At 65.1% G+C, this 57,671-nt stretch carries 41 protein-coding genes (1 of these 41 cut by a window edge); 26 read left to right on the top strand and 15 right to left on the bottom strand.

The window, feature by feature from the left end; all coding sequences use genetic code 11:
• Positions 1-16 precede the first annotated feature (16 nt).
• On the top strand, positions 17-1,804 hold the full coding sequence (locus L2Y96_RS13580) for a sensor domain-containing diguanylate cyclase (protein WP_247326899.1): 1,788 nt from the start codon (positions 17-19) through the stop codon (positions 1,802-1,804).
• Positions 1,805-1,908: 104 nt separating this feature from the next.
• On the opposite strand, the gene ykgO is transcribed toward L2Y96_RS13580, so the two are convergent.
• The 4 genes from ykgO to L2Y96_RS13560 form a co-directional block, all read right to left on the bottom strand.
• Positions 1,909-2,034 (bottom strand): type B 50S ribosomal protein L36, encoded by a 126-nt coding sequence (ykgO, locus tag L2Y96_RS13575; RefSeq protein ID WP_029213509.1) that lies wholly within the window; start codon positions 2,032-2,034, stop codon positions 1,909-1,911.
• A gap of 89 nt (positions 2,035-2,123) precedes the next feature.
• On the bottom strand, positions 2,124-3,038 hold the full coding sequence (locus tag L2Y96_RS13570) for a LysR family transcriptional regulator (RefSeq protein ID WP_247326889.1): 915 nt from the start codon (positions 3,036-3,038) through the stop codon (positions 2,124-2,126).
• A gap of 399 nt (positions 3,039-3,437) precedes the next feature.
• A complete protein-coding gene (locus tag L2Y96_RS13565; RefSeq protein WP_247326887.1) occupies positions 3,438-4,073 on the bottom strand; it encodes a 3-oxoacid CoA-transferase subunit B in 636 nt (211 codons plus the stop codon).
• Between the two features lie 10 nt (positions 4,074-4,083).
• Positions 4,084-4,803, bottom strand: a complete 720-nt coding sequence (locus L2Y96_RS13560; protein WP_247326885.1) for a CoA transferase subunit A — start codon at positions 4,801-4,803, stop codon at positions 4,084-4,086.
• Between the two features lie 206 nt (positions 4,804-5,009).
• On the opposite strand from L2Y96_RS13560, the gene gndA reads away from it, so the two are divergent.
• On the top strand, positions 5,010-6,425 hold the full coding sequence (gndA, locus tag L2Y96_RS13555; RefSeq protein ID WP_247326874.1) for an NADP-dependent phosphogluconate dehydrogenase: 1,416 nt from the start codon (positions 5,010-5,012) through the stop codon (positions 6,423-6,425).
• Between the two features lie 186 nt (positions 6,426-6,611).
• Positions 6,612-8,957, top strand: a complete 2,346-nt coding sequence (gene gspD / locus L2Y96_RS13550) for a type II secretion system secretin GspD (protein WP_247326872.1) — start codon at positions 6,612-6,614, stop codon at positions 8,955-8,957.
• 192 nt (positions 8,958-9,149) lie between these two features.
• Here the strand turns inward: gspD and L2Y96_RS13545 are convergent, their stop codons facing one another.
• Entirely contained in the window at positions 9,150-9,455 is a 306-nt protein-coding gene (locus tag L2Y96_RS13545) for a hypothetical protein (protein ID WP_247326870.1), read from the bottom strand.
• 226 nt (positions 9,456-9,681) lie between these two features.
• Between L2Y96_RS13545 and L2Y96_RS13540 the strand changes: the two genes are divergently transcribed.
• The 13 genes from L2Y96_RS13540 to L2Y96_RS13480 all read left to right on the top strand — a co-directional run bounded on the left by L2Y96_RS13540 (position 9,682) and on the right by L2Y96_RS13480 (position 35,617).
• The gene (locus L2Y96_RS13540) at positions 9,682-10,353 is read left to right on the top strand and encodes an STN domain-containing protein (RefSeq protein WP_247326868.1); all 672 of its coding nucleotides are present in this window, start codon (positions 9,682-9,684) and stop codon (positions 10,351-10,353) included.
• Positions 10,350-10,892 (top strand): RNA polymerase sigma factor, encoded by a 543-nt coding sequence (locus L2Y96_RS13535; protein ID WP_247326866.1) that lies wholly within the window; start codon positions 10,350-10,352, stop codon positions 10,890-10,892. The genes L2Y96_RS13540 and L2Y96_RS13535 overlap by 4 nt, the downstream gene beginning before the upstream one ends.
• Before the next feature lie 4 nt (positions 10,893-10,896).
• Positions 10,897-11,865, top strand: coding sequence for a FecR family protein (locus L2Y96_RS13530; RefSeq protein WP_247326864.1), 969 nt, complete (start codon positions 10,897-10,899; stop codon positions 11,863-11,865).
• A gap of 135 nt (positions 11,866-12,000) precedes the next feature.
• Complete coding sequence (locus L2Y96_RS13525; RefSeq protein ID WP_247326861.1) at positions 12,001-13,608, top strand: ShlB/FhaC/HecB family hemolysin secretion/activation protein; 1,608 nt, start codon at positions 12,001-12,003, stop codon at positions 13,606-13,608.
• Between the two features lie 34 nt (positions 13,609-13,642).
• Complete coding sequence (locus L2Y96_RS13520) at positions 13,643-15,427, top strand: DUF2341 domain-containing protein (protein WP_247326858.1); 1,785 nt, start codon at positions 13,643-13,645, stop codon at positions 15,425-15,427.
• A 12-nt stretch (positions 15,428-15,439) separates the two neighbouring features.
• On the top strand, positions 15,440-15,847 hold the full coding sequence (locus L2Y96_RS13515; protein ID WP_247326856.1) for an ExbD/TolR family protein: 408 nt from the start codon (positions 15,440-15,442) through the stop codon (positions 15,845-15,847).
• A gap of 3 nt (positions 15,848-15,850) precedes the next feature.
• Complete coding sequence (locus tag L2Y96_RS13510) at positions 15,851-16,534, top strand: TonB C-terminal domain-containing protein (RefSeq protein WP_247326840.1); 684 nt, start codon at positions 15,851-15,853, stop codon at positions 16,532-16,534.
• Positions 16,535-16,578: 44 nt separating this feature from the next.
• A complete protein-coding gene (locus L2Y96_RS13505) occupies positions 16,579-18,285 on the top strand; it encodes a putative porin (RefSeq protein ID WP_247326839.1) in 1,707 nt (568 codons plus the stop codon).
• Positions 18,286-18,295: 10 nt separating this feature from the next.
• Complete coding sequence (locus tag L2Y96_RS13500; RefSeq protein ID WP_247326819.1) at positions 18,296-18,922, top strand: hypothetical protein; 627 nt, start codon at positions 18,296-18,298, stop codon at positions 18,920-18,922.
• 86 nt (positions 18,923-19,008) lie between these two features.
• The gene (locus L2Y96_RS13495) at positions 19,009-19,401 is read left to right on the top strand and encodes a hypothetical protein (protein WP_247326816.1); all 393 of its coding nucleotides are present in this window, start codon (positions 19,009-19,011) and stop codon (positions 19,399-19,401) included.
• Positions 19,402-19,441: 40 nt separating this feature from the next.
• On the top strand, positions 19,442-32,149 hold the full coding sequence (locus tag L2Y96_RS13490; protein ID WP_247326807.1) for a filamentous haemagglutinin family protein: 12,708 nt from the start codon (positions 19,442-19,444) through the stop codon (positions 32,147-32,149).
• 320 nt (positions 32,150-32,469) lie between these two features.
• On the top strand, positions 32,470-33,744 hold the full coding sequence (locus L2Y96_RS13485; RefSeq protein WP_247326804.1) for a substrate-binding domain-containing protein: 1,275 nt from the start codon (positions 32,470-32,472) through the stop codon (positions 33,742-33,744).
• A 199-nt stretch (positions 33,745-33,943) separates the two neighbouring features.
• Positions 33,944-35,617 carry a putative bifunctional diguanylate cyclase/phosphodiesterase gene (locus L2Y96_RS13480; RefSeq protein ID WP_247326801.1) on the top strand — a complete coding sequence of 558 codons (1,674 nt, stop codon included), beginning with the start codon at positions 33,944-33,946 and terminating at the stop codon, positions 35,615-35,617.
• On the opposite strand, the gene L2Y96_RS13475 is transcribed toward L2Y96_RS13480, so the two are convergent.
• Positions 35,602-36,237, bottom strand: coding sequence for a hypothetical protein (locus tag L2Y96_RS13475; protein WP_247326787.1), 636 nt, complete (start codon positions 36,235-36,237; stop codon positions 35,602-35,604). The genes L2Y96_RS13480 and L2Y96_RS13475 overlap by 16 nt on opposite strands.
• A 333-nt stretch (positions 36,238-36,570) precedes the next feature.
• Between L2Y96_RS13475 and L2Y96_RS13470 the strand changes: the two genes are divergently transcribed.
• Positions 36,571-38,124, top strand: coding sequence for a protein adenylyltransferase SelO (locus tag L2Y96_RS13470; RefSeq protein ID WP_247326786.1), 1,554 nt, complete (start codon positions 36,571-36,573; stop codon positions 38,122-38,124).
• 114 nt (positions 38,125-38,238) lie between these two features.
• Here L2Y96_RS13470 and L2Y96_RS13465 read toward each other — a convergent pair whose 3' ends face one another.
• Positions 38,239-39,060: an alpha/beta fold hydrolase gene (locus tag L2Y96_RS13465; protein ID WP_247326784.1), complete on the bottom strand. Its 822-nt coding sequence runs from the start codon at positions 39,058-39,060 to the stop codon at positions 38,239-38,241.
• Positions 39,061-39,182: 122 nt separating this feature from the next.
• Between L2Y96_RS13465 and L2Y96_RS13460 the strand changes: the two genes are divergently transcribed.
• The 3 genes from L2Y96_RS13460 (at position 39,183) to sodC (ending at position 41,563) form a co-directional block, all read left to right on the top strand.
• Positions 39,183-40,259: a class I SAM-dependent methyltransferase gene (locus L2Y96_RS13460; RefSeq protein WP_247326782.1), complete on the top strand. Its 1,077-nt coding sequence runs from the start codon at positions 39,183-39,185 to the stop codon at positions 40,257-40,259.
• Positions 40,256-40,960, top strand: a complete 705-nt coding sequence (locus L2Y96_RS13455) for a pseudouridine synthase (RefSeq protein ID WP_247326780.1) — start codon at positions 40,256-40,258, stop codon at positions 40,958-40,960. Before L2Y96_RS13460 ends, L2Y96_RS13455 begins: the two co-directional genes overlap by 4 nt.
• Before the next feature lie 72 nt (positions 40,961-41,032).
• Positions 41,033-41,563: a superoxide dismutase [Cu-Zn] SodC gene (gene sodC, locus L2Y96_RS13450; RefSeq protein ID WP_247326778.1), complete on the top strand. Its 531-nt coding sequence runs from the start codon at positions 41,033-41,035 to the stop codon at positions 41,561-41,563.
• Positions 41,564-41,649: 86 nt separating this feature from the next.
• Here sodC and L2Y96_RS13445 read toward each other — a convergent pair whose 3' ends face one another.
• The 4 genes from L2Y96_RS13445 to L2Y96_RS13430 form a co-directional block, all read right to left on the bottom strand.
• Positions 41,650-42,717, bottom strand: coding sequence for a GGDEF domain-containing protein (locus L2Y96_RS13445; RefSeq protein ID WP_247326776.1), 1,068 nt, complete (start codon positions 42,715-42,717; stop codon positions 41,650-41,652).
• A 308-nt stretch (positions 42,718-43,025) separates the two neighbouring features.
• The gene (locus L2Y96_RS13440) at positions 43,026-43,949 is read right to left on the bottom strand and encodes an oxygenase MpaB family protein (protein WP_247326774.1); all 924 of its coding nucleotides are present in this window, start codon (positions 43,947-43,949) and stop codon (positions 43,026-43,028) included.
• A 3-nt stretch (positions 43,950-43,952) separates the two neighbouring features.
• Positions 43,953-44,915 (bottom strand): CorA family divalent cation transporter, encoded by a 963-nt coding sequence (locus L2Y96_RS13435; RefSeq protein WP_247326754.1) that lies wholly within the window; start codon positions 44,913-44,915, stop codon positions 43,953-43,955.
• Between the two features lie 60 nt (positions 44,916-44,975).
• Positions 44,976-45,401 carry an OsmC family protein gene (locus L2Y96_RS13430; RefSeq protein ID WP_247326752.1) on the bottom strand — a complete coding sequence of 142 codons (426 nt, stop codon included), beginning with the start codon at positions 45,399-45,401 and terminating at the stop codon, positions 44,976-44,978.
• Positions 45,402-45,527: 126 nt separating this feature from the next.
• On the opposite strand from L2Y96_RS13430, the gene L2Y96_RS13425 reads away from it, so the two are divergent.
• The 4 genes from L2Y96_RS13425 (at position 45,528) to L2Y96_RS13405 (ending at position 52,808) form a co-directional block, all read left to right on the top strand.
• Positions 45,528-45,818: a GNAT family N-acetyltransferase gene (locus tag L2Y96_RS13425; protein WP_247326738.1), complete on the top strand. Its 291-nt coding sequence runs from the start codon at positions 45,528-45,530 to the stop codon at positions 45,816-45,818.
• A gap of 56 nt (positions 45,819-45,874) precedes the next feature.
• Complete coding sequence (locus tag L2Y96_RS13420; protein WP_247326736.1) at positions 45,875-47,935, top strand: S9 family peptidase; 2,061 nt, start codon at positions 45,875-45,877, stop codon at positions 47,933-47,935.
• Positions 47,936-48,184: 249 nt separating this feature from the next.
• Entirely contained in the window at positions 48,185-49,729 is a 1,545-nt protein-coding gene (locus tag L2Y96_RS22975) for a putative bifunctional diguanylate cyclase/phosphodiesterase (protein WP_283248841.1), read from the top strand.
• Positions 49,719-52,808: a ligand-binding sensor domain-containing protein gene (locus tag L2Y96_RS13405; protein ID WP_247326733.1), complete on the top strand. Its 3,090-nt coding sequence runs from the start codon at positions 49,719-49,721 to the stop codon at positions 52,806-52,808. Before L2Y96_RS22975 ends, L2Y96_RS13405 begins: the two co-directional genes overlap by 11 nt.
• A gap of 607 nt (positions 52,809-53,415) precedes the next feature.
• Here the strand turns inward: L2Y96_RS13405 and L2Y96_RS13400 are convergent.
• The 4 genes from L2Y96_RS13400 to L2Y96_RS13385 all read right to left on the bottom strand — a co-directional run bounded on the left by L2Y96_RS13400 (position 53,416) and on the right by L2Y96_RS13385 (position 55,663).
• Positions 53,416-53,913 carry a hypothetical protein gene (locus L2Y96_RS13400; RefSeq protein WP_247326730.1) on the bottom strand — a complete coding sequence of 166 codons (498 nt, stop codon included), beginning with the start codon at positions 53,911-53,913 and terminating at the stop codon, positions 53,416-53,418.
• Positions 53,914-53,977: 64 nt separating this feature from the next.
• Entirely contained in the window at positions 53,978-54,214 is a 237-nt protein-coding gene (locus L2Y96_RS13395) for a cold-shock protein (RefSeq protein ID WP_247326727.1), read from the bottom strand.
• A gap of 86 nt (positions 54,215-54,300) precedes the next feature.
• A complete protein-coding gene (locus tag L2Y96_RS13390; protein WP_247326726.1) occupies positions 54,301-54,504 on the bottom strand; it encodes a cold-shock protein in 204 nt (67 codons plus the stop codon).
• 676 nt (positions 54,505-55,180) lie between these two features.
• A complete protein-coding gene (locus tag L2Y96_RS13385) occupies positions 55,181-55,663 on the bottom strand; it encodes a YajQ family cyclic di-GMP-binding protein (RefSeq protein WP_247326724.1) in 483 nt (160 codons plus the stop codon).
• A gap of 83 nt (positions 55,664-55,746) precedes the next feature.
• Here L2Y96_RS13385 and L2Y96_RS13380 point away from each other — a divergent pair, with 83 nt between their 5' ends.
• Positions 55,747-56,922 (top strand): BaiN/RdsA family NAD(P)/FAD-dependent oxidoreductase, encoded by a 1,176-nt coding sequence (locus L2Y96_RS13380; protein ID WP_247326722.1) that lies wholly within the window; start codon positions 55,747-55,749, stop codon positions 56,920-56,922.
• 14 nt (positions 56,923-56,936) lie between these two features.
• Positions 56,937-57,671 carry the 5' portion of an NAD(P)-dependent oxidoreductase gene (locus L2Y96_RS13375; RefSeq protein ID WP_247326720.1) on the top strand. The gene runs 144 nt beyond the window's last position, so 735 of the gene's 879 nt are visible here — the first part of the coding sequence; its start codon is at positions 56,937-56,939; its stop codon lies beyond the right edge, outside the window.

Here is a 57,671-nt window from a genome sequence, read left to right as displayed (position 1 = left end):
AGTGGTCACGACGACCATGCGACGCTTGATCCGCCACGTAACACTCCTGATCGCCATGCCGTGGCTCACGCTCGGCGTGGCGCACGCGTTTGCGGCGCCGCCGCCGGCGGCTGCGGACATCGTCGACGAGGCCGATCGCATCAAGGAGTCGGAGCCGGCTCACTTCGCCCAGTTGCTGCAGGATATCCAGCCGCTGCGCAATGAACTCCGTGATGGCGAGCGTGCCAGGCTCACCTTCCTTGAAGGTTGGCAGGCAGCGAACCGGGGTGAGGGTGCGAAGGCGAAGGCGTTGCTCGACCGCGTCGTGGATGTTTCCAGCGACCGCCTGCTGCGCTTTCGCGCGCTGGCCGCCCTGCTGCCGGTGCTGGACCACGCCCATCATTACGAAGAGGCTTTCCGCCGCCTGAACCAGTGGCAGGAGCTGCTGCCTTCGGTGCAGGACAACGCCGCGCGCCAGGTGGGCCTGATGGCTGCTGCGCGCCTTCTTGATTCGGCCGGGCAGTTCGACCTGGCCGAGGCGTATGCGAAGGATGTGGCCGATCATCCCGTCGCCGGCGCAAGTGGTTGCGCAGGCATGCAGCTTCTGGCTCAGGTCCGCTTGGATGCGGGTCGCCTTGTCGGCACGGATCCGGACTATGCCGCCGCGGTCAGCCGCTGCAACCTTGCCGGCGAGCCGGTGGCTGCGGAATCGATTCGCGCCGACATCGGCGCGTACTACCTGAAGGCGGGTAAGTTCCAGGCTGCCGTGGATACGTTGGCGCCGTACCGGGATGCATTGGCCGCGCTCGGTCAGCCGGTGTTGCTGGCGTCGGTGGATACGACGCTGGCGGGCGCTTACTTTGGGTTGGGCGATCTCGAGCGTGCCCACCACTTTGCGGATATGGCGGCCGCGACGAATGCGAGCGATCCGCTGGCGTTCCCGCGGCACCTGGCGTTCAAGGTGCTCTACGAGGTAGAGCAGCGCGTGGGTGATGCCCGTTCGGCGCTGGGATACCACGAGCAGTACATGGCGGCTGAAAAGGCGGCCCTGGACGATATCAGCGCCCGCAGCGTGGCGTTCCAGGTGGTCGACCAGCAGGCGCTGGCGCACAAGGCCGACGTGGATGCGCTAAACAAGCAGAACGAGATTCTGCGTTTGTCGAACGCGCTGGATCGCAAGGAAGTCGAGAACGGCCGCCTGTATATCTTCGTGCTGGGCCTGGTGCTGGTAGGCATCGTGGCGCTGGTGTTGCGTTTGCGCCGCTCGCAGATGCGCTTCATGCGCATGGCGCGCCGCGATGGTCTTACCGGTATCTGCAATCGCGAGCATTTCGTCGAGCAGTCGGAGCGTGTGCTGGCATACGGCGCGCGCTCGGATCGCGGTGCGTGCCTGATCCTTTTCGACCTGGATCACTTCAAGAACGTGAATGACACGTGGGGGCATTCCGTCGGTGATGAGGTGTTGAAGCGGGCGGTGGATGTGTGCCGGCGCGCGCTGCACGCATGCGACGTGTTTGGCCGCCTGGGTGGTGAGGAGTTTGCGGTGTTGTTGCCGGATTGCAGCCCGGCGCAGGCGCGGGCGCGTGCGGAGCAGTTGCGTCTGTCGATTTCGGCGACGTCGGCGACGCCGTCACGGCCGGAATTGGTGGTGACGGCGAGCTTTGGCGTGGCGTCGACGCTGCAGTGTGGCTTTGAGCTGCACCGCTTGCTGGTGGTGGCCGATGGCGCGCTGTATCGCGCGAAGCGCTCGGGCCGCAATTGCGTGTTCATGGGCGATAGTGGGGATATCCCTGATTCGCCGTACCCGGTGGCTGCCTCGGGCTGACGCTCCCTCGTCGGGGAGTCGTATCCGAATCGAGGCGACGCGTTTCGAACAGACACAAAAAAGGCCGCTTGCGCGGCCTTTTAAGTAGAACCCATCGCGGCTGATTAGCGCTGACGGGCCTTGAAACGCGGGTTCGACTTGCAGATCACGAACACCTTGCCGCGACGGCGAACGACTTTGCAGTCACGGTGACGCGACTTCGCGGACTTCAAAGAAGAAAGCACCTTCACGGCCAGCTCCTGATACAAATGAATTACGGGAAAAACGGGATTGTAACCATCCCGCCAGCATTACGCAAGCGCCGGAATCAACTCGCGTTTCAGCCGAGGCCCAGCTTGGTGCGGGCCTCGCGGACCGTGCGCAGGAAGCTCTCGAGGACCGGAGAGGTGTTGTCCGTGCGACTGGCGACGGCAAGGTACCAGAACGCCTCCGGGTCGTCGATGCGCGCGAATGCGACCTTCTCCATGTGGACCGCCTGCAACGAAGCCGGGACCAGGGCGACGCCCAGGCCCGCAGCGACCAAGGGGAGCAGGGACGGGATCTGCTGTGCTTCCTGGCGGATGTTTGGCCGGAACCTGGCCTTGTTGGCCAACATGGTGAGGCGGTCGATAAGGGTGGCGGCGGCGGTTCGCGGGGGCGCCACGAAGGATTCGCGCGCCAGGTCGCCCATGCTGACCACCTCTTGCTTCGCCAGGCGGTGGCCGGCGGGCAGGGCGAGGATCAGCGGCTCCTCGTCGATCACTTCCATGGTCAGCTGGCGGGCGTTGGCGACGCCTTCGGGCGGGGCACGGAGCAGGCCCACGTCGATCTGGCCGCTGAGCAGGGCGTCGTACTGCGCGCCGGTGGGCATTTCGACGAGGTGCAGGCTGACGCCCGGTGCGGCGTGCGAGAAGCGGAGCAGGGTTTCCGGCAGGGCGCGGTGGAAGGACACGGAGACCGCGTAGGCCAGGCGGAGCTGGCCAGTGAAGCCGGCGGCGGCTTCGGTAACGACCGTGCGCGCGCTTTCGGCGCGGGCGAGGATGGCCTTGGCCTCAACCAGGAAGATCCGGCCTGGCTCGGTCAGGGCGACGCGGCGCCGGTTGCGGTCGAGCAGGCGAACGCCAAGGTCGGCCTCAAGTGCCTGGATTTGCTGGGAAAGTGGCGGCTGGGAGATATGCAGCCGCTGGGCTGCCTGGGTAAAGCTCAGGGTCTCGGCCACTTCCACGAAGTAGCGCAGTTGGCGCAAGTCGAACATAGTGGGTTTTCGTATAAGTGGTCGCTGAAAGATATATTGGCGAACATTTCCTAGGAAATCTATGATTCTCCTCGCCCTACCACCAACCCCTCCCCCTGGGTCGGTAGTGGCCCTCGCTCCGTAACGGTGCTATCAACCGGCGTTTTGGCCTACCTCCCCCCCCGAGGCCCACGCTGAGGCACCCTCTGCGGAGCGACTTTCTTCTGAAGGCCCCGGTCGTGAGACCGGGGCCTTTTTTTCTGCCTGGATAGGGTAACGCGAAAGATGTCGCCCACAGGGTGGGCTCCTACGAGGTAGCACGTAAAGATGTCGTCCACGAGGTAGCACGTAAAGATGTCGCCCACAGGGTGGGCTCCTACGTAGGAGCCCACCCTGTGGGCGACATCTTTCGCGACAGACTTACACTTTCGGAGTGAACTCGCAGCCCGTAGCAGTGCGCAGCGTGTCGACATCCACCTCAGGCGCCAGCTCGATCAACTCGAGCCCGCCCGGCGTGACATCGAACACGCCCAGCTCGGTGATGATGCGATCGACCACGCCCTTGCCGGTGAGGGGCAGGGTGCATTCCTTCAGGATCTTGTGGCCGCCATCCTTCGCGGTGTGCTCCATGACGACGACGACGCGCTTCACGCCCGCCACCAGGTCCATCGCGCCGCCCATGCCCTTCACCATCTTGCCGGGCACCATCCAGTTGGCGATATCGCCCTCACAGGTGACCTGCATGGCGCCCAGGATCGAAATATCGATATGGCCGCCGCGGATCATCGCGAACGAATCCGCGCTGGAGAAAAAGGCGGCGCCCTGGCGCGCGGTCACGGTCTGCTTGCCGGCGTTGATCAGGTCGGCATCCACTTCGTCTTCCGTCGGGAAAGGGCCGATGCCGAGCAGGCCGTTTTCGGACTGCAGCCATACATCGACCCCATCGGGCAGGTGGTTGGCCACCAGCGTCGGCAAGCCGATGCCGAGGTTCACGTAATCGCCGTCGGAGAGTTCCTTGGCGGCGCGCTGCGCCATCTGTTCACGGGTCCAGGCCATGGTGTTCTCCTCAGGCGCGCACGGTGCGCTGTTCGATGCGCTTGCTCGGCGCGGGGTTGTGCACGATGCGGTCGACGTAGATGCCCGGCGTGTGGATCTGGTCCGGATCCAGCTCGCCGACGTCGACCATGATTTCCACTTCGGCGATGCAGACCTTGCCGGCGGTGGCGACCATCGGGTTGAAGTTGCGCGCGGTCTTGCGGAACACGAGGTTGCCGGAAGGGTCGGCCTTCCACGCCTTGACCAGCGCCACGTCGGCGACGATGGAGCGTTCCATCACGTACATCTGCCCGTCGAACTCGCGGGTTTCCTTGCCCTCGGCCACCTGCGTGCCGTAGCCCGTGCGGGTGAAGAAGGCGGGGATGCCCGCGCCGCCGGCGCGCAGCTTTTCGGCCAGGGTGCCTTGCGGGGTGAATTCGACTTCAAGCTCGCCGGCCAGGAACTGGCGCTCGAACTCTTTGTTCTCGCCCACGTACGAGGAAACCATCTTGCGGATCTGGCGGGTCGCCAGCAGCAGGCCGAGGCCGACGCCGTCGATGCCGGCATTGTTGGAAACGGCGGTAAGGCCCTTCACGCCCGAATCGCGCAGCGCCTCGATCAGCAGCTCGGGAATGCCACAGAGGCCGAAGCCGCCGACCGCGACGATCTGGTTATCGGCTACGAGACCGGCCAGCGCCTCACGGGCGGAGGCCACGCGCTTGTCGCGCTTGTGCGACGTCACCTGGTTCATGCGTACGTGTTTCCTTCAGGGCGGACCAGCCGCCGGTTCGCCCGCCATCATAACTGAGCGCCATCACGTTCCGTCGCTGTTTTCCAAGGCATGCTGGGGTGAAGCGATGCTGCGCTGCGGCGAATTCCGTGTGTATTTCGCCAAGCGCGGCATTATCGCTCGACCTATTCTCAAACCCCTTTCCGTTGGCTTGGCTGGAGATGCCCGTGAGCAAGCAGAAGATTGGCGTGATTGGCATGGCCGTGATGGGCCGTAACCTGGCGTGGAATATCGAGAGCCGCGGGCACGCGGTGTCGATCTTCAACCGCACCAAATCCCGCACCGACGAGGTGATGGACGAGAGCAAGGGCAAGAAGCTCATTCCCACCTATTCGCTCCAGGAGTTCGTCGATTCACTGGAAAAGCCCCGGCGCATCCTGCTCATGGTCCAGGCGGGCAAAGGAACCGATGCCGTGATCGAGGAGCTGCGTCCGCTGCTCGATAAGGGCGATATCGTCATCGACGGCGGCAACACCTATTACAAGGACACCGTCCGCCGCGGTGAAGAGCTGGCAAAGGATGGCTTGCATTTCATCGGCACCGGCGTATCAGGTGGCGAAGAAGGCGCGTTGAAAGGCCCGTCGATCATGCCCGGTGGCCCGCGCGATGCCTATGACCTCGTCGCCCCCATTCTCACTGAAATTGCCGCCAAGGCACCGGATGGCGAACCGTGCGTCACCTATATCGGTCCGGATGGCGCGGGCCATTACGTCAAGATGGTGCATAACGGCATCGAATACGGCGATATGCAGCTCATCGCGGAAAGCTACGCCGTGCTGAAGCACGTCGTGGGCTTGTCCAACGACGAGCTGGCCGATGTCTACGATGAATGGAACAAGGGCGAGCTCGATAGCTTCCTGATTGAGATCACGGCGAAGATCTTCCGTCGCAAGGATGAGAAAACCGGAAAGATGCTGGTCGACATGATCCTCGACCGCGCGGCCCAGAAGGGCACTGGCAAGTGGACGAGCCAGAGCGCGCTCGACCTGGGCGTGCCGCTGACGCTGATCACGGAGTCAGTCTTCGCCCGCGTGCTCTCGTCCATGAAGGAGGAGCGCGTCGAGGCAAGCAAACAATTGAAGGGTCCGGGGCAGGCGGCTTTCAGCGGCGACCGCAAGGCGTTTATCGAATCGGTGCGCAAGGCGCTCTACATGAGCAAGCTCATCTCCTATGCCCAGGGCTTTGCCCAGCTGCGGGCGGCTTCGGAGGAGAATCACTGGGATCTCCATTACGGCGAGATTGCGAAGATCTTTCGCGCCGGCTGCATTATCCGGGCGCGCTTCCTGCAGAAGATCACCGATGCCTACAAGCACGATGGCGCATTGAAGAACCTGCTCCTGGACCCGTATTTCCGGGATATCGTCCAGGGCTACCAGGGCGCCCTGCGCGAGGTGGTGGGCGAGGCGGTTCGGGTTGGCGTCCCGGTGCCGGGCTTCTCCGCCGCCATCGCTTATTACGATAGCTACCGCGCTGATGTGCTGCCGGCGAATCTCATTCAGGCTCAGCGCGATTTCTTCGGCGCCCACACCTTTGAGCGCGTGGACGAGAAAGGCAGTTTCCACGCGGAATGGGCCGCGGATTAAGTAGACCGCCCAGGCCCGCTATAGCGCGCCAGGCCGCGGTCTGGCGCGCCGATTATGTACGTGCGTCGCGTTGTTGTTATCGCGTGCTAGCGCTGGAAGGGAACCTCCCTATAGAGTTGGGCCTCTAATCGACTGGCCACCCCAGGGGCAGAGGCCGCCGAGTCCAACGAGGGAGTACGTTGTTCCATGTTCAAAAAGCCCGTGATCAGCGTTACGGCGCTGGTGGTAGCGCTTGCCGGATGCCAGTCGCTGCCACAACCCAAAGACGATGGCGCACTGCAGCGAGAAGCCCTGGCCGGTACTGAAAAGCCGGCGCCGCACCCCATCGTCGCGCCCCCGGTGGGTCCGCAGAGTGCGGTCGTCGCTCCGGCTCAGATCACTACCGGAACTGGTGAATTCGTTAAACCCGTGGGCCTGGCCGAACCGAAGCCGGTGGCCGAGGGGCAGGGCACCGTTACCTTCAATTTCGAAAACCAGCCGGTCGAGTCGGTGGTCAAGGCCATCCTGGGCGACCTGCTGCACGAGAACTATTCGATCGTGCCGGGCGTGCAGGGCAACGTGTCGTTCTCCACTTCGCAGCCGGTGACGGCCGAGCAGGCCCTGCCCATCCTCGAGACCCTGCTCTCTTGGACGGGTAATGCCCTGGTCCGCACCAATGGCCGCTACGTGGTCATGCCGTCGAAGGACGCCGTGCCGGGCAACGTCGTGCCTAGCATCGGGGCCACTGCGCCCCCGGGCGGCCTGCAGGCGCGCCTCTTCCCGCTGCACTTCATCTCGGCCACCGAGATGCAGAAGCTGATCAAGCCGTTCGCACGTGCCGATGCCACGCTGCTGGCCGACCCGACCCGCAATGTCCTCGTCATGGCGGGCACTGCCAGCGAGCTCGACAACTACGCGCGCACCGTCAAGACGTTCGACGTGGACTGGCTGCGTGGCATGTCGGTGGGCGTGTTCAGCCTGCAGCGCGCGGAGGTGAAGGATCTCACCCCGAAGCTCGATTCGATCTTCGGCGACAAGGGCAACACGCCCATGGCGGGCATGCTGCGCTTCATCCCCATCGAGCGTACCAACTCGCTGGTGGTCATCAGCCCGAACGCCACCTATCTGGAAGAAGTGAAGAGCTGGATCGACCGCATCGATCGCGGCGGCGGCAACGAGCCGCAACTCTTTGTGTATGACGTGCGCAATGTCCAGGCCTCCGACCTGGCCGATTACCTCTCCGATATCTACGGCGGCGGCTCGGGCGGCGGTTCGTCGGACCGCGGTGGCAAGGTCGGGCCGGGTCTTTCGTCCGGCACGCTTGGTGGCAGCGATAGCGATCTCGGCAACCGTGGCGGTTCCGGTCTCGGCAGCACCACGGGTGGCTTCGGCAACAGCTCGTCGTCGACGAACAGCGGCTATCTCAACACCAACAACAGCTCTGGCCTGAATGGCTCGAGCTCCAGCAATGGCTTCGGCAGCAGTAGCAGCGGCTCGTCGTTCGGTAGCGGTGGCTCATCCAGTGGCGGCCTTGACGACGACTCGTCGAGCCATCGCCAGCACAGTGGTGGCATCACTACCGATGATGGCGTGCGTATCACGTCGGTCGATACCAACAACCAGCTGATGGTCCGTTGCCGCCCGTCGCAGTGGGCGGAGATCGAGCAGGCCATCAAGCGCCTCGATGCCGTGCCGCTCCAGGTGCAGATTGAAACCCGCATCCTCGAAGTGCATCTCACTGGCGACCTCGAGTTCGGCGTGCAGTGGTATCTCGAGGGCCTCGTTGGCGGCACGAATGGTTCGGTCGGTCAGCCCGGCAACAAGCAGCAGTGGGCGCTGGGCAACATCGGCAACACTTACAACCCGTCGAAGGACGCGTTCTTCTATTCGTTCGTGAACAACAACCTGTCGGTCGCCTTGCACGCGCTGGAGACCAACGGCAACACGAAGACGCTTTCGGCGCCATCGCTGGTGGTGCTGAATAACCAGAAGGCGCATATCCAGGTCGGCGACCAGATCCCCATCCAGCAGACCTACATCAATACCAACGCCAATACCGATAACACCATCGGTGAGGTGGAGTACAAGGACACCGGCGTGATCCTCAACGTGCGTCCGCGCGTGAATCCGGGTGGCCTGGTGTACATGAACATTAACCAGGTCGTGAGCGCCCCGGGCGTGAAGGACACGACCACCGGCAACTTCCCGATCCAGCAGCGCGAAGTGTCCACGCAGGTCGCGGTGCAGAGCGGGCAGACGGTGTTGCTCGGCGGCCTTATCCGCCAGATCGATGGCACGACGGATACCGGTATTCCGGGCCTGAACCGTATCCCCATCTTCGGCCGCCTGTTCGGTACCACCAGCCGTAGCCGTGACCGCACGGAGCTGATCGTGCTGATCACCCCGAAGGTCATCACCAACGGTGATGAAGCCAAGCAGGTGACGGACGAGTACCAGCAGAAGTTCGAGTCGCTGCGACCGTTCACAGGCCATCCGGCAGGCACGGCACGCGCCGAGCCGAAAGAACCCACGGTCACCGTCCCCCTGAAATAACCGCCGTGGCCCCCGCGCCGCCGTTGTAGGAGCCCACCCTGTGGGCGACGCCTCTCGTACAGCCGCCACAGGATCTGTGGCGCCTTCGCGAAAGATGTCGCCCACAGGGTGGGCTCCTACAGCGAGGTTGCGAATGGGTGGGGCGAGGTCGCGAATGTTCGGGGCGAGGGCGCGAACGTGCGGGGCGTGGGCTTAGTGGGCGAGTGAGGGGTAGATGGGCTTTGGCGGGCGGTACGGCTGCACGCTGCGGCCAAGGTTCGTGCCCATGCGCTGGCCCAGTGCGGCTGCGTTGTAGAGGCCCAGCGTATTGCTCGGCGCCTTCCTTATATCGTTCGTATCCAGCGGTGAAGGCATGCCCGGCGGCGTCGCCAGTTGCTGGTTCAGGCAGTCGTAGGACAGAGCGGCACTGCCGGCGCTTGCCGGTTGTACGCAGGTGGTCGAGGCGCTCGCATGGACGCCTGGAAGGTCCACCACGGATTGCGAATGCACGCTCGTCACGGCGGACAATCCGACAAGCCAAAGACAATATTGCCGAATACGCATAGCCCTTTCCCGTAGGGATCGGCGCGTTGGATACCACGTCGCTACGCGCGCGGGAAGTGCGTCACGCCTGTCACGGTGGTGTCATCAACCTTGTCACCAAACCGGCGTCTTTGTGTCATCCGCGCTACCTAGCCTTTCACGCAGATCACCCGTGAAGCATGGGCCACCGCGAGGACTGACCGTGACGCGTTGTGCCCTCGCGCTGCTGGCTTGCGCGCTGTGCCTTGGCACGGCGGCGTACGGCTCGCCACGGGAAGGGGACGACGCCACGCCAGGGATTTCGCATGGAACCACGCGTTTTGACATCGACGCCCAGCCGCTGGCCGGTGCGTTGCGCGCGTATAGCGAAAACACCGGCATCGCCGTGTTGTTTGATGACGGCCTCGTGGCAGGCCATGACTCACCGGGCCTCCACGGGGAGGCGGCACCACGCGATGCGCTGCGCATCCTCCTCGTGGGTACGGGGCTCAGTGCGCACTTCACGTCCATGAATGCGTTTACCGTCAACGCGAACCCATCCGAGCCTGGCGAAGGTGCGGTCGCGCCGTCGCCGGTACCGGAAGCGCTGTTGGCGGCCGATGCGGCTGAGTTACAGCAAGCCGTGGAAAAGGTGCTCTGCACCCAGCGTGATACGCGGCCTGGTTCGTTCCGTCTTGCGCTTCAGATTTGGATCGATGCGAACGGCGCCGTTGCCGAGGTGGCAGCGCTGGCGCCATCCGACGACGCCCAGCGGGATGGCCGTGTCCTCGCCGCCATTCGCCGCGCGCGCGTCCCCGCGCGCCTGGCCGCCTCCAGCCCGTTCACCGTGCTGCTCGCGCCCTCGCGGCGTGATGCCTGCGGTGCGACGGCATGAGTGCCGATGCCTCGTTGCTGGGCCTGTTCCTCGCCAACTACGAGGATTTCCGCCGCCGCCTGCGCCGACGGCTGCGTTCGGACGACCTTGCTGATGACGTGATGCAGGAAACCTACCTGCGCGTGGAGAAGCTGGCCATGCCGGACGGGCATGCCACGCACCCGACGAGTTACCTGTTCCGCATGGCGCTCAACATGGCAGCGGACCATCACCGCTCGCAGAGCCGCCTGCTGACCGGTGAAGAAGTGGACGAGCTCCTGCACGCCGTCGACGACGTGGTCGAGCCCTCTACCGTGCTTGCCTCGCAGCAGGACATCGTGGCGCTTAGCGCGGCGCTGGAGGGCCTGACCCGTCGCCAGCGCGAGATCCTGATCGCGGCCCGCGTCGAGGAGCTGCCGCAGGCCGATATCGCGGCCCGTTACGGCATTTCGGTGCGCATGGTGGGCAAGGAACTGAAGAAGGCGCTTGAGACCTGTGCCACAAAAACCGGCCGGCGTGCTTACCAGCGGTTCGGTCCCGGCGTGCGGGAAACGTCTTAACCGTATGGACGCCTATCACCGCCACGATCGCACCACGGAAGCCCATGGCTGGCTGGTGCACCTTACCTCGGGCACGGCCACCCGCGAGGACGGCGAAGCCTTCCGCCGCTGGTGTGCCGAGAGCGAAGAAAACGCCTTGGCGTTCGCCGAGGCGCGCGCGCTATGGGAGGCCCTGGGGCCCGCCGCGGCGCTGCGCAAGCACGAACGCAGCAGCCGCGCGCGATCGGGCCCCACGCATCGCGTACGCCTTACCCGCCGCGCGTTCCTGGGTGGCGCGGTTGCCGCGACAGCGGCCACCTTTCTTATGGTGCGCAGCGACGCCTTCACCCGTGGATCGGCGCCTGATGGCCTGACCTTGCGCACGAACGTGGGTGAGCAAAAGACTTTGCGCGTGGCGCCGGGCGTCTCGGTGGAGATGAATACCGATACGGATATCGCCGTGCGTGAGCGCGGCGGTGTGGTCACGGGCATGCACCTGCGCGACGGCGAAGCCGTGGTGCGTATCGACCCCTCGCGAAAAGATCCTTTCGTGGTGGAAGTCGCAGACGGGCGCCTGTTCTCCGAACCAGGCACGGCCTTCGCCGTGCGCTGCACGGATGAGGCCGCCACGGTCACCTGCCTGGACGGCCACACGGTGATCAACCACGACGGCACGAATACGCCGGTGAAGCCCGCGCAGCAGGTCGCCTTCGATGCGACGGGCACGGGCGCGGCGGTCGGAGTGAACCTTGGCACCGCATTGTCCTGGCGCGATCGCGTACTCATCTACGACAACCAGCCTCTTGCCGACGTGGTTGCCGATATCAACAGGTACCGGCCGGGGCGCATCGTGATCACCGACCGCACGCTTGGCGAGCGCCGCGTGCATGCGCGTTTCACCCTCGACCAGATGGGTGAGGTGGCGACGCTGATCCAGGATGCCTACGGCGCACACGCCACGCATTTGCCCGGCGGTTGGGTGCTGCTTAGCTAAGCGCGCAGGCCGGCCGCCGCCGGCGCATGAATTTTTCGTGACAGCGGTTCAGTGCGACGACAGCCCAAGCGTCTAAGGGGCAAACGGAACACAGGGGATTTTCCGCGTGGGTACACGAGCACTACGGGTGAACGCATGAAGCGTGCCGCGAACCCACTGGCGACGGCGTTGGCCGCCGCCATCGCGATGGGTGTGAGCATCCATGCCGCGGCGCAGGAAGCGCCACAGGCGTTTGATGTGAACGAATACGTCGTGGATGGCAACACCACGCTGCAGTCGCTGGATATCGAAACCGCCGTGTACCCGTTCCTGGGTCCGGGCAAGTCGATGGCCGACGTCACCAGTGCGCGCGATGCCTTGCAGAAGGTGTACCAGGCGCACGGCTACCAGTCCGTCGTCGTCGATATCCCGCCCCAGCAGGTGAAGGAAGGCGTCATCCGTCTCCAGGTCACCGAGAACACGATTGGCCGTGTGCGTGTGGAAGGCGCGGTCTATCGCTCGCCGAAGGAAATTCGCGACGGTGTGCCAGCACTCGCGGAAGGCGACGTACCGAATTTCTCGGCGGCCCAGCAGCAGCTCACTGACGTGAACCGCCGTGCGGGTGCGCAGGTGGTGCCGGTGCTGACGCCGGGCAAGCTACCCAACACCATGGACGTGACGCTGAAGGTCAACGACAACAAGCCGGTCACCGCCAGCCTGGAAGTCAACAACGACCACAGCGTGAATACGCCCGAGCTGCGCACCGTCGCGAGCATCCGCGATGACAACCTGTTCCAGCAGGGCCATGCCGCGTCGCTCACCTATATTGTCGCGCCGCAAGATCGGAACAGTTCGGAAGTGTGGGCCGGGTCCTATCTCGTGCCGCTCGGCGGCGAGTGGAGCGTGCTCACCTCGGGCTACAAATCCAACAGCAACGCCAACGCCGTCGGTGGCACCACCGTGCTGGGCAAGGGCAATGCGTTCGGCTTTACCTTCGTGCGTAACCTGCCTGCGCATGGCGAGTTCTCGCAGTCGCTTTCGCTCGGTGTCACACGCAAGCATTTTGACCAGAACCTGACGCTGGGCGACGCGACCTCCAAGGCGCCGATCACCTATATCCCGGTAAGCGTGACCTACCAGGGGCAGCGCATGGGTGAGGCCTCGCTGAGCACGATGTCGCTGGGTGCCGTCGCTGGCTTCCGTGCGGGTGGCAGCAGCGCTGCCGAGTTCGACAACCAGCGCTACAAGGCGAGGCAGAACTTCTTCTACGTGAAGGCCGAAGGCGGGCATACGCGTAACTTCGCCGACGGCTGGAGCCTGGCTGGGCGTCTTGCCCTGCAGCTGTCCACCTCGTCGCTGGTCTCGAGCGAACAGTTCGCCGCAGGCGGTGAGAGCACCGTGCGTGGCTATCTCGAAGCCGAAGAAACGGCCGATCACGGCGTCATTGGCTCGCTGGAACTGCGCACGCCCTCGATCGCCACGCACATCGGCGGATGGGTGAATGACTGGCGCTTCCTCGCGTTCGCCGATGGCGCGCACCTGCAACTCATGAACGCGCTGCCGCAGCTCGTCGACCCAGCCAACCCGGATGCGGGCAGCCGCACGGTAAAGACCTACGACCTCTCCAGCGTAGGCGTCGGCACGCGCTTCCAGCTTTTCAACATCGCCACCGGCGCCTTCGAGATCGCGTACCCGTTCAACGACGGGCAGGCCACGAAGGCGCACGACACCCGCATCCATTTCTCTCTCAAGGCCGAGCTCTGACCGGGCACAAGGGCATCCACCCAGGGGTAACACCGTGAAACGACTTCTGATCCTCGCCTCCATGCTTCTCGGCCTCGCGCCCGCGGCACATGCCGCCGATGCGTCGTGGTGGAACCAGGATTTTGCCTTCCGCAAGGCCATCACCATCGACACCACGGCGAAGGGCGGCAACGTCAATACCGCCGTCGGCCGCGTGCCGATGCTCATCCGGCTGCACTCGGGCAACTTCACCTTCGATGGTGTCAACGAGAGCGGCGCCGATGTGCGCTTCGTCGCCGCCGATGACAAGACGCCGCTGAACTACCAGATCGAGACGTTCGATCCGGTGCTGGGCGTGGCGCTTGTCTGGGTCGACGTGCCGCAGGTCGCTGCGGATTCACAGCAGCAGGTGTGGATGTATTACGGCAACCCGAAGGCGCAGGGCGCTGACAAGGGTAGCGCCACGTTCGATGCCGACTACTCGGCCGTGTACCACTTCGAAGATGCCGCCGGCAGTGCGCCGCGCGATGCCACGGCTTACGCCAACAATGCGGCCGGTGCTGTTGGCACGGTCGACGGCATCATTGGCAAGGCGGCCCGTTTCGATGGCAAGCAGGGCATCAAGCTGCCGGGCGCCGTTTCGATGGCCCTGGCCCAGGGTGGCGCGTTCACCTTCAGCGCCTGGGTCAAGCCGGATGCGATCTCGGAAGGCCGCGTCACGCTGTATGCCCGCCACCAGGGCACCCAGGCGTTTGTCATCGGCCTGCAGAACGGCGCGCCGTTCGTGCAGGTGGGCGAGGGCGACGCGGCCCCGGCCAGCACGCCGGGCGAGCCGCTGAAGGCTGCGACGTGGGCGTACGTCACGGTCACCGCGGCCGACGGCAACGTGCAGCTGTACGTGGATGGCAAGCCGTACGCCACGCTGGCTGCCGCGCTTCCCGCCATGAACACGGAAGCCTCGCTCGGCAGCGATAGCGCCGATGCCACGCCGGCGAGCGTGGGCTTTGCCGGCCTCGTGGATGAGGTGCGGATCTCCCGCGTGGCTCGTCCGGCCGCCCTGATCGCCATGGACGCGCAGGCACAGGGTGCCGAGTCGAAGCTCGTGGCCTACGGCACGGATGAGAAGCAGGCCGGCGTCGGCTTCGGCTATTTCGGCATCATCGTGAAGTCGGTGACCGCCGATGCGTGGGTGGTGATCGGCATCCTGCTTGTGATGGCCGTGATCTCGTGGGTGGTGATGTGGCAGCGCGCCTCTTACGTGAATCGCGTGAGCCGTGCCAACGAAGATTTCCTCGACGCGTTCCGCAAGCAGGGCCGCAACATCCTCGCGCTGTCGCGTGACCCGACCGCTTCGCGTCTCGCCGATGCCTCGCTCTACCGCCTCTACAAGGTGGGTGCGGCGGAAGTCTGGGGCCGTCGTGATGCCGATGGCCACGACCACATCGCCCCGGAATCGATCGAAGCGATCCGGGCCACGATGGATTCGACCATGGTGCGCGAGAACCAGCGCCTGGCTAAGTCGATGGTGATGCTGACCATCGCGATCTCCGGTGGTCCGTTCCTCGGCCTGCTCGGTACCGTGGTCGGCGTCATGATCACCTTCGCGGCGATCGCCGCGGCGGGCGACGTGAACGTCAACGCCATCGCGCCGGGTATCGCGGCAGCGCTGCTCGCGACCGTCGCCGGCCTGTTCGTCGCGATCCCGGCGCTGTTTGGCTACAACTACCTGCTCATCCGCAACAAGAACGTCACCGCGAACATGCAGGTGTTCGTCGATGAGTTCGTCACCCGCCTGGCCGAACAGCAGCGCGTCGTGGCTCCGGCCGCGGTCGCCGCGTAAGGACCCGCCGCCATGCGCGCCCAGGACGACGACAAGCCGTACGACGACATCAACATCACGCCGATGCTCGACCTGGCGTATGTGCTGCTCGTCATCTTCATCATCATGACCACCGCCTCGGTGCAGGGCATCAAGGTCAACCTGCCCAAGGCATCGGCCGCCGTCAGCATGGCCAAGCCGCAGACCAAGGCCATCACCATCTCGGATACGGGCCAGGTGTTCCTCGATGCCTATCCCGTGACGCTCAGCGAACTGGAGCAGCGCCTGCGCTCGCTTAAGGCGCTGAACCCGGACTTCCCGGTGGTGGTGAAGGGCGATTCCACGGTGCAGTACCAGAAGGTCATGGACATCCTGGACCTGCTGCGCCGCGTGGACCTGCCGCAGGTGGGCCTCGTGACCGGCAAGGCGCCGAAGGATTGATGCGTGGACGCTTTTGAACCACGCCGCCGTCCACCCCGCCGCTGGCTCGGCCCGGCCGTCGCCGCGGCGGTGTTCCTCGGTTTCTGCGCGTTGGTCTGGCATTTCGCCGCCAGCACGGTGGGTGTGCGCCGCGAGGCGCCGCGTGTAGCGACGATTACGCCGCTGCCGCCGCCCCCGCCGCCGCCGAAGGAAAAGCCGCCCGAGCCGCCCAAGCCGGAGGAAAAAATCAAGCCGGTAGAGGATAAGCCGGTGGACCAGCCGCAGAAGCCGGTCGATGCCCCCAAGCCGAGTAACGACGTGGCGAAGCAGGTCACGATGAATACCGATGCGCAGGCCGGCAGCGACAACTTCAACATCGGTGCGGGCACCGGTGGCGGCATGGTCGGTGCCAATGGTGGCAACGGCACGGGTACCGGCAGTTACGACCAGTACCTGGGCTACGCCATCCAGCAGGCGATCCAGCGCAACGACAAGGTGAACCGTCTTTCGTTCGAGGTGCAGGCCAACGTGTGGCTCGATCCCGATGGCCGCCTGGTGCGCGCGGAACTCGTCGCGCCCAGCGGCAACAAGACCACTGACGATGCGCTGATCGAAGCGCTGCGCGCGATGCCCCGCATCGATGTCGCGCCGCCCTCGTCGCTGCATTTCCCCCTTCGCGTGTCCATCCGTGGGAAGCGCCCCGCATGAACACGTTCATTCCTTCCAAGCCCTTTGTTTCCCGGAGATGCCGCATGACCCACGGAAAGGCACGCAAGCGACCTGCGCGCGCCCTGCTGGCCGCCGCCATTGGCCTGGCCATCTGCGCCAGCGGTGCGCACGCCCAGTCCGCGCCGTCTGAAAACGCCACGATCAACCTGGTACGCCTGCTGGTGAAGCGCGGCGTGCTGACCCAGTCCGATGCCGATGGGCTGATCGCCCAGGCCAATGCCGATGCTGCCTCCGCGCAGAAGGCCGCGGGCACGGCCAATGCCGTGCCAGCCGTGCCGGGGCAGGTGCGGGTGACCTATGTGCCCGAAGTGGTGCGCAACCAGATCAAGGACGAGCTCCGCCAGGAAGTGGTGGCGCAGGCGAAGGACGAGCATTGGGCTGAGCCGGGCAAGCTGCCGGAGTGGCTGGACCGCATCGCTTGGGCGGGCGACCTTCGCGTACGTGATGAATTCCACTACTACGACAAGGGTAATGCGACGCAGCAGGTCGATTTCGCCGCGCTCAATCGCAACGGGCCGTACGACCTCAACGGCGTCGTGCCGCCGCCCCAGCTCAACACGCTGGAGAATCGCACCAATTCGCTGCGTATCCGCGCCCGTCTGGGCGTGAACCTCACGCTTGGCGACGGCGTCACCGCGGGGATCCGTATCGGTACCGGCGGTGACAATAACCCGGTATCCACCACGCAGAACCTGGGCGGTGGCCTCGCCAAGAAGAGCCTCTGGCTCGACCAGGCGTGGATTGCCTGGAGCCCGTCGGAGTGGGTGAAGGTCACGGGCGGCCGCATGCCTAACCCGTTCCTGAGCACGAACCTCGTCTACGCCGATGATCTGAACTTCGACGGTATCGCCAGCCACTTCGACGTGCCGGCGAGCGACGACATCAACACGTTTGCCACGGTCGGCATGTTCCCGATCGAATACCAGTCGGACGATTTCCCGGCCGAGGCTGGCGCAAAGAGCGCGAGCCGCGACAAGTGGATGACCGGCGCGCAGCTGGGTGCCTCGTGGAAGTTCGCCGACGACATCGAATGGAAGTTCGCGCTCGCGTACTACCGCTTCGATCACATGCAGGGCCAGCTGTCGGACCCGTGCCCGATCTACCTTGGCGTGACCTATTGCAGCACCGATGCCTCGCGGCCTGCGTACATGCAGAAGGGCAACTCGCTATTCCTGATCCGCGACATCATCCCGGATCCGAACTCGCCCAGCAGCTATGCGCAGCCGCAGTTCGTCGGCCTGGTGTACGACTACCACGTCGCCAACGCCATCACCCGTCTCGACATGAATGTGATGGATACGCCCCTGCGCATCGAGGGCGACTACATCCGCAACATGGCCTACCACCGCAAGGATGCCTTCCGTGCGGACGTCGGTGTGAATCGCCTGGTGAACAACTTCGGCGCGGGTGACTTCGCGGAGTCGGCATACAAGAGCGGCCCGGTGGGCTGGATGCTCCGCGCCACGCTGGGCAAACCGCAGCCGAATGCCTCCGGCGACTGGAACGTGACCGCTGGCTACAAGTACATCCAGCCGGACGCCACGCTCGATGGCCTGAACGATCCTGATTTCCACCTCGGCGGCACCAATGCCAAGGGCTTCATCCTCACCGGCAGCTACGGCATCTCGAAGTACTCGTGGCTGAGCCTGCGCTACTTCAATGCGAAGGAAGTGTTCGGGCCGCCGCTGTCGATCGACGTCTTCCAGCTTGATCTGAACGCCAAGTTCTAACGGAGGCGATATGAAACGCTTGCTCATCGTCATCGCGCTGGCCACCGCCGCACCTGCGGTGTTCGCGCAACAGGCCAGCCTGGAAAGCCGCATCCGCGCGCAGTTGGCCGAGACGCGCGGTCAGCTGCAGGACCTGCAGGCGCAACAGGCCAGCTGGGCGGCCGAGAAGGCCCAGCTGGAGAAGGAGCGCGACGCGGCAAAGGCGGACGCCGAAGCCGCGCGCGCGGAAGGCAAGAAGAGCGTGGCGGTATCGCCGGAAGCGAGCAAGGCGCTCGTTGCCGAGCGCCAGCGTCGCGAAGCGGCGGAAGCCTCAGCGCAGAAGGGCAAAGCGGATGCGGATTCAGCCGCTGTCGCGCTGCGTACGGCGGAAGCCGAGCGCACGCGGCTGTCGAAGGCACTGGATGCCGCGAAGAGCCAGGTCGATGTATGCACTGCTCGCAACGTGCAGATGTACCGCGTGGGCCAGGAAGTCATCACGGCCTATGAAAATCTCGACATGGGCGATGTGCTCTCGTCGCGCCAGCCATTCGCCGCGAAGGCGCGCGTGAAGCTGGAGACGGCGGCACAGGCCTTCGGCGACAAGCTTTATGACCAGCGCTTCGATCCGCGCGCCGGCCAGGCGTCGGCCACCCCATGATCAAGGACCCTTCAACCCCGCGGTGGGTCGCCACGGACGACACAGGAGCCCGCGATGGACAGGGACGTCCCCATGAAGAGGCGCGCGTGAGTAGCTCGCATGCCCTTGCCGAGATGCTGCGCCAGCTGTACGTGGCGCGCCAGGCCAAGGCGGCCGATATCCTGCTCGATCGCGTGCCTCGTGCAGCGCTGGAGCACATGCTCGGCGAATCCTCGGCCTTCCTCGGTGCGCGCGTGCGTTACGCCATCGAAGACGCGTTGCGCCACCGAAAGCGGCCTTCGGATGACCCGGCGCATACCACGCTGCGTGCCATCGGCACCGTGCTTAACGCATGGCTGCACGACGGGCGCCGCCTGGCTATCCGTTCCGTGCTCCGCGAATTTTCCCTGGACGAGCTGCATGAGCTCGCCCGACTCCCCGAACTCCACGATGAAGTGGCGTCGATGACCAGCGATTTCACGGGCGGCATCGCTCCGTAACCGACGCTCAAGACATGATGATTTACCCGAGGCCTTTGCCATGATCGTTCGCCAGCACCCTGCCACTCCCCGCCGCCCGGCACCGAAGCCGCGGCCGACCCTGCGCCGCCGCGCGATGTGCCAGTTCATCATGGTGGCGCTGTTTGGCGGTGGGGCCGCCCATGCGGCAACGCCGCCCGCGTTTAGCCCGGCATGGTTTGCAGCGAAGCAGCAACAGGCAGTATCCCCAGGGCAGGGTTCAGGCGGTAGCGGAAATACGGTCAGCTTCACGCCGGGCAACGCGCTGACGCAGCCCCGGGTCCAGCAATCGATCACCAATCTCAATAACGCGGCGGCCGCGCTCGCGGCACAGATGCAGCAGCAGAAGGACGCGCAGGCTGCCGCAGTGCAGATCGTATCGAATGTGCCGAACGGTCTTGGCGATGGCGCGCTCAAGCCATCGTCCGGCATCGCATCGGACCCGTCCCTATGGCAAAACGCAGCCGCTCCCACCGACACAGTGGCCGGTGGGAAGCACATCGTCGAGGTGAAGCAAACGGCGAAGAAAGCCATCCTCACCTGGGATAGCTTCAACGTGGGACGGGACACCACGCTGTATTTCAACCAGGCAGCCGGCAACCTCTCCGGCGGCGGAAATGACTGGATCGCGCTCAATCGCGTCAATGACCCGACTGCCAAACCAAGCCAGATCCTCGGCGCCTTGAAAGCCGAGGGTACGGTCTACGTGTTGAACCGCAATGGCGTCCTCTTCGGTCAGGGCGCACAGGTGAATACGCGCTCCTTGCTAGCGAGTTCGATGGCCCTGTTTTCGGATGACCTGAAGACCAGCAACACGATGTTCCTTAACTCGGGCATCTCCGATCCCGCCAATTCCAACAAGTCGATCCTGGTTGCCGACGCAAACGGTGGCAGCGGCGATGTGGTCGTGGAGAACGGGGCGTCGATCAACGCTGAGGCGAATGGCTTCGTTATCCTGGCGGCGCCCCGGGTGGTCAACCGCGGCGCTATCGTCGCTGACGACGGACAGGCTTTGCTGATCGCTGGCGACAACATCATCAGCAATAGCCTCGATGGCACCTTGTCGTTGGGCGCTGTACAGACCGGTCCGAGGACGACAGGCCAGGCTGTGGAGAACTCGGGGCTGATCCAGGCGCGGCGCGGTGCGATCACGCTCTACGGTCCCTCGGTCTACCAGAATGGCGTCGTGGTTGCGTCGACGAGTATCAGCCGCCCCGGCAGCATCACGCTAAGCGGCATGGATCATGGTTTCTACGGGCCCGTCGAGTTCGGCGCGGGCTCGGTGACGGCTGTGCTGCCGGAGAAGGATGGCACGACGACGACGTCTTCCGCCGATGCCGACAAGGTTTTTGTACCTGGGAGCGTGTTGGTCACGGGCAACCGCGTAACGATGGATGCAGGGTCTCTTCTCGAAGTACCCGGCGGCAATGTGAGCCTGCGGGCGATCGGTACGGGCGGCGCATCAGCTCTGGCAAATGATGGCAGGGTCTATATCGATAGGGGTGCGACCATCGATGTCTCGGGGCTGGCCAATGTCGAGCTCCCGATGGATGCCTTGCTGGTGAGTATCCCGCGCATCGGCCAGAACGAGCTCGCCGATTCGCCGCTCTTGCGCAACAGCTTCCTATACACACAGAAGGATGTGCTGCTGGACAGCACCGTATCGGGCACGCGTGCCGATGGGCTGGACTGGATCGGTAGCCCGATCATCAACGCGAAGGGCTATGTCGAGAACATGCCGCGTGATATCAGCCAGATGCTGACGCAGGGCGGTTCGATTACGCTGGATGGCGGCGAGGTGATTACCCGCACGGGCTCCCGCCTCGCGCTGGATGGTGGTTATCTTGCCTACCAGTCCGGATGGATCACCACGCCGAACCTGTTGGGTGCGGACGGGCTCATCCACAACATTGCCTCGGCTGACCCGGATGTCGCCTATGTCGGCTTTGCCGGCCAGTTCACCAGTACGCACGCGCGCTGGGGCGTGAGTCAGACGTATAACTCGCCCCTGCTTGGGGGCACGCGGCGTTATGAAGAAGGCTTCGTCAAGGGCGCCGACGCCGGGACCCTGACGATCCACGCGAAGAACGCACTTCAACTGGACGGCGAAATGTCGGCCCAGGCCACGCCGGGCACGAACCAGACCGGCGACGGCACGCAGCCGGACGATGGCACCTTTGCGCTCGACATGGCCGCAAACGCCGTGTTTTCCGGGCAGCAGCGCGGGCTCCGGATCCAGCAGACCTCGCAGACCCTGGAGTCGTTGGTCCCTTCCTTCGACAAGGACACGAAGTGGAGCGACGTCGATATCGCGGATGGTCTCGACGCCGGCTGGATGGTCGTTAGTGCGGATAGCCTGGGCAAGGCGGGTTTTGCCAATGTGAGCCTGGCTGCCTCTACGGGCTCCGATACCGAAGGCGCGATCGTTAGCGCGGTGGAAGAAACGGCAGGTACGCACCTTGTCGTAAAGCCGGGTGGCAGTGTTGCCCTTACCGGTTCGCGCATCGATATCTATGGTTCCATCGAAGCCCCGGCAGGGAATATCACCTTGACAACCGGCAGGCCCGTCGCTGCACCCGGCGCCGGCACGGGTGCGCCGGCGGAAGACGCCGGCATTACGCTCCATGACGGTAGCCTGTTGAGCGCGCGCGGGCAGTGGGTTAACGATACGGCGGCAGCTGCGGATGAGCTCACGGGTGATCGTTGGATCAATGGCGGCAATGTCACCCTTACGACCTGGCAGGAAGGCACGACGGCTGACCAGACCGGATCGATCACTCTGGATGCCGGCAGTACGGTCGACGTAAGCGGTGGCGGCTACGTCGATACCCATGGTGACGTGAAGCTCGACAACGGGCTGCCCGTCGGGCGCGGCGGCAACATCGCGCTACTGACCTACGAGAAGGACCCTGCTGACCAGAACCCCTTCTCGAGTACGCCACCCAGGGCGATCGACCACGCTTACGTTAGCCTGGGCGGAACGTTGCGCGCATGGGGCTTCTCGGGCGGTGGCGCCCTGACGTTGCGTGCGGCGCAGGTCCAGGTCGGCGGTGACGCGAATGCGATGGCGCAGCCGAATGGCCTGTGGCTTTCCCCGGGGTTCTTCGATGGCCAGGGCTTTGCTCGCTACAATCTGGATTCGGTGACGGACGCGACCATCGCGGATGGGACGCAAGTCGTGGTCCGGCAGGCCAACATGCTGCCGGACCTCGATGCGCTGCGATCGCTGGCGTCAGGCAGCGACCTCTATGCGACACCGGCCGTGAAGGGCATCGGCCTGCTCGACGCATGGGATCGCTGGTCCACCCGGAGCACGAGCGCTGATGGCGCATCTGGCCTGACGATGCAGGCAGGCGACTACCGCAACTGGGTTCGTAACAACGTGCCCATCACGCTGGATGGTGTCACCGGAAGTGCCGTCGTGGGCACGGGTGCGTCCGTAACGGTCGACGCGGGTGGATTGCTTGATATCGGTAGCTATGACGATGTCGTAATCGATGGCAGCCTTACCGCTCGTGGCGGCACGATTAACGTAGATAGCAACAAGCCGCTGACCTCGACCGGATACCAGGGCATAGGTCGGGCATGGCTCGGCGCCGGCGCTAGTCTCGATGCGCGAGGCGTGGCGCTCATCAATGAGCGTGCGCCGGCGGCGACGCAGGGCGATCAGCGAGTGACGCCGCGCACGGGCGATGTGCTTGGCGGTGGTACGGTGAGTGTGACAGCCGGGGGCGGCGGTGTCGTTGTCGCTGACGACGGTTCCCGCATCGACGTGTCGGGTGCGGCCGATACGTTCGATCTTCCCGTGGCCAGTGCCCGGTTAAATGGCACGACCACCGACGTGGCGCCGGTCGCTGTGTGGAGCGATGCCGGCAGCATCGTCTTCGGCGCTTCCGCAGGGATGTATCTTGGCGCGACGCTCCAGGCACACGGCGGCGCCGAGGATGCAGAAGGCGGCTCACTGGAGATCGTGGGTACGCAGGACGTCGGCACGGCGAAGCCCACGGCGATCGTCGTGAGCCAGTTGAATGGCGACAAGCCTGGTTTCGCCAGCATGTCGGATGACGCCGGCGGAACCGGTGCTGGCAATCTCTACTTCGCAGCGCACACGTTGGATGGTTCAGGCATCACCAGCCTGCAGCTTGGCCCGACGCCAGGCGCACAGATCGGGAACCAGTTCGCTACCGCGGTGGTGTTCGCAGGTGATGTGAACCTCAACCTCGGCAAGCAAGTGGTTATCAATGCTGATGCCCTGCGTGCGGAGCCGGCGGGTGGGACGGATGTCGGCGCAGTCAGCGGGTTTGCCACGGGTGCGGGGCACGTGACGATCGCGGCGCCGTATGTCCAGATCACCGGTACCCCGACGTCGCCCACGGCCATGGCAGGTGACGGGGTCCTTGATGTCCATGCCGGTTCCATCGACATGGGCGGCGTGGTTGATCTCCAGGGCTGGCAGCAGGCGAACTTCAACGCGCTGAACGACGTACGCTTCGCACTGCCCGCCATCCTCGCGTCGGACAGCAATAGCCACCCTGTGCCTGGCATGCTGTTCTCGACCGGCGACCTCACGTTCACCGCTGCCCAGGTGTATCCGGAAAGCGGCTACCACTTCGCGATCAACGCAAATGCTTCGGGTATCGCCGATGCCCAGGGGGCTACGCGTGAAACCACGGTGACGTTCCTGCCCTCGGGCGAGGCAGCCACGGCGCCCTTGTCAGCGGGTGGTGCGTTGCTTATCGCCGCAGACCACATCGAGCAGCGCGGCACGATCAAGGTGCCCTCGGGCACGCTGGTGCTTGGCACCACCGATCCCTCGAACGATGCCACCGCATTTGGTTTTGCCGCCGGGGCGTTGCCCCTGGCTAACACGAAGAGCGTGCACCTGGCGCCGGGTAGCGTCACGTCCGTATCGCTGGATGATCAGACGGTGCCTTACGGGACCACCGTGGACGGCATTGATTGGCGCTATAGCATCCAGCCTGGCGTGGATGCCGCGACCATGGATGCCCCGCCGTCCAAGCAGATCGAGCTGCATGGCGGCAGCGTGGCGCTCGACAGCGGCGCCACCATCGATCTCACGGGCGGCGGCCACCTGCAGGGGAGCGAGTTCGTGCCAGGCACGGGCGGCTCGCGCGACGTGCTCGCCACGGCTCCCAATGGCGCGACCGTTTACGCGATCCTACCGAGCCTCAATGGCCCTATCGCCGCGAGCGACATGGCGATGGATGCCGCGGGCGCGGTGCAGCCGGGTGTTGGCCGCCAGGTCTATCTGGCTGGCGTGCCCGGCCTCGCAGCCGGTTATTACACGCTGCTCCCGGCGCAGTACGCGACGCTGCCGGGCGCCATGCGCATCTACCAGATGACGACAGCGACCGAGGGGGTAGCTGGGCGCGCGGCCGCCTTGCCCGACGGCAGTTATGCCGTCGGTGGTTATTACGGCAACGCGCTCACCGGAACGCACGATGCACGTGTATCGACCTTCATGGTCCAGTCGGACGATGCGTGGCAGCAGTACTCGCAGTACCGCCTGACTGATGCCGATACGTTCTTCAATGCCGCTGCGGCAAAGAATGGTCAGGTGGCCCCGCCTCTTGCGGCGGATGCCGGCAGGCTCGCCATCAGTGCCGGTCAGCGTCTCGACCTGGGGGCGACGCTATCGGCGACGCCGGCGGTCGGCGGCCGCACTTCGCAGGTGGATATCGCCGGCGAAGCGATACAGGTGCTGGGTGCGAGCGAAACGGCGCGCGATGGCTATCTGGGTATTTCCGCCGATGGGCTCACGACGTTGGGCGCGGGCAGCTTGCTGTTGGGTGGTACGCGGCAAAGCGAGACCGACGGCGATCACGTCAACGTGACCGCGGAGAGTCTTCTGCTCTCGAACGACGCGGCGCATCCGCTCGCAGGCCAGGAGATTCTCCTTGTGGCGGGCGCGGGCGGCGATGGCATCACGCTGGAGGATGGCAGCGTGCTTGCAGCGCGCGGGCAGGGTAACCCTGTTGCGAGCCAGCCGCTTGTGTTTGGCCGCGATGCGGGCACGGATGCCGATGGTGCCGCGGTTCCCGCTATCGATGGTAGTGGCGCGCTTCTCCGTGTCTCGCAGCACGGGGCGGCGGCGATCACGCGTCATGGCCTTGGCGCGAATTCGACCGGAGGGCAGTTAACCATTGGTGCGGGCGCGCTGGTAGACGGCGGTAACGCATTGACTCTCGATGCCACGGGCCGCGTTCGCGTAGACGACATGGCGACGCTCTCAGGCAAGGCTGTCGACGCCACCGCGGGCCATATCAGTTTCGTGGCGCCCGGTGCGGCAAGCCCGGATGACGGCCTGGTGATCGGCGCGAGTACCCTTGCACAGTGGCAGGATGCGGACTCAGTCACGCTGCGCAGCCGCGGCGCCATTGACTTCACGGGGCCGCTGGATGTCTCGCTGCACAATAGCCTTGTGCTAAGCGCGGGTTCCATTGAAGGCGACGGGAACGATGTGTCAATCCAGGCTGGCACAGTCACGTTTGCCAACCTGCTGGGCGCGGCAGCGGGCCAGGCGCTGGCCGGCGGCGGTACGCTGCATGTCGACGCGCGTGAGATCGACTTTGGCGCCGGTACGGCCACCGTGCTTGGATTCTCGGGCTTCGATGGGCGCGCCTCGTCGGGCATGGCGGCTACGGCTAGTGGCGGCGTCGACTTCGGCGCCATGGCGGTCGACCTGACGGCGCCGGTCTTCGCGGTGAACGGCGGTGGGGCGAGCACGTTGCTGACGACGGGTGCGATGCGCCTCCACGGTGTGGACGGCACCGCATTGGCGGCCTCTGGCATGGGCGGCTCGCTTACCCTGCGCGCAGCCAATATCGACGACGGTATGAGCATCGCCGCTCCGGCGGGTAGTGTGAGTCTGGATGCCACGGCGGGTGGTGTCCATGTCGCGACTGGGACGACACTGGATGTCTCCGGTATTACCCAGCAATTCTTCGATACGGCGGCTTATGCCCCAGGTGGCAACCTGGCGCTCGACGCTACTGGCGATATCGCCATCGACCAGGGCTCGACGATCCGTTATGGCGGAGCGGCCAACGCGGGTGACGCGGGAACATTCCATGCCGTGGCCGGCGGTACCCTCGGCCTGGGCGGCCATTTCGATGGCCACGCCGCGAAGGGCTACCGCGGTGGCTATTTCACGGTCGGCACGGGCGGCGCCCTGGACCTTGATACGGTGGCCTCGATCGCGACGCTCAGCGGCGCGACCGGCCTCGTCGATGTCACGACAGGGCAGGGTGATCTCGCGCTCTCTACCGGAAACAGCCTGACGGCCACGCGCGTTTTCCTGACGGCGAACGGTGGCAAGGCGCGTGTCGACGGCACGATCGACGCCAGTGCAACATCGGGCAGCCACATCGAGATCTGGGGTGATCGAGGCGTCGACATCAACGGCACGCTGGATGCGCACGCTATTGTCGCAGGTCAGCAGGGCGGTGATGTCATCCTCGGCACCGGCGGTGACCCCACGGCCAACGACTTCAACCAGAAGTACGGCTACGAGAACGTCGACCGGGCGAACGCCGGGTACATTCACCTTGGCACGGGCGCGCGTATCAATGTGGCAGGTGGCTCGGCGGCGGCCGAAGGCGGCACGATCAGCCTTCGTGCGCCGTTGCTGGCTGACGGTGATGTACCGGTGACCGTCGACGCTCCCTCATCGTTGCAGGGCGCGCGTGATGTCACGATCGAGCCCTACGCCGTGTGGAGCACGAAGGACCAGACTTCCGGTGCCCAGCATTTCGATGGTTACATCGACCCCGCCGGTTGGTTCAACAGCGACGGCACGATGGTCGCGGGCACATGGACAGATGCGAACGGAAAGGTCCTGGACGCGCCGGTTGGGTCGGACCAGATCGCCGACTACCTGAGCAAAAACTATTTCACGCCTGATCAGGTCAATGCCGATCACGCCGGCTTCTACGGCTACGTGGGCGGGGATGTCGCCAACGGCCCTGGCGTGTTGATGGGCTTCGTGCAAGCGCCTGGCTTCACGTTCGGGGACCGCTTCAGCGGTATCACCAACGTGCACGTTCGTCCGGGTATCGAGCTGAGCAATCCCGCTGATGGCCTCAACGGCGGCGACATCAGTGTCGTTACCAACTGGAACCTCGGTGCGGGCGTCACGGGTAGCGATGGAAAGGTGCAGCTTGCCTACCGTTACAACGGAGAAGCACCGATCCTGACCGTGCGCGCGGCGGGTGATCTCAACCTGCAGGCGAGCATCTCCGATGGCTTCTATCAAACCAACGACGGTGCACAGCTTAATGACCCGCCGCCCGACGCGCCGACCGATCCGGTGGGGCCGTCGTACGACGACATGGTCGCGGCTTACCAGGCATCGCAGGCGTTCCTCGATACGAATGGCCTGTGGAACGGGACGATCAACCTGCGCGCAGGTGGCACGGCGACCATTAGCGCCGATCCGAATTACCAGCCGCTGCAGGCGCCACTGGAAGAGCAAACCGGGGCCTACTACGCGAATTACCAGGCTTACATCACCGCCTTTGGCAATTCGACCGCCACCACCGCGTGGGTGGGTCGCTTTAAAACCTCGAACACCACGAAGTTCCTGGCCTACAACCCGACAAGCGCTGGCGCGCCGGCGCCGGGCAGCTACGCGACGTATGCTGACTATTACGCCGCGTACAAGTCATGGCTGAGTACGAATTTCACGCGTACCCAGACCACGAATACGCCAGCGCCACCAATGCTTCCGGTGGATACGGACTACACCAACTGGTCCGCCGACTACGGTATCTACCTGGCCGATCACAAGGACTACTACACGTACGTCGCTGCGAACGTCGGTACGGCCTTCACCGGCACGCAGATGTACTACGCGCCGTTCGCACCCGAAGAGCAGGCGGCGCCGAACGCCGGGTACTCCAAGGCGCTCGCTGCTTACCAGGTGGCACAGGCGTATCTCAACGCCAATGGCTTGTGGAACGGCACGATCAACCTGCGTGCGGGCGGCACGGCCGTTATCAGCGCCGACCCGAACTACCAGCCCCTGCAGGCGCCCATCGAGGATCAGACCGGGGCGTACTACACGAACTACGAGGCGTACCTCACCGCGTTTGGCAACTCGGCGGCAACCACGGCATGGGTGGGACGTTTCAAGACATCCAATACCACCAAGTTCCTCGCCTATAGCCCTTCGAGTGCTGGCGCGCCGACGCCGGGCAACTACGATAGCTATTCGGATTACTACACGGCCTACAAGACCTGGCTGAGCACGAACTTCACACGCACGCAGACCACGAAGACGCCTGCGCCGCCGATGCTTCCGGTGGACCTGGACTACACCGACTGGTCCTCCGATTACGGCATCTACCTTGGCGACCACAAGGACTACTACACCTACGTCACCGCGAACGTCGGCACGGCCTTCACCGGTACGCAGATGTATTACGCCCCGTTCGCGCCGATCGTCGATCCCTCGGGCGGCCCGACCGTGCCGAACCAGCCGATCGGCAAAGCTGCACCGGATAACTCGCCCTCGAACATGCCATCCCTCGGTAACCCGGTGTCGTTTGCGTCCGCGACGCTGCTTGGCGGCCCGAGTACCTCGTACCGTTTCGTCGCCGGGGCCGATACCGATGTGGCGGATCCGCTCGCAACGAATGCAGCGGGTACGGGAAGCGTATTGCTTGGCGGCCACTTCGAGGTCACGGATACCGTGACCGATCCTTTGGTCGTCAACGGAAACAGCCCCTATAAGGGCAAGACCCTGGTCTTCCCGACGACCATTCGTACGGGCACGGGCGATATCGACATCACGGCCAGCGGCGATATTCGCTGGACCGACGAAAGCTCACCCGCCGCGGTATACACGGCTGGCGCGCCAGCAGATGGCACAAGCGCAGGTACCGACATCAGCGTCCTGCGCCCGTCTGAGCAGGCGGGGGGCCTCGCCAACACCCAGCCTGACATGCTGGTCAACGGCTTGGTCAATCCGGACCATGCGGGCGATATCAGCCTGCAAGCGGGTGGCGACATCCTTGGTATCCAATCGGTGGTAGACGCGGACGGAAGCCAGACCAAGGGGGCGAAGGGCGGGAGCGTCGCGCAGTACTGGTGGCAGTGGATGCAGGTTGGAAACGCAGCCGATGGTTCCCGATCGTCCATTGATTTTTCGAACTTCAAGCAGGGCGTGATGAGCGCCGGCGGCAATGTCACGGTCGATGCTGGGGGCGATATCTCCGAGCTTTCCGTCTCGCTGCCGACGACCTGGTACATCGATAACGGCAGTCACACCGCCACCACCGTGGGCGGAGGGGATCTTGCTGTCCACGCCGGTGGCAATATCGAGAGCGGCAGCTACTTCGTCGCGAAGGGGCTTGGCGATATTCGCGCCGACGGTGCCGTGACGGCATCGATCAGTGCCCCCACGACGGGTAGCGCGGGAGGCTCCACGCCAGCTTCCACGTTGTTCGCCTTGCAGGATGCGCAACTGTCGGTCCTGGCTCGCGGTGGGCTGGATATCGCCGGGGTGTACAACCCGTCGTACTACACGTCGAGCGTAGTGGCGGCGATGTCGCCGGCGGGCCACGTCGATAGCCAGGGTTTCTCGGGCGATTCGATGTTCAACGCGACTTCGGTGTCGGGTGGCATCGTGCTCGGCAGCCTGGCGACGCCAGGGGCGTTGTTCGGCGGTGGCGGCAGCGCGATTCCTGTGCTGCCGGCGACCGTGGGCCTCACGGCCCTTGGCGGCGATATCGATATCGAGACGAACGGCGAACTCTTCCCCTCGGCGACCGGGAACCTGTCGTTGCTCGCGGCGCAGGACGTCAACCTTGCCCGCCTGACGGTCGGCAATGCGGCGAACTACGGGTTTGGCCTGATCGACTCGTCGCCGGATGCCATGCCGTCGCCGGTCCAGCCTTTGAGTGGCGCCGCACAGTTGGGTGGCTTGCTGACCTGGCTTGGTACGAACGATGGTTCGCAGGCCGCTAATGCGGTCTTCCACTCGCCGACGCTTCTACACGCTGACGACACGGTGCCAGTGCGCATCTACGCGCTGGATGGTGACATCAACGATGGTGTCTTCGGGGCGGACGGGTACGTCCAGCGCCAGTTGATCGTCTATTCGCCGAAGCAGGCACAGGTGCTGGCAGGGAGAGACATCGTGAATCTCTCCCTTGAAGCACAAAACACGCGGCGTGCCGACGTGACGCAGGTGGCCGCGGGCCGCGATATCTATGACACGCCATACAAGACCTCCGTGGGTGGCGACTACAACCTGGCGCCGGTCCTCGTGCTGGGTGGGCCGGGTAGCTTCCTCGTGGAGGCGGGCCGCGATATCGGTCCGTTCGTCAGCCAGCTCGATCTTTCACAGCGGGCGTCCAACACGACACTCACGGGGATCGATGCCATCGGCAACGCGCACAATCCCTATCTGCCGCACGAGAGCGCCGACGTCCTCGTAAACTTCGGCATCGGTCCGGGCGTGGATACCCAGGCGTTCCTCGCGCAATACATGGATGGAGCCAACGGCTTACCCAGCCTGGTGCCGGACCTCGTGCGCTTCATGCAAGAACGCGTCGCCGGCCAATCCACCGCGACCGGCCATGCCACGGATGATGTCCTACCGCCGATGACCGGGGACGAAGCGCGTTCGCTGTTCGCCAATGAGCCGCAAAGCGTGCAGCGTCTGTTTGCGGAGAAGGAACTTTTCAAGCTGCTTGCGCAGGTTGGCACGGACTACAACAACGCCGCCAGCCCATACGCGGGCCAGTACGCCCGCGGATACGAGGCGCTGGCATCGATGTTCCCGGCTTCGCTCGGCTATACGTCGAACGGTTCCGGGCAGGGAGGCCTGAACGGTGCGGCTACCACGGTGGATACCGGTGACCTGGATATCCGTAGCTCCACCATCCAGACGCAGCAGGGTGGCGACGTGACCCTGGTCGGGCCAGGGGGGCAGGCGCTGATTGGCAGCACCTCCGCACCTGGCGTCATTACCGATGGCACGGGCGCGGTAAAGGCTGGCCCGAACACGATGGGTCTGCTTACGCTGGAGGCGGGTGGGATCAACGTCGTCACGGACCGTAGCCTGCTTCTCGCCCAGAGCCGCGTCTTCACCGAGCGTGGTGGTGATGTCACGATCTGGAGCTCGAACGGCGACATCAACGCGGGCCAGGGTGCGAAGACGACGAGTGAAGTGCCACCGCCGACCTTCCTGTGCGATCGCGATGCGTTCTGCTACATCGATGCGCGCGGCCAGGTGTCCGGTGCCGGTATCGCAACCCTGCAAACGGTGGATGGTGCCCAGGAGGGTAATGCTTATCTGATCGCGCCTCGCGGAACGGTCGATGCGGGTGATGCTGGCATTCGCGTGTCGGGTAATCTCGTGATCGCCGCGGCACGGGTGGCCAACGCAGACAACATCCAGGTCAAGGGCGATTCGATCGGTATTCCGGTGACGGCTGCGGTCAATGTCGGCGCACTCAATGCGGCAAGCGCCGCGGCTACCGCCGCATCGCAGGCGGCGGAGGATGTGGCGCGCAAGCAACAATCCGATGCGCGTGAAAAAATGCCATCGGAGATCTCCGTGCATGTGCTGCGTGACGGAGACAACACGTCGAGCGTGTCGCCCGCCGCGTACGATAACGGCTCACCCGTGCAGGTGCTCGGTCGTAACGACTCGCAAGGCAAGCTGACGGATGCCGAACGCAAGGCGCTTCGCAACATGTGAGGCGCTCGCATTGAACGAACGGCCCCGGTCGCCGGCATGTTTTCGCCAAAGAGCAACATCGGTTGTCATCTTTGGAAAAAATACGCAGCGATTCGGGGCTTTTTTTCTGTTTGCCCGTGACAGCTGATATGTCGGTTCGGAAACAACAGGATGCTTTGAGTTTCCGCAATTGCCGATTTCATAGAGCCATCATATTTGACGACATCGCAATGGCATGATCGGGTCATCGTAGATAGGGATGCTTGCAAGGCCTCCACTTGGGGGGCTTCTATGCAAGGGGAAACACCATGCGTTGCGATTTTTCGATGGGAAACACCCGCATGAAGTTCATCGCGGGCGCTGTGCTGATGTCGCTCGCTTCCGCTGCTGCCGCTCAGAGTGTCAACCTGACCGGTGGTGGTGCCACGCTGCCGCAGCTCGCTTACACCGCCGATAACACGGCTGCGCTGACCACGCCGCTGCCGGGCTCCATGATCGGTGCGTACAGCGACATCTCCGGCAACACCACGACCTACTGCCCGACCGGCAGCGGCACCGGCAAGAAGATCCTTGCTGGTAACGATCCGGCCAACAACGTTAACAACGCCTGCCTCGGCACCCCGGCCGGCTTTGGCGGCACGGGCCTGACCCAGCCGGCCTTCGTCGGCTCTGACTCGCCGCTGGCGTCGTCGGACATGACGGCTTACTTCGCTGGCCACACGGCCCTTGGCGCGCAGCCGGTGCAGTTCCCGAGCATCGCCGGTGCGATCGCCGTTTCGTTCAACAAGGCCGGCGTGAGCCAGCTGAACCTGACCGAGACCCAGGTTTGCCAGGTGTTCTCTGGCCAGATCAAGACCTGGCAGGCGCTGCGTGCGTCGGGTGCGAACACGGGCATCCCGAGCAGCACGACCGGCAATATCACCGTCGTCTATCGTTCGGACGGCAGCGGCACGTCGTTCAACTTCTCGAACCACCTCTCGGCGGTTTGCGGCGCCGCTGCCGGCGGCCTGAACGTCCCGGGCGCGGGCTCGTTCCAGACGAACCAGGACTTCTCGCAGGCCATTGCCAGCTACCTCCCGTCGGGTTACGCCGCGACCGCCACTGCCTCGGGTAACACCGGTGTGGTCACGAAGGTGGGCAGCGTCGACGGTGCGATCGGCTACGCCGAAGTCGCCAACGTCGTGGTCTCGTCGCCGGCGCTGTATGCCAGCATCGAGAACAAGAACGCCACGGGTACCTTCATCGACCCGTCGAGCTTCGGTCCGTCCAACGTCGCTGTGAGCCTCCAGTTCGACAAGGCCATCGGCGGCAACGACGCCAATGGTCGTCCGCAGCTCGTTGCTCTCAGCGGCCTGCCGAAGAGCCAGTGCATTGCCGTCGTCGATCCGTCGGCCTATGCCTCGCCGGCTGCCGGCTATCCGATCATGGCGGTGACCTACCTGCTCGGCAACGCCACGGGTAACGGTTCCCTCACGGCCGGCGTTCGCGGCGTGCTGGGTTCGCCGTACAGCACGGATGTGCGCAACGCCACCGGCACGGTCGGCTTTGCCGGTACCGGCTTCGCCTGGCTCGACTCCGGCGTGACCCAGTCGGCCGTCGATAGCTGCGTCAACTAAGACCCACTCGCTGTCCAGGAAGGATGGGGAAGGGAGAAGCCCTGGCTTCTCCCTTTTTTTTTTTCTGCGGTGCCCAGCGGCGGATGTTGCCGACTTCGTGCATCCGCATCACCCCAACGCGCCCATAAACGGCACTGCACACACCCGCATCACGACGCGGGTCGCAGATTGGCCTTTCATGAGGCTGTAGGGGGCGCGTGTGATCCAGGACCTGGCCGGCTGGTCGAAAATACTGGAGTTGATGCCCACGGCGATGTTCGTGCGGGATGCCGCGCACCGCTGGGTATTCGTGAACCGGATCGGCTGCGAGTACTTCGGCGTCAAGCCGGAGGACGTGGTCGGCAAGACCGATGCGGATCTGTTCCCGCCTGATCAGGCGGAGCGGTTCGTTCGCGGCGATGACGCGGTGCTGCGCGGCCATGAGGTCATTGAGTCGGAGGAGGTGGTCGATGACCGCCTTGGCCGGTCCCGCACGCTGTTGACCCGCAAGACCTGCATCGAACTGGATGGCGAGCCGCATGTGTTGGCCTCCGTGACCGATATCACCGAGCTGCGCGAATCCGAGGCCCATGTGCGCTGGCTGGCATGCCACGACGCCCTGACCGGGCTTTCCAATCGCACAGCCCTGTTCAGCCGGCTGGACGCGGCCGTCGGGCGTTCCGCCGAAGGCGGCCCGAGGGCAGCGCTGTATTACCTCGACCTGGATGGGTTCAAGAAGGTCAACGACACGTACGGGCACCTGGTGGGCGACGAACTCCTGGTGCAGTTCGGGCAGCGCCTGCGCCACGCGGTGGGGCCGAACGATGTGGTGGCCCGGATCGGCGGCGACGAGTTCGCCGTGCTGGTGGAAAACAGCGGCGACCTCGATCTGGATGGTGTCGCGGAGGCGATGCTCACCCTCGCTGCCACGCCGTTCGATGTGCTTGCCGCCAAGGCGTTCGTAGGCACATCGGTGGGCGTCGTGCCGATCGACGCGGATGCCGTGTCCTCGGGCGAGATGGCGCGCAAGGCGGATAGCGCGTTGTACGAGGCGAAGAAAGGCCGCAATCGCTATACCGTTTACACCGATGCGCTCGATGCCTCGCTGGCCCACCGGCGCGAGGTGGAGAAGGCGCTCGAAGAGGCGCTGCGCACGGGCGAAGGCCTCAGTTGCCACTACCAGCCGATGGTTCGTGCAACCGATGGCAAAGTGATCGGCCTGGAGGCACTGGCGCGCTGGCGCCATCCCAAGCTCGGCGTGGTACCGCCGGTGCAGTTCGTGGCGGTGGCCGAGGAGACAGGCCTGATCGGGCGCCTGGGCGAATGGGTGTTGCGCACCGCCTGCGCACGGATGAAGGGTGTCGATGACCTGTTCATCGCCGTGAACGTGAGCGCGGTGCAGCTGCGTGACGATCGTTTCGCCGATACGGTGATGGCGATCCTCGCCGAGACCCATCTGCTGCCGCGGCGGCTCGAGCTGGAGATTACCGAGACGGCGATCGTCCATGCCGATGGCGCGGCGACGCGATTGCTGCGACGGTTGCGGCGCGCCGGCGTACGCATTTCGCTGGATGACTTCGGCACCGGCTATTCCAGCCTGACCCTGCTGAAGGATCTGGATGTCGACAAGGTGAAGATCGACCGTTCCTTCGTGCAGATGGCGCCGCTGGCGGAAGACTCCGCGGCGATCGTGCGGGCGGTGTCCAACCTGGGCTCGGCGCTGGGCCTGTGCGTCGTGGCGGAAGGCGTCGAGACCGAGGCGCAGCGCCAGTTCCTGCGCGACGCGGGTTGCGATGAACTACAGGGCTACCTGTTCTCGGCGGCGGTGCCGGAAGACCGGATCGAGCGGGTGAGCGGGATGATCCCGCTCGCGATGTCTCACTCGGCCGGGTAGGCGCTGGCCGGCATCGGCCACGTGCGGCGGAGGTCCGGCATGCCCGGCATCGAGGTGGGCTGGGGCAAGGGCAGGGGCATCTGCGCCCCGGCGATACCGCCCGTGGCATCGCCGACGATGGCGATCACGCAGCTACCGCTTTCCTGCGAGGTGCCGAACGAGAGCCGGCCCCAGGGCATCTGCATCATCATGTAACGGTTGGGCAGCATCGACGGGGCCGTGGGCAGGTTGGTCTCCGAACTGGCCACGTGGAAGTGCTCGGCGATGTCCTGGCGGGTGAAGCAGGGGCGCTGCTCCAGCTGGATCGAGGTGAAGCGGGCCATCGGCACGTCGCCGCCTTCGTTGAAGCCGCGCACTTCCAGCGCCGAGACGCGGAAGCCATCGCGGGTGACGAAGGGCATGCTGCGGACGATCTGCGCCGGCGCATCCGGGGTGGAGTGCAGCCCACCCGGTACCTTGGCCGAAAGCTGGTCCACGGCGTTGGGCAGGGTACCCATCGTGCCGTCGATCAGTTCGACCAGCGTCTTGTCGCTGCGCGGCGGCACGGCAGCCGCCACGGGAACGGCCACCAGCGCGAGGAGCAGGGCAGCGGTGGCGGTAGGCAGGCGCATGCGGGCCATGGTCGAGGGTTCGGGGGCGCTAGTGTGCACGTTTTCGCAAATTCATGGAGACCCCATATCCTGTTTCACCCGGCACCCCGCACCCGCACGCGACACCCCGCACTCGCACCACACCCGGCATCCGCACGCTACACCCCGCGCCTGTAGGAGCCCACCCTGTGGGCGACATCTTTCGCGATAACGCACAGATCCTGTGGCTCTTCCGCGAACGGCGTCGCCCACAGGGTGGGCTCCTACGCGAACGGCGTCGCCCACAGGGTGGGCTCCTACCCTGGGGTTGTTCTACCCGCAGAACGCCCGGATATTCCTCAGAACGCCCAAGCCCCCACCCCGATGACAGACCTTCGCTTCGACAACGCCTTTACCCACGAGTTGCCGGCCGACCCGGATACCCATCTCGCCTCGCGCCAGGTGCAGGGCGCGGCATTCTCCTGGGTCGAGCCCTCTCCCGTGGCCGCGCCGCGCGTGGTGGCCGTATCAGGCGAGGTCGCGGCCATGCTCGGCATCGACCCGGCGCGGCCGGACTTTGCCGAGATCTTCGCAGGCAACGCCACGATCCCCGGCATGACGGGCTACGCCATGGCCTACGGCGGCCACCAGTTCGGCCAGTGGGCCGGGCAGCTCGGCGATGGCCGCGCCATCGGGCTGGGCGAGGTGCTGACGGCGCACGACGGCCGCCAGGAGCTCCAGCTGAAGGGGGCGGGGCGGACGCCGTACTCGCGCGGAGCGGATGGCCGCGCCGTGCTGCGCTCGTCCATTCGCGAGTTCCTGTGCAGCGAGGCCATGCATCACCTGGGCGTGCCAACGACCCGCGCACTCTCCATCGTCGCCACCGGCGATGCGGTGGTGCGCGATGTCATGTACGACGGGAATCCCGCGCCGGAGCCGGGCGCCATTGTCTGCCGTGTCGCGCCCAGCTTCCTGCGCTTTGGCAGTTACGAGTTGCCGGCATCGCGCGGCGATACCGCGCTGCTGCGCCAGCTCGTCGATTTCACGATCCGCACGCACTTTCCTGCGATCGCCGCACTGTCGGAGGGCGATCGTTACGCGGCGTTCTTCCATGAGGTGAGCACGCGTACCGCGCGCCTTATGGCGGAGTGGATGCGCGTAGGCTTCGTGCATGGGGTGATGAACACCGACAACATGTCGATCCTTGGCCTCACCATCGACTACGGTCCGTACGGCTGGACCGACGACTTCAACCTCGACTGGACGCCCAACACGACTGATCGCCGTAACCGCCGCTACCGCTTCGGGCACCAGCCGCAGATTGGCTACTGGAACCTGCAGGCGCTGGCCCAGGCGCTTTCGCCGCTGTTCGATGATGCCGCGCCGCTGCACGCGGGGTTGAATGCGTATGTGCAGACGTTCGAGGCCACCGACGCCGCGTATGGCGCGGCGAAGCTTGGCCTCCTGCATGCGCGCGACGGCGATGAAGAGCTCATCGCCGAACTGCGTGGCGTGCTCGTCGCGGGTGGCATGGATATGACGATCTTCTACCGCGATCTCGCGCTGCTGGACCTGGACTCGCCGCATGCGGGCGTACTGGGGGCGGCGTTCTATACGGATGAGCAGCGCGTTGGCGTGAGCGAGGCGCTGGATGCGTGGCTGAAACGCTACGCGCAGCGCGTGCGCGAGGATGAGGCGGCCGAGAGTGAGCGGCTGGCGCTCATGCATGCGAGCAATCCGCGTTATGTTTTGCGCAATTACCTCGCGCAGCAGGCGATCGACAAGGCGGAGCAGGGCGATAACAGCGGTGTCGAGGAGTTACTCGAAACGCTGCGGCACCCTTACGACGAGCAGCCTGGTCGCGACCACCTGGCCGGCCGCCGGCCGGACTGGGCGCGCGACAAGGTCGGCTGCTCGATGCTCTCGTGCAGTAGCTGAAGCCTGATAGTAGGAGCCCACCCTGTGGGCGACGCCTCTCGTACAACCGCCACAGGATTTGTGGCGCTTTCGCGAAAGACGTCGCTCACAGGGTGAGCTCCTACGTTTGGGCGCTTAGCCCCGCGCAAACGCCAGCAAATCTGCGTTGAACTTGTCCTGCTCGGTGGTCACCAGGCCATGCGGTGCACCGGGGTATTCCTTCAGCGTGCCGTTCTTCAGGCGCTTCACGCCCTGGTGGGCCGAAGCGTCGATCGGCACGATCTGGTCGTCCGTGCCGTGGATCAGCAGCACCGGCACGTCGATCTTGTCGAGGTCCGGGCCGTAGTCCACTTCGGAGAACTCGCGGATGCAATCGTACTGGCCCTTCAGGCCGCCCATCATGCCCTGCAGCCAGAACGATTCGCGGACGCCTTCGGAGACCTTGGCGCCGTCGCGGTTGTAGCCGTAGAACGGCATCGTGAGGTCGCGGTAGAACTGCGAGCGGTCGCTCCACACGCCATCGCGGATACCGTCGAAAACGCTCTTCGGCAGGCCCAGCGGGTTGGCCTCGGTCTTGATCATCTGCGGCGGCACAGCGCCGACCAGCACGGCACGCGCGACGCGCTTGGTGCCATGGCGGCCCATGTAGTGCGCCACTTCGCCGCCGCCGGTGGAATGGCCGACCAGGATGATGTCCTTCAGGTCCAGCGCCTCGATCAGGGCGTTCAGGTCATCGGCGTAGGTATCCATGTCGTTGCCGTCGAACGTCTGCGTCGAGCGGCCGTGGCTGCGACGGTCGTGCGCGATCGTGCGGAAGCCATTGTTCGACATGAACATCATCTGCGCGTCCCACGCGTCGGCGCTGAGCGGCCAGCCATGCGAAAACACGACCGGCTGGCCGTTGCCGAAGTCCTTGTAGAAGATCTCGGTGCCGTCTTTGACCTTGATATAGGGCATGGGGGTGCATCTCCAGGGGGAAAAGTCGAAAGCGCAGAGTCTGGCGGCTGGGGGCAGGGTGTTATTGGACAAAACTGCGGGTGGCGTACAAAAGCTAGAATGGGAGGTCCAAGACCCATGAGATGCCGCCCGTGTCCGCCGGAACCGCCTCCGACGCCGCGCTAGATGCGCTGTTCGTCCCCTTCGCCACCGGCGAGCTCACGCTGCCGGCGCAGGGCGGCGTGCTCATGCTCCGCGCCCGTGAAGGCGTGGCACTACGCGAACACATCCGCGCGGGCTGGGTGCTCCAGCAATCGTTCGCCCCCGCCGCCAACGCGCTGGCCCGCCACCGCTACACCGTCATCAACGACCCGCCGCTGGGTGCGCCGGCCACCTTCGAGGTCGTCCTGGTATTGCCCACCCGCCAGCGCGAAGAAACCCGTCTGCTCTTCGCTCAGGCGCTCAGCCTCGTCTCCCCCACCGGCATCGTCGTCGCCAGCGTTCCGAATGCAGAGGGTGCCAAAACCGCTGAAGCCGACCTCGCCCTGCTCGCAGGTGCGGTCGGCCAACTCTCCAAGCACAAGTGCCGTGTGTTCTGGACCCAGCCCGGCGCCGCGCCCGATACGGCGCTGCTCGACGAATGGCTCGCCCTCGACGCCCCGCAGCCCATCGCCGAGGGCCGCTTCACCAGCCGCCGCGGCCTGTTCGCGTGGGATCGCATCGATACGGCATCCGCGTTGCTCGCCAGCGTATTGCCCGGTGATCTCCGTGGCCGCGTCGCCGACCTCGGCGCCGGTTTCGGCTATCTCGCCTGCGAGGTGGTCGAGCGTTGCACGCATGTCACCTCGATCGACCTGTTCGAAGCCGAAGGGCGTGCGATCGAGCCCGCCAGGACGAATATCGCTGCCGTCGTCGCACGCAGTGGCCGCAGCATCGCCACCCACGTCGAATGGCACGACGTCACCCTGGGCGTCGATGGCCGCTACGACACTATCGTCTCCAACCCGCCTTTCCACCAGGGCCGCGCCGACCAGCCTGAACTCGGCCGCGCCTTCATTTTTACCGCTGCCCGCGCGCTGGCGCCCGGTGGCCGCTTCTGGATGGTCGCCAACCGCCATCTCGCCTATGAAGCCACGCTCACCGCCTGCTTTGGCCAGGTGCGCACCGTGGTCGATCGCGATGGCTTCAAGGTGATCGAAGCGAAGGAACCCCGCGTATGAAACTCGTAAGACTCCTTGCCAACCTGGGTTACGGCAGCCGTAAGCAGGTGGCCCAGCTCTTCCGCGAAGGCCTCGTCACCGATGCATCGGGCGAGGTGCTCTATGCCGATGACAAGGTGGAGCACGCCGATGTCCGCTTCGAAGGTGAACCGCTCGACCCGCCGCAAGGCCTCGTGCTGATGCTGAACAAGCCGACGGGCTACACCTGTTCGCGCAAGGATGTCGGCCGCCTCGTGTACGACCTGCTGCCACCGCGTTTTGGCGTGCGCAATCCTGTGCTGTCCACCGTGGGCCGCCTGGATCGCGACACATCGGGCGTGTTGTTGTTCACCGACGACGGCCAGTTGCTGCACAAGATCATCTCGCCGAAGAGCGCGCTGGCGAAGGTGTACGAAGCCACGCTCGCCGAAGACCTGCGTGGTGATGAGGCGGCGACGTTCGCCGCGGGCACGCTCATGCTCGAAGGTGAAACCGATCCGCTGGAGCCCGCGACGCTGGAGGTGCTTGGCCCCCGCCACGCGCGCCTCACGCTGACCGAAGGCCGCTACCACCAGGTTCGCCGCATGTTCGCCGCGGTAGGCAACCACGTCGAAACACTGGAGCGCGTGGCGATCGGCGGCCTGACCCTCGATGGCCTCGAGTCGGGCAAATGGCGCCTGCTAACCGAAGAAGACATCCGCACGATGTTCGCCGCGACCTGAAGGGTGTGGACGCGGTGTGCACGCCCGGTGCAGTATCCCGAACCACCTTTCATCCGTTTTGGGGAGTGCAAGATGAGAAAGATCTTAATCGTAGCCGCCGGTTTGCTCGTGTGTGCTGGCGCGCAGGCCGCCGACAAGAGCGTCACGGTGCCGATGACCATGGTGTCCACCGACGGCAGCGGCGCGTCCGTTGGCTCGGTCACCGTCAGCGAGAGCACGGGCGGCCTGGTCTTCACCCCGAACCTCAAGGGCCTGCCGCCGGGCGAGCACGGCTTCCATCTGCACGAGAAGCCCAGCTGCGCGCCGGGTGAGAAGGATGGCAAGAAGGGCGCCGCGCTCGCGGCGGGCGGTCATTTCGATCCGGAGCACACGGGCAAGCACGAAGGCCCGGATTCCGCGGCCGGCCACGAGGGTGACCTACCGAAGATCACCGTGGCCGCTGATGGCACCGATACCACCGCGGTCACCGCGCCGCGGCTGAAGAGCCTGGCGACGCTGAAGGGCCACGCGCTGATGATCCACGCCGGTGGCGACAACTATTCCGACGAGCCGAAGCCGCTGGGCGGCGGTGGCGATCGCATCGCCTGCGGTGTGGTGAAGTAACCCGCCGGTCGCTCTTGTAGGAGCGCGCTTGCGCGCGATGGGTGCTCGCGACAAGGTCCATCGCGAGCAAGTTCGCTCCTACAAATTCAGAACAGGTCGATGGAGCCCAGTGCGACCGGCTCGGCCAGTTCGCCGCGTGCCGTCAGCGCTTCGAAGCCCCGCACGCTGTTCCGGCCGTTCTGCTTCGCGTAGTACAGCGCCTTGTCGGCGCGGTCCAGCACGATTTCGGGGTAGTCGTGCTCGCTGATCCGCGCGTAGCCGATGCTGACCGTCACATGGCCTACCTGCGCGAACGCCCAGTTCGCGACATGCTCGCGGAACCGCTCCAGGGCCGCCGCCGCTGAAGTCTCATCCTCCGAAGCCAGCAGCATGACGAACTCTTCGCCGCCGAAGCGGAAGAGCACGTCGTTCTGGCGGAAGCAGGCGCGCATCTGCTGCGCGAGCACCAGGATCACCTCATCGCCATACACATGGCCCCAGGTGTCGTTGATGCGCTTGAAGTGGTCGATATCGAGGATGGCGAGATAGATCTGCGCCACGTCGTCGGTGGCGCTCCGGCGCTCTTCGGCGCGCACCGCGGCGCGTGCCCGCTGGCGCTGCAGCTTCAACAGGCGCTGCAGGCGCTGTTCGAAGCTACGCCGGTTGTAGAGGCCGGTGAGCTTGTCGCGCTCGCTCTCGTTGAGCAGGGCGATGTAGTTGGCGTAGATGCGGGCAAAGCCTTCCATCATCACGCGCACGTTATCGAGCGAATCGTCGGCTTCGAGCATGAGCGCGCCGATCGCCACGTGGTCGCGGATGATCGGCACCACCAACCGGCAGAGGCCGGCCTCGGTCACGTCGGAGATGACTTCCAGCGTTTCCATGGCGCAGACGATGGTGTCGACGGGGTCGCCATCACGCATGGGCTCCACGGCTTCGACGATGCACTGGCCGTCATCGTGGCGCATGCAGACGGTGAGCGATTCAACGGGGTGCTGCAGGCTATCGCCCGCCTTGCACAGGGTGACGCTCTTCACCGCCACGAGCTCGGCGATGGACAGCACGAGGCTATGGTCCAGCGCGTCGATATCGCGGTGGTGGGTGAACTCGGCCACGGAGGCGAGGAGCCTGGATTCCGGCATGCCGCCGGCGAGCGAGTGCCAGGCAGCGCTCACGGTGTGCCGCTGCCCGTGGCCAGCCGGCCACCATGGAACATCTGAAGTCGCACCGAACCCATCCTCCCCCGAGAAGGCCCCCTGTTTGAGCCTGGTGATCGCGACACGCCGGGAAGCTGCCCACTTCCACTTACCCTTGGGTAGCGGCCGGAATAGCCTATAACTTTAATGCAATTTCTCACGAATTGCTGAGAACTGTGACGCGCATCACATGTGACGGGGTTCACAAGGGCGCGATAGCCCCTGTAGGAGCGCGCTTGTGCGCGGTCCGGGTTTGCCGGAACCGTGCATCGCGCGCCAGTGCGCTCCTACAGGGGGCGAGGCCAGGTGAAGAGGATCCGGCGGTCGACCCCGGTACGGTGGCAGGAGCGGGTGGCGACGCCATCGGTCAGGGCGGCGCGGAAGAGCGGGGCCATGCCGCGCAGGGTAGCGGCGGCCACGCGGGCCTTCACCTGGTCGGCGGGGGTGCGGCGGAGCAGCTCGCTGGCCCAGGGTGGCAGCAGGAACGCGCCGGCGTGAAGGAAGATGTCGCGCGACAGGCCGGCGAGTGGCACGGGCAGGTCCAGGTCGGCGAGCACCTCCAGCACGACCCGGGTGCGTTCCGTATAGGCCAGGGTCGGCATGACGCTGCGTACGTAGTCATCGAGCGCGGCGACCGAGCCTGGCACGTCACGCGCGCCAAGGGCCTCCGCGATCCGTCGCGTTTCGTTGAAATACGCGTCGGCGACGGCATCGGTCAGCCCCATCGGGCCGTAGGCGCGGAAGCCTTCGAGGAAGCTGGCCATCTCACTCACGTGCACCCAGGTGAGCAGGTCCGGGTCATCGGCGGCGTAAGGCACGCCGGCTTCGTCGATGCCCGTGACCTTCGCATGGATATGCCGCACGCGTTCGATCATGGCCTGGGCATCGGCGGTCGGCGCGTAGGTGGTCCCGCCCACGAAGGTGGTGGTGCGGCGGAGCCGGCCCACCAGGTCCTCACGGAAATTGGAGTGGTCCCAGACGCCCGCGAGCGCGCGCGGATGCAGGGTTTGCAGGTAGAGCGCGCAGAGGCCGCCGGCGAGCATGCCGCAGAAATCGTTATGGATGCGCCAGGTGACGGAGTTCGGGCCGAACAGCCCGGGATCGCCCACGGGGTGTTCGTAATCGATGCCCCCCGAAGGGGGCTTCGGGAAGGCCGTCATGACCCAGCGTTTGATGGGGGCCGTGGCCGGGCGGAGCAGGGTGCGTAGCATGTGTCAGTCCCCGGACCACCAGCCGCGCCACTTAAAGAAAAGCACCGGCAACGCCATGCTGAGCAGCATGATGAGCAGGGCGATGGGGTAGGCGTAGGGCAGGTTGAGCTCGGGCATGTCCTTGAAGTTCATCCCCCAGATGCCCGCCAGGATCACGGGCGGGATCGTCGCCACCGAGGCGACCGTCAGCACCTTCATCACGTGGTTCTGGTCGGTACTGATGAAGCCCAGGGTGGCGTCGAGCAGGAACTGCAGCTTGTTGGTGAGCTGGTCGTCGAACTCATCCAGCGTGCGCAGGTCATGTTCCACCACGCGCAGGCGGACTTCGACCGCATCGCCCATCCAGTCGGGCTTCTTGGCCCGCACGAACGAGACGATGCGCTGCACGCCCAGCATCGAGGAGCGGTTGCGCGCCTGCATGCCTTCGAGCCGGCCCACTTCGAGCATGCAGCCGCGCAGCACGGGTGTGCCGAGCCGCTCGGGCGTGAAGACACGGTCGGAGAGCTTCTTCAGTTCGGCGGAGACATCTTCCATCCGCTGCGCGCCGAGGTTCACGATGGCTTCGATCAGCGTGGCCAGCACATCGGCGCTGGATTCCCAGTGCTGGTGCTGGCAACTCGCATTGGCCAGGTCGAACGCGGGCGATTCCGTGAAGCGCAGGGTCATCAGCACGTGGTTGGTCACCACGATGCCGACCGGCTGCGCGGCATGGCCGTTGTTCGTATCGGCGAAGTAGGGGATGGACAGGTACATCGCGTCGTCATCCGTGCGGATGCGACTGGAGAGCGCGAGGTTCACGATATCGGAGCGCTCGGGCACGCGCAGCCCGGTGATCTCGGCGGCGCAATGACGCTCGTCTTCGCTCGGTTCGAGCAGATCGATCCAGATGGGCGCCTTGGGGCGGCCCATGCCCGGGGTCCATACGGTCGGACGGTCGTGTTGGCCGTGTTCGTGGATGATCAGCACGTGCGTTTGGTATCCCAGGCAGCCGGAAACGCCGCCGGGCCACCCGGCGGCGCAGGCAGTTTACGCCTCCAGCGTAGCGTCCATGGTGATCTCGGCCTTCAGTACCTTGGAGACCGGGCAGCCTTCCTTCGCCTGCCGGGCAATCTCGGCGAATTTCGCCTGGTCGGTGCCGGGGATCTGCGCCTTCGTCGTCAGGTGCACCTTGGTGATCGAAAAGCCTTCGCCATCTTTTGCGAGGGTGACGTCGGCCTTGGTTTCGATGCGGTTGGCGGTGAGGCCGTTATTCCCCAGCATCAATGACAGCGCCATGGTGAAGCATGCGGCGTGCGCCGCCCCGAGCAATTCTTCGGGATTGCTGCCCGGCCCATCCTCGAAGCGCGAGGCGAAGCCATAGGGTGCATCCTTGAGTACCCCGGTCTGGCTCGAGATGAGCCCCTGGCCTTCCTTGATATTGCCGGTCCAGACTGCCTTGCCCCATTTCTGCATGATGCTTCTCCGGTGGGTGATGGATTGTGCTCGTGAAGGCGCGCATGCTTGGCCATCGACGACGCTAGCGCGCCGTCCATCGACAGAATGCGAAAGCGCGCCCGAGCTGGCTTGGAGAGAACGACGATGAGTGCGAACCCGAAACCGCTGGAAATCCACCACGACCGCGGTAACACGGTGTTCCTGGCGAACGTGGATGGCCACGAATGCGAGCTGGATTACCGGCTTGATGGGAAGACCATGACCATCACCCATACCGGTGTGCCCGAGGCTGTCGCCGGGCGCGGCATCGCCAACCTGCTGACCCGCCGGGCGGTCGAGGTGGCCGCCGACAATGGCTGGAAGGTGCACCCCGCGTGTTCCTACGCCGTCCGCTGGTTCGAGCGCAACACCGAGTACCGGAACCTGCTCGTGTAGGAGCACGGCCCGGGTGTGGTAGGTTTCACGGCTCCTACACGTCCTGAGCCAAACCGATGCGTACAACCTGGATCGCCGCCGCCGTCGCGCTTGCCTGTGCCACCGCCGCCCAGGCCGAACAGGCCCCCGCCCCGAAAGCCGACGATCCGCGCATCGCTGCCATCCTCGATGGACTCACCAAGGTGCGCATGGTGGGTTCCGTGGCGCTCTCGCCCGATGGCAAGCACCTGGCCTGGTCGGTGAAGACCGACGGCAAGCCGGTGGTGCAGGTGGCCGACGCCGATGGCCGCAATGCCCGCCGCATCACCGCCACCAAGGGCTGCAGTGAATCCAGCGTGGCCTGGGCACCCGATTCGAAGCACCTGGCCTTCCTTTCCGATTGCGGCGGCAAGGGCGCCGGTGTGGAAGAGGGTAAGCAGAACGACATCCAGGTGGTCGATATCGCCACCAAGGCGCCCGCGCAGCGCCTGACCCACCTCACCGGTTACGTCAGTGGCCTGGAATGGTCGGCCGATGGCAAGCAGCTCGGCTTCCTCTACGTGCCCAACGCGACCCGCCGCGCGAGCGCTACCGCCGCGGCCAAGCCGCAGCTCGGCGAGATCGGCGTCGAGGGCCTCGAGGTGCAGCAGGTGGCATCGGTCGCCGCTACCGGCGGCGCGATCCACGTGCTGACCCCGGCGGGCCTGCATGTTTACGAGTACGCGTTCTCCGACGACGCCACGCGCATCGCCTATGTCGCGGCGCCGCCGCCGGGCGATAACAACTGGTGGGTGGCCAAGCTCTACGTCCAGCCGGCCAGCGAAGGTGCCAAGGGCACCGTCATCGTCGACACCAATGCCTTGCAGGGTCCGTTGAAGGACCTGCAGGTCGCGGTGCCGCGCTTCTCCCCGGACGGGTCGCGGATCGCCTTCATCGGTGGCCTCATGAGCGACCAGGGTTCCACCGGCGGCGATATCTGGACCGTGCCGTCGACGGGCGGTACCCCGCAGGACATCACCCCGGGCACGCACACCACGCCGGTCTGGCTCTCGTGGGCGGCCAACGACCGCATGGTCGTCTCCGAGCAGGTGGCGGGCGCCAGCCGTGTTTCCAGCTACGCCGTGCCTGCCAGCGGCGACGCGACGCCGACCACGCTGTTCGACCTGCCTATGTCGTTGAGCGATGGCCGTCTGTCGATGTCGCTCTCGCTTACCCAGGACCACAGCCACGCCGCCTTTGTCGCCAGCTCGTTCGACAAGCCGGTGGAAGTGCTCGTGGCCGACCTGGCCGGCAAGGCCGCCCCGGTGGCGGTGACCTCGTTCAACGAAGGCCTCAAGCCCTCGTGGGGCAAGGCGGAATCGATCACCTGGAAAAATGAAGGCCATGATGTGCAGGGCTGGCTCCTGTACCCGGCCAATTACGACCCGGCCAAGCGCTACGGCATGATCGTGTCGATCCATGGCGGCCCGGCGGCTGCGGTGCTCCCGCGCTGGCCCGGCCCGGGCTACGGCGCGGCGCCGCTCTCGGCGCTCGGCTACTTCGTCTTCATGCCTAACCCGCGTGGCAGCTACGGCCAGGGCGAGGCATTCGTCCAGGCCAACCGCAAGGACTTCGGCTACGGCGACCTTCGGGATGCCCTTGCCGGCGTGGACACGATCGAAAAGACCCACCCGGTCGACGACAAGCGCCTTGGCCTCACCGGCTGGAGCTACGGCGGCTTCATGACCATGTTCGCCGTGACCCAGACCGACCGCTTCAAGGCGGCGGTGGCCGGTGCCGGCATCTCGAACTGGCAGAGTTACTACGGCCAGAACCTGATCGACCAGTGGATGAAGCCGTATTTCGGCGCCTCGGTGTATGACGATCCGGGCGTTTACGGCAAGAGCTCCGCCATTAACTACATCAAGAACGTGAAGACCCCGACCCTCGTGGTGGTGGGCGAGCGTGATGCCGAGACCCCGGCCCCGCAGTCGTTCGAGTTCTGGCACGCCCTGCGCGCCCAGGGCGTGCCCACCTCGCTGGTGGTCTACCCGGGCGAGGGCCACGGTTTTGCCCGCGATGCCAGCCGCCGTGACGTCCTGGCCCGCGCCCTGGCCTGGTTCGATACGTATCTCGCGGCACCCGCCAAGGGCGGCTGAGCCACCCCGGACGAACGGCACGGATTGCGTTTTTCCGCCGACAACGCATCATGCGTGTCGGACCCGCCGTCTCACTGAATGTGAAGACGGCGGTATGCGGTAGGGCGGGGCACTAAAGTTCAAGGTGTCATTGGCCGATAAACCCGGACGAGTCGTATCTCGACCGGGCTTTCCCCAAGACTCCCCCCCCGGCGAGGTCACAATGTTTGGTTGGTCCCACCGCCTGGCAAAGCCAGGCCGGAGCGAGGCGTGCTGACAACTAGCGTCGAAAACGGCATGCGCCATGCCGTCTCGAACTGCGCACGCTGGCCCTTTGCGGGGCCGGGCGGGACCAGCTGTTCCGGATTCAGCACCAGCGGCGCCGGTTTTGGCTGGCTGGTGTCGCTCGTGGTCGTTTTCGCGGTGGCCTCCGTGGTCATCGCCATGCTGATGACCCAGCGCCGCAAGCTGAACGCCCGGTTGAAGGATCCCCGTGAGGAAGCCCGCCGGGCCCTCGCGTTCCACGCCTACCACGACAACCTTACGGGCTTGCCCAACCGTGCCTTCCTCATGCGCGAGCTGGAAGAAGCCCTGGCGCAACCAGGCGGCGCGGTGCTGGCGGTCATGTTCATCGACCTCGACGGCTTCAAGTCGATCAACGACACCCTGGGCCACGAGGCAGGCGATACCTTCCTGCGTGCCGTGGCGACCTCGCTGCGCAGCAGCGTCCGGGAGCGCGACACGGTGTCGCGCTTCGGCGGCGACGAATTCGTGGTGGTGGTGAAATCCTACGGTGGCATGGAAAACCTGGTGCGCGTGTGCCGCAAGGTGCTCGACCTGGTCTCCCAGCCCGTGAATGTCGCCGGCCAGCTGGTCGCGGTGAGCCCCAGCATCGGGATCGCCATCGCACCGCAGGACGGCCATGAAGCCGAGGCGCTCATCCGTAATGCCGATGCCGCCATGTACGCGGTGAAGGAAACCGGCAAGGCGGATTTCCGTTTCTACGAAGAAGGGATGCTCGAGGCCGCGCGCGAGCGCCTGGCCCTCACCGTGGAGTTGCGCGAGGCACTGCAGCGCGGCGAACTCGATGTGGAGTACCAGCCCAAGCGCAACCTGCACGATGGCAGCCTGGCCGGGGTCGAAGCGCTGGCGCGCTGGCACCATCCCGTGCGCGGCGATGTGCCGCCCAGCGTGTTCGTGGCGGTCGCCGAGCGCTCGGGCCTTATCCATGCGCTGGGCGAGTACGTGTTGCGCGCCGTGCTGGCGCAGGTCCAGGCCTGGGACAAGGCGGCCCGCTTCGTGGATTACGTGGCGATCAACCTCTCGATGCACGAGCTGAGTCGCCCTGCGTTCGTTGAAACGCTGCACCGGGTCGTCCGCTCGTTCGGGGTGGACCCCACCCGTATCCGCTTCGAGCTCACCGAATCCACCGCCATGCGCGAGCCGGAAGAAACGATGCGCCAGCTGGTGAAGCTGCGTTCGCACGGGTTCGACCTGCTCATCGACGACTTCGGCGCGGGCTACTGGAACCTCAGCCATCTGCGCGAGTTGCCGGTGGGCACGATCAAGATCGACCAGAGCTTCGTGCGCGGCAGCGATTCGAACCTGGCCGATCGCGAGATCACCGAGGCCATCGTGGGCCTCGCCAAGAAACTCAACATGCGGACCATCGCCGAGGGCGTGGAAACCGAAGCGCAGGCCGATTGGCTGCGCGGGCTGGGCTGCGATATCGGCCAGGGCTATTTCTTCGCGCGCCCCATGACGGCCGATGCGTTCAGCCGTTACCTCGACCCTTCGATGGCTTATGCAGGCTGATCGCTCGAACCGGCCCTTCCGCTTCCTGCTGTTGCGCGCCCTCGTCGTTGTCTTTGTCACCTCTATGTTGTGCATGGGCAGCGCCACGGCGCAGGTAGCCCAGCATGTGGCCGTCGATCCCTGGGCCGCTTACGAGACAGCGTGGTTCGATACCGTGGGCGTCGCCGATGGCCTGCCGCATTCCACGACCACGGCCATCGTCCAGGACAAGGCCGGCGTGATCTGGATCGGCACGTTCGGCGGCCTCGCCCGGTACGACGGCTACCGCATGCAGGTGTTCGGCCAGGAACCGGATTCGTACGGCGGCGCCGTGTTGCCCGATGCCTATGTCCGCGCGCTGATGCCGCTGGATGATGGTGGCCTGCTCGTTGGCACCAATGCCGGTGGCCTGCTGCGCTTCGACCCGAAGACCGTGCGCTTCCACCTTTACCCGGTGGGGAAGGGCGGCACGGCCAATGGCAAGGTGTTTGCCATCGCCCGGTCGAGCGACCCGGACATCTTCTGGATCGCCACCGAAGGCGGCCTGGACCGGCTGAAGCTGTCGACGGGCGAGATCACCCATGTCACGGGCCAGCCCGGCGACGACCGTTCGATGGTGCCGCGCACGTTCATGGTGGCGGAAGATCACGCAGGCAATCTCTGGGTCGGCCTGGACAACGGCGTGTTCATCCGCAAGCCCGGCGGTCATTTCGAGCGTGTCGTGTCGAGCGATCCCGAGATCGATGCGATCCTGCACGATCAGGTCTGGGCGCTGTACCAGGACAGCAAGAACCGCATGTGGGTCGGCACCGGGCAGTCCGGCGCGGTGTACATCACCCCGGATGGGCACGGCCACCTCGTGCCCGGTTATTCGGGCAAGACCGGCCTGGCCCGCCGCCGCACCATCCGTGCGTTCCGCGAGACCCCGGAGCACGTGTTGTGGGCGGCCACCGATGGCGCGGGCGTCGTCACCTACGACTTCAACACCGGGCAGCTGCGCGCGCTCTCGCACGATGCGGCCATGGCTTCGTCGCTCCCCGGCGACATCACGCGCGATATCTTCCAGGACCGCACGGGCAACATCTGGGTCGCCACCGAACTCGGCGCCGCGCACTATGACCCGAACGGCCGCAAGGTCTTCTCGGTGCTGCCTTCGCCGTTGCAGTCGCACACCTTGTCGAACGCCAACGTCCACTCGGTGTTCGTCGATCCGCGCGGTCGGATCTGGCTCGGCCTGGGCATGGGCCGCGTGGACGTGCTCGATCTGGGTAGCGGCGGCATGCGCCACCTGCAGCTCGGCGGCGAGCAGGCCGAGCGCGATGTGCAGGCCTTCGTCGTGGCGCCGGATGGTTCGATCTGGGCGGGTGCACAGGGCGTCTCGCGGATCGACCCGAATACCTTCGCCTTGCAGAGCTCGATGATCCCGAGCCTGGATGGCCGGCTCATCCTTTCCATGCAGCGCGATGGCAACGACCTGCTCATCGGTACCTACGATGGGCTGTTCCGTTACGACACGGTCTCCGGCGCGTTGCGCCAGATGCGGCACGACGACAAGGATCCGCATAGCCTGGTCGGCGACCAGGTTCGCCACATCGTGCGCATGGCGCATTCGTGGTGGTTCGCCACCATCAGCGGCATCAGCGTCTCGTACGACGGCGAGCCGGGTTTCGTGAACATCCGCCATGAGCCGGCGGACCCGAAAAGCCTGCCGCAGGATTACACCGGTTCGATGGCGTTTGATTCGCATCACCGGCTGTGGCTGGGCACGTTCGGTGGCATCGCCTACCTCGATGATTTCAAGGAGCGCGGGCCGTTCCGCTTTGGCCTGATCGGCGCGCGCGAGGGGCTGGTCAATACCAAGATCAATGCGCTGCTGGTCGATCATGACGACCGCGTCTGGGCGTCGATGGCAAATGGCGTGGCCATGGTCGATGCGGCCAGCCACCGGGTGTTCGACCTGGGCATTCGCGATGGCCTGCGCATCCCGAGCTATATCCACCGAGCCGCGGCCGAGGCGCCGGGTGGTGAGCTGATGTTCGGCGGCCTCGGCGGCCTGACGGTTGTGCGTCCGTACTGGGTGGCGCCGCAGGTGGCGACACCGCAGCTGGCAGTGACCCATATCGCCATGAACGATAAGTCCGTGCCGCTGGCGCAGCTACCGGAAGAGGGTGGCCGGATAAAGCTCGATGGTGACGGCCGGAACCTGCGCGTTGACTTCGCGCTGCTGGATTTCCGCGCGCCGCAGGAGACCCATTACGCGTACCGCATGGACGACACGGATAACGCGTGGAACGAAGTGGCCCGCGGCATCCCGCCGAGCGCCATTTACACGAACCTCGCCAGCGGCACGTACACACTTCGCCTGCGCGCGACCATGCGCGGACTGGATGCGCGCACGATCGAGACCTCGGTGCGTGTCGAGGTGGTGCCGCGCTGGTACGAGAGCCCATGGACCTTGCTGCTTGGCGTAGCGGTGGCCGTGGCGATGTTCTTCGGTCTCGTGTATCTGCGGACGCTGTACCTGCGCCGCCGTGCCGAGCTGCTACAGGCGCAGGTCGAGGCACGTACGCGTGACCTGAAGGCGGCGAATGAGCGCCTCGACCATCTGGCGGGAACCGATGAGCTGACGGGTTCGTTGAACCGCCGCCGCTTCCTGGAGCAGGCGGAGCGCGTGCGCCAGGGCGCGGCGACGGATGGCATTCCGTTCAGCATGGTGTTGCTCGATATCGATGACTTCAAGACCGTGAACGATACGTTCGGCCATCTGGCAGGCGATACGGTGATCCGCGAGACGATGCGAGTGATTTCGTCGATGTGCCGTGCGGATGACCTGGCGGGTCGCTTTGGCGGCGAGGAGTTCATCCTGTGCTTGCCGGGTGCGCTGGCGGAGCACGCGCTGGATATCACGGAGCGAGTGCGCCATGCGCTGGCGTCGCAGGTGATCGTGCATGGCGATTACCGTATCCGCATTACGGTAAGCGCGGGCGTAGCGATGTGGCGCGCGCCGGAATCCCTGAATTCGCTGCTTGGCCGCGCTGACGAGGCGCTATACGAGGCGAAGAACGACGGGCGTAACCGCAGTCGTATCGCCAGCCTTTGAGTCGGTTCATTCGCTGAAGCGAATGCATGTGTTGAGCGGCTGGCGCCGCCTCGCGCTCGGACGTCTCAGGAAAGAGGCCTTGGGGCCCACCCTCGCTGCTCAGACAGGTCCTCCGCGTTCGTAAAGGAGTGCCGCTCCGCGGCAGATGTATTAATTAGGCCTACGGCCGCTCTCTTGTGCGGAACTCGCCTCGAGGGTGGGCCCCAAGGCCTCCCGGACACACTGAGGTGGTGTGGGCGGAGAGCCGTCGACATGGCTGTGGCGGCAGGCCCTGTCGTTCGAGGTGCAAACCACCGACAGGCCAGCGGCGTCTCTGTAGGAGCCCACCCTGTGGGCGACGCCGTTCGCGGAAAGCCCCGGATCTTGCGGCGTCTGACCCTTGATCATCGTGCCGTGCGAGAGGGTCTGAGCGTTGAGGCGAAAGATGTCGCCCACAGGGTGGGCTCCTACAGCAGCCGTGACGGCCGCGGTGGCTTTCCCCTCACGCAACCTCAGTATGTCCGAGCGCGAAAGCGATGGCGTAAGCCGAGCGACGCGAAGCCGAAGGCGAGCCGTATCGAACCGGCGTAACCGCAGCCGTGTCGCTAGCCTATGGAGCTCGTGAAGGTTACGGTCCCCTGCGGTGGTACCAGATCTCGATGTCGTCGATCGCTACGGAAATGCCATCGCTCCCTTCGTTTGTGAAGATTTGCATGCTAGTGAAATAGCCAAAGGTGTTGTCGGGGACAATCGTTACGAGCGAATTCTCGTGGTCGATATCAACTTTGGTCGGGCCAGGCGAGCCCGTGATTTGTAAAGAGCCTGGGGGCAGGTTCGTCACGCACCTGAATCGGAGTTTCTCCCAAAAACTATTGAAGTCATCCTTTACCGAAAAACTAACTTGAAGGGGGAAGCTAGCTTGATTCGATTTGGCTTCGAAATACTTGCCATCAAGCGGTGGTCTGCCGCCTTCTGCGATCACGGAAGGTCCGAAGTGATCGCCGGCCCTCACAGTGACGTGGTCTGCGTCGGCGAGACCGCTCGCTCCGAGCCTGCATTCCTCAAAGGCTTCGACCTGATCTGGTTCACGATCATCCTTGAGGCCTTTTTGCTTCGCGTTAGACATTGCATTCTCCTTTGCTTAAGAGGACCCCTGTGTCCCTGAGTGATGCCAGCGTCGTGCTGGGGCGTTAGTGTGGGTTCTCGGTTGCGTCGCTGCCTCCACCGAGGTCGCGGATGACGCGCACTTCGGTTGCGTACCAGGGTCCGTCTTCGCCAGGGTGCACGTTGAATTCGACGCGCTGGCCGGGTTGGAGGTGTGGTGCGCTGGCAGGTATGTGCCGTGTTTCGCGGCTCTCTGCCTGTACCTCGATATCGAAGAGCGCACGGAGCCAGGACGGTATCCGTAGCAGGTTGCGAAGACGCATGGCTGGTTCCTCCGTGAGGGAGCGCGATGTGTCGTTAGCGTCTGTTTCGGGTGTGTGCCGGGTTGATTGGTGTGCAAGGGATGCCGTCACATGGGCTTTACGTTGTCGGCTTGCGGACCTTTCTTTCCCTGAGTCACCTCGTATTCGACTTTCTGGCCTTCTTGCAGCGATTTGAAGCCGTTGCCCTGTATTGAGCGAAAGTGCACGAACACATCTGGGCCACCCGCATCCTGCGTGATGAAACCAAAGCCCTTCGCATCGTTGAACCACTTAACGGTACCCGTTGCCATAACACGCTCCTGAGCTTGCCCTGTGCCACCACGTTACGCCCGGCCCGCGTCGCGCAGCACATGCCCGACATAGCAATCGCTACGCAATTGCAGTAGCCGCCGCGCTAAGTCACCGAATATCCGACATTTCTGTAGGAGCCCACCCTGTGGGCGACGCCGTTCGCGGCAGAGTCCGGATCTTGCGGCGTTTGGCCCTTGATCGATCGTGCCGTGCGACAGGGCCTGAGCGTTGAGGCGAAAGATGTCGCCCACAGGGTGGGCTCCTACGGGCGTTTGGCAGGTGTGGGGCGCCGCGAGGTCGGCCGTGTTGCTGGCGGAGGCTTTCCCACCGATTTGCCTCAGTGTGTCCGAGAGGCCTTGGCGCCCACCCTCGAGGCGAGTTGTCGGAGACGAGGCGGGCGGACGGGAACAGCCGCCGCAGGCGGGAGCGGCCATGGATGGCCGCTCGTTTGAAACCGAGCCAGGGAAGGCGAGTTTCAAACCCCCGTCCGCACGCCGGTTCGCGCCCGTAGGGCAATAAGTACATGGCCCCGGAGGGGCATCCTTTTCGAACGTTGGAGACTTGTCTGAGCAGCGAGGGTGGGCGCCAAGGGCTCTTTCCGGAAACGTCAGAGCACTAAGGCGATGGCGAAGCCGAGCGCCCCCGAGCGATGCCGAAGGCGAGCCGTATCGAACCTCAGTCCCGGAAGTTCTCGAACTGCAGCGGAAGTTCGAAATCCGCCTTACGGAGCAGGGCGATAGCATCCTGAAGATCGTCACGCTTCTTACCCGTGACACGGATCTTCTCCCCGTTGATCTGAGCCTCGACCTTCAGCTTCGCCTCCTTGATCTTCGCGATAATCTTCTTCGCGACAGGCTGCTCAATACCCTGCTTCACGGTCACCTTCTGGCGCGCCTCAGCCAGGTTCGTCTCCACCTTGCCCACATCCAGCGCACGCACATCAATCTGGCGCGCAGCCAGGCGCGTACGCAGGATCTGATGGATCTGCTCGATCTGGAACTCGTTATCAGCCTTCTGCGTAATCACACTGTCCTCCAGCTCGAACTTCGCCTTCGTGCCCTTCAGGTCAAACCGGGTCGAAACCTCACGGTTCGCCTGGTCCACGGCATTGCTCAGTTCGTGCTTATCGACTTCCGAAACGATATCGAAGGAAGGCATGGGGTAGTCCTCGCATAGGGTTACAGCCGACAAGTCTACGCGACGGCGGTACCATATGCGTTTGCACGGCCAGGCAGACCCCCATGGAATACGACGCCATCGTCATTGGCGCAGGCGCCGCCGGCCTCATGGCCGCCATCGTCGCCGGCCAGCGGGGCCGCCGGGTGCTGGTGCTCGACCACGCCAACAAGGCGGGCAAGAAGATCCTGATGAGCGGCGGCGGCCGCTGCAATTTCACCCACACCCACACCACCCCGGCCAACTTCCTCAGCCGAAACCCCCATTTCTGCAAGTCGGCCCTCGCCCGGTACACCCCGTGGCACTTCATCGACCTCGTCGACAAGCACCGGATCAAGTACCACGAGAAAAGCCCCGGCCAGCTGTTCTGCGACGAATCCTCCAAGCTCATCGTGCGGATGCTGCTCGATGAATGCGCGGCGGCGGGTGTGAGGATCGAGCTCAACACCCCGGTCACCCGGATCCGGGCAGGCGAGGGCGGCTTTGGCTGCGACACCCCGCTAGGCCGGTTCAGCGCCCCGTCCCTGGTCATCGCCACGGGCGGCCTGTCGATTCCCAGCCTGGGCGCCAGTGGCTTTGGCTATGAGGTGGCGAAGCAGTTTGGCCATACCGTGCTCCCCGTGCGCGCCGGGCTGGTGCCGCTCACCCTCAGCGGCAAGCACCAGGAGCGTTACGACGGATTGGCCGGTGTGGCCCTGCCCATCGAAGCCCGCGCCAACGGCACCAGCTTCCGCGACGCCATGCTGTTCACCCACCGCGGCATCAGCGGGCCCTCCATCCTGCAGATCTCGTCGTACTGGGAGCCGGGCGTGGATCTTCGCCTCGACCTGCTGCCGGGCCAGGATGCCTATGAGGCGCTGCGCGCCGGTCGCGAAGAGCGCCCCGCAGCCGAATTCCGCACCGTGCTCTCCAGCTTGCTGCCGCGCCGCCTGGCCGAACGCCTGTGCGAGGTCTGGCTGCCGAGCAAGCCCATGCGCCAGTACCGTGACGCCGAATTGAAGGACATCGCGGCACAGTTGCAGGACTGGCCGCTGGTCGCCAGCGGCACCGAGGGCTATCGCACCGCCGAGGTCACCCTGGGCGGCGTGGATACCGACGAAGTGTCGTCGGCCACCCTCATGTCCAAGCGCCAGCCCGGACTGTTCTTCGTCGGCGAAGTGCTCGACGTGACCGGCCACCTGGGTGGCTACAACTTCCAATGGGCCTGGGCCTCGGGACACGCCGCGGGCCAGGCCGTCTGACCGGAGTAGGTGTTATGCGTATCGGATTTATCGGGCTGGGCAGCATGGGCGCGGGCATGGCCGCGAACCTGGTCAAGGGTGGCCACGAGGTCACCGTGTGGAACCGCACGGCGTCGGTCGCGGAGCCGCTCAAGGCGCTGGGCGCGAAGGTCGCCGCGACGGCTGCCGAGGCCGCGCAAGGCGCGGAGGTGGTCCACAACATGCTGGCCAATGACGCGGCCGTGCGCGAGGTGATCCTGGGTGAGGTGCTGCCCGCGCTGGCGCAGGGTGCCGTCCATGTGAACCACGCGACGATCTCCGTGGCCCTGGCGCAGGAACTGTCGGATACGCATGACGCACGCGGCGTGGGCTTCGTCTCCGCGCCGGTGTTCGGCCGCCCCGAGGTGGCCGCTGCCGGCAACCTCAACATGGTGGCCTCTGGCCAGCCCGCGTACCTGGCAAAAGTGCAGCCGTTGCTGGAGTTGCTCGCAGCGAAGGTCTGGCCCATGGGGGATGACCCCATCCGTGCGGCGGTGGTGAAGATCAGCGGCAACTTCCTCATTGGCGCCGCCATCGAGAGCATGGCCGAGGCGAGCGCCCTGACCCGTGCCCACGGCGTGGCGGCGAAGGATTTCCTCGAGGTGATGCAGAACACCTTGTTTTCGGCCCCGATCTACAAGATTTACGGCGGCATGATTGCCGAGGACCGCTACGAGCCGGCCGGCTTCAAGCTCAGCCTGGGCTTCAAGGATGTGGGGCTCGCCCGCGCC

Source organism: Luteibacter aegosomaticola, assembly GCF_023078475.1.
Classification (GTDB): domain Bacteria; phylum Pseudomonadota; class Gammaproteobacteria; order Xanthomonadales; family Rhodanobacteraceae; genus Luteibacter; species Luteibacter aegosomaticola.
The sequence above is the reverse complement of the archived record's forward strand: the minus strand, read 5'-3'. Positions and strand labels throughout refer to the sequence as shown.

What these genes read in the sequence shown, in the direction of transcription:
- L2Y96_RS13465 (WP_247326784.1), bottom strand. Translation starts at nt 39,060, where the DNA reads ATGCCCTATATCAAGGTCAAAGACGGCACCGAGATCTTCTACAAGGAC.
- L2Y96_RS13515 (WP_247326856.1), top strand. Translation starts at nt 15,440, where the DNA reads ATGCGCGCCCAGGACGACGACAAGCCGTACGACGACATCAACATCACG.
- L2Y96_RS13570 (WP_247326889.1), bottom strand. Translation starts at nt 3,038, where the DNA reads ATGTTCGACTTGCGCCAACTGCGCTACTTCGTGGAAGTGGCCGAGACC.
- gspD (WP_247326872.1), top strand. Translation starts at nt 6,612, where the DNA reads ATGTTCAAAAAGCCCGTGATCAGCGTTACGGCGCTGGTGGTAGCGCTT.
- L2Y96_RS13390 (WP_247326726.1), bottom strand. Translation starts at nt 54,504, where the DNA reads ATGGCAACGGGTACCGTTAAGTGGTTCAACGATGCGAAGGGCTTTGGT.
- L2Y96_RS13490 (WP_247326807.1), top strand. Translation starts at nt 19,442, where the DNA reads ATGATCGTTCGCCAGCACCCTGCCACTCCCCGCCGCCCGGCACCGAAG.
- L2Y96_RS13455 (WP_247326780.1), top strand. Translation starts at nt 40,256, where the DNA reads ATGAAACTCGTAAGACTCCTTGCCAACCTGGGTTACGGCAGCCGTAAG.
- L2Y96_RS13580 (WP_247326899.1), top strand. Translation starts at nt 17, where the DNA reads ATGCGACGCTTGATCCGCCACGTAACACTCCTGATCGCCATGCCGTGG.
- L2Y96_RS13525 (WP_247326861.1), top strand. Translation starts at nt 12,001, where the DNA reads ATGAAGCGTGCCGCGAACCCACTGGCGACGGCGTTGGCCGCCGCCATC.
- L2Y96_RS13405 (WP_247326733.1), top strand. Translation starts at nt 49,719, where the DNA reads ATGCAGGCTGATCGCTCGAACCGGCCCTTCCGCTTCCTGCTGTTGCGC.
- L2Y96_RS13500 (WP_247326819.1), top strand. Translation starts at nt 18,296, where the DNA reads ATGAAACGCTTGCTCATCGTCATCGCGCTGGCCACCGCCGCACCTGCG.
- L2Y96_RS13535 (WP_247326866.1), top strand. Translation starts at nt 10,350, where the DNA reads ATGAGTGCCGATGCCTCGTTGCTGGGCCTGTTCCTCGCCAACTACGAG.
- L2Y96_RS13460 (WP_247326782.1), top strand. Translation starts at nt 39,183, where the DNA reads ATGCCGCCCGTGTCCGCCGGAACCGCCTCCGACGCCGCGCTAGATGCG.
- L2Y96_RS13420 (WP_247326736.1), top strand. Translation starts at nt 45,875, where the DNA reads ATGCGTACAACCTGGATCGCCGCCGCCGTCGCGCTTGCCTGTGCCACC.
- L2Y96_RS13505 (WP_247326839.1), top strand. Translation starts at nt 16,579, where the DNA reads ATGACCCACGGAAAGGCACGCAAGCGACCTGCGCGCGCCCTGCTGGCC.
- L2Y96_RS13530 (WP_247326864.1), top strand. Translation starts at nt 10,897, where the DNA reads ATGGACGCCTATCACCGCCACGATCGCACCACGGAAGCCCATGGCTGG.
- L2Y96_RS13560 (WP_247326885.1), bottom strand. Translation starts at nt 4,803, where the DNA reads ATGAACCAGGTGACGTCGCACAAGCGCGACAAGCGCGTGGCCTCCGCC.
- L2Y96_RS13400 (WP_247326730.1), bottom strand. Translation starts at nt 53,913, where the DNA reads ATGTCTAACGCGAAGCAAAAAGGCCTCAAGGATGATCGTGAACCAGAT.
- L2Y96_RS13565 (WP_247326887.1), bottom strand. Translation starts at nt 4,073, where the DNA reads ATGGCCTGGACCCGTGAACAGATGGCGCAGCGCGCCGCCAAGGAACTC.
- L2Y96_RS13425 (WP_247326738.1), top strand. Translation starts at nt 45,528, where the DNA reads ATGAGTGCGAACCCGAAACCGCTGGAAATCCACCACGACCGCGGTAAC.
- L2Y96_RS13380 (WP_247326722.1), top strand. Translation starts at nt 55,747, where the DNA reads ATGGAATACGACGCCATCGTCATTGGCGCAGGCGCCGCCGGCCTCATG.
- L2Y96_RS13430 (WP_247326752.1), bottom strand. Translation starts at nt 45,401, where the DNA reads ATGCAGAAATGGGGCAAGGCAGTCTGGACCGGCAATATCAAGGAAGGC.
- L2Y96_RS13470 (WP_247326786.1), top strand. Translation starts at nt 36,571, where the DNA reads ATGACAGACCTTCGCTTCGACAACGCCTTTACCCACGAGTTGCCGGCC.
- sodC (WP_247326778.1), top strand. Translation starts at nt 41,033, where the DNA reads ATGAGAAAGATCTTAATCGTAGCCGCCGGTTTGCTCGTGTGTGCTGGC.
- L2Y96_RS13475 (WP_247326787.1), bottom strand. Translation starts at nt 36,237, where the DNA reads ATGGCCCGCATGCGCCTGCCTACCGCCACCGCTGCCCTGCTCCTCGCG.
- L2Y96_RS13395 (WP_247326727.1), bottom strand. Translation starts at nt 54,214, where the DNA reads ATGCGTCTTCGCAACCTGCTACGGATACCGTCCTGGCTCCGTGCGCTC.
- L2Y96_RS13440 (WP_247326774.1), bottom strand. Translation starts at nt 43,949, where the DNA reads ATGCTACGCACCCTGCTCCGCCCGGCCACGGCCCCCATCAAACGCTGG.
- L2Y96_RS13485 (WP_247326804.1), top strand. Translation starts at nt 32,470, where the DNA reads ATGAAGTTCATCGCGGGCGCTGTGCTGATGTCGCTCGCTTCCGCTGCT.
- L2Y96_RS13385 (WP_247326724.1), bottom strand. Translation starts at nt 55,663, where the DNA reads ATGCCTTCCTTCGATATCGTTTCGGAAGTCGATAAGCACGAACTGAGC.